This window comes from Nocardia rhamnosiphila NBRC 108938, from assembly GCF_000720425.1.
GTDB lineage: Bacteria > Actinomycetota > Actinomycetes > Mycobacteriales > Mycobacteriaceae > Nocardia > Nocardia rhamnosiphila.
Genome location: NZ_JOAJ01000007.1, coordinates 54995 through 112665, shown reverse-complemented (window position 1 = coordinate 112665; position 57671 = coordinate 54995). Strand labels below are relative to the sequence as shown.

Annotated in this window: 50 protein-coding genes (2 of these 50 running past the window's edge); 25 read left to right on the top strand and 25 right to left on the bottom strand. The window is 68.8% G+C overall.

Annotation, left to right across the window (positions count from 1 at the left end):
- Window positions 1-369: the 3' end of an aminoglycoside phosphotransferase family protein gene (locus tag IG75_RS0122880; protein WP_162183804.1), read on the top strand. 2016 nt of this gene lie to the left of the window's left edge; 369 of the gene's 2385 nt are visible here — the last part of the coding sequence; its start codon lies beyond the left edge, outside the window; the stop codon is at window positions 367-369.
- A gap of 227 nt (window positions 370-596) precedes the next feature.
- The gene (locus IG75_RS39925; RefSeq protein WP_030523542.1) at window positions 597-1712 is read left to right on the top strand and encodes a hypothetical protein; all 1116 of its coding nucleotides are present in this window, start codon (window positions 597-599) and stop codon (window positions 1710-1712) included.
- 262 nt (window positions 1713-1974) lie between these two features.
- Here the strand turns inward: IG75_RS39925 and IG75_RS0122870 are convergent, their stop codons facing one another.
- Window positions 1975-2472 (bottom strand): MarR family winged helix-turn-helix transcriptional regulator, encoded by a 498-nt coding sequence (locus tag IG75_RS0122870; protein ID WP_030523543.1) that lies wholly within the window; start codon window positions 2470-2472, stop codon window positions 1975-1977.
- A 574-nt stretch (window positions 2473-3046) separates the two neighbouring features.
- Window positions 3047-3373 carry a hypothetical protein gene (locus tag IG75_RS38410; protein WP_245713282.1) on the bottom strand — a complete coding sequence of 109 codons (327 nt, stop codon included), beginning with the start codon at window positions 3371-3373 and terminating at the stop codon, window positions 3047-3049.
- On the opposite strand from IG75_RS38410, the gene IG75_RS38405 reads away from it, so the two are divergent.
- A complete protein-coding gene (locus IG75_RS38405) occupies window positions 3366-3737 on the top strand; it encodes a hypothetical protein (protein WP_156059104.1) in 372 nt (123 codons plus the stop codon). The two genes, IG75_RS38410 and IG75_RS38405, sit on opposite strands and share 8 nt — an antisense overlap.
- A 245-nt stretch (window positions 3738-3982) precedes the next feature.
- Here IG75_RS38405 and IG75_RS0122855 read toward each other — a convergent pair whose 3' ends face one another.
- Window positions 3983-5257 carry an FAD-dependent oxidoreductase gene (locus IG75_RS0122855; protein WP_030523545.1) on the bottom strand — a complete coding sequence of 425 codons (1275 nt, stop codon included), beginning with the start codon at window positions 5255-5257 and terminating at the stop codon, window positions 3983-3985.
- A gap of 464 nt (window positions 5258-5721) precedes the next feature.
- Here IG75_RS0122855 and IG75_RS0122850 point away from each other — a divergent pair, with 464 nt between their 5' ends.
- From IG75_RS0122850 to IG75_RS0122840, 3 genes are all read left to right on the top strand, one after another.
- Complete coding sequence (locus tag IG75_RS0122850) at window positions 5722-6282, top strand: hypothetical protein (protein WP_030523546.1); 561 nt, start codon at window positions 5722-5724, stop codon at window positions 6280-6282.
- A 62-nt stretch (window positions 6283-6344) separates the two neighbouring features.
- Window positions 6345-7625 (top strand): Dyp-type peroxidase, encoded by a 1281-nt coding sequence (locus IG75_RS0122845; protein ID WP_051714871.1) that lies wholly within the window; start codon window positions 6345-6347, stop codon window positions 7623-7625.
- A complete protein-coding gene (locus tag IG75_RS0122840; RefSeq protein WP_030523548.1) occupies window positions 7625-8638 on the top strand; it encodes a hypothetical protein in 1014 nt (337 codons plus the stop codon). Before IG75_RS0122845 ends, IG75_RS0122840 begins: the two co-directional genes overlap by 1 nt.
- Window positions 8639-8758: 120 nt before the next feature.
- Here the strand turns inward: IG75_RS0122840 and IG75_RS0122835 are convergent, their stop codons facing one another.
- Window positions 8759-9640 (bottom strand): slipin family protein, encoded by an 882-nt coding sequence (locus IG75_RS0122835; protein ID WP_081877086.1) that lies wholly within the window; start codon window positions 9638-9640, stop codon window positions 8759-8761.
- A gap of 484 nt (window positions 9641-10124) precedes the next feature.
- On the opposite strand from IG75_RS0122835, the gene IG75_RS0122830 reads away from it, so the two are divergent.
- Window positions 10125-11918, top strand: coding sequence for an AMP-dependent synthetase/ligase (locus tag IG75_RS0122830; protein ID WP_030523550.1), 1794 nt, complete (start codon window positions 10125-10127; stop codon window positions 11916-11918).
- A 130-nt stretch (window positions 11919-12048) separates the two neighbouring features.
- Here the strand turns inward: IG75_RS0122830 and IG75_RS0122825 are convergent, their stop codons facing one another.
- Complete coding sequence (locus IG75_RS0122825) at window positions 12049-13224, bottom strand: MFS transporter (RefSeq protein ID WP_051714841.1); 1176 nt, start codon at window positions 13222-13224, stop codon at window positions 12049-12051.
- A gap of 7 nt (window positions 13225-13231) precedes the next feature.
- Window positions 13232-13939 (bottom strand): GntR family transcriptional regulator, encoded by a 708-nt coding sequence (locus IG75_RS0122820; protein WP_030523552.1) that lies wholly within the window; start codon window positions 13937-13939, stop codon window positions 13232-13234.
- Between the two features lie 216 nt (window positions 13940-14155).
- Between IG75_RS0122820 and IG75_RS0122815 the strand changes: the two genes are divergently transcribed.
- The 7 genes from IG75_RS0122815 to IG75_RS0122785 all read left to right on the top strand — a co-directional run bounded on the left by IG75_RS0122815 (window position 14156) and on the right by IG75_RS0122785 (window position 24308).
- Window positions 14156-15487 (top strand): MmgE/PrpD family protein, encoded by a 1332-nt coding sequence (locus tag IG75_RS0122815; RefSeq protein WP_051714840.1) that lies wholly within the window; start codon window positions 14156-14158, stop codon window positions 15485-15487.
- Between the two features lie 25 nt (window positions 15488-15512).
- On the top strand, window positions 15513-16664 hold the full coding sequence (locus IG75_RS0122810) for an acyl-CoA dehydrogenase family protein (protein ID WP_030523554.1): 1152 nt from the start codon (window positions 15513-15515) through the stop codon (window positions 16662-16664).
- Window positions 16661-18058 (top strand): MmgE/PrpD family protein, encoded by a 1398-nt coding sequence (locus IG75_RS0122805; RefSeq protein ID WP_051714839.1) that lies wholly within the window; start codon window positions 16661-16663, stop codon window positions 18056-18058. Before IG75_RS0122810 ends, IG75_RS0122805 begins: the two co-directional genes overlap by 4 nt.
- Window positions 18055-20172 (top strand): acetate--CoA ligase family protein, encoded by a 2118-nt coding sequence (locus IG75_RS0122800; RefSeq protein WP_051714838.1) that lies wholly within the window; start codon window positions 18055-18057, stop codon window positions 20170-20172. The genes IG75_RS0122805 and IG75_RS0122800 overlap by 4 nt, the downstream gene beginning before the upstream one ends.
- 94 nt (window positions 20173-20266) lie before the next feature.
- Entirely contained in the window at window positions 20267-21388 is a 1122-nt protein-coding gene (locus IG75_RS0122795) for an ABC transporter ATP-binding protein (RefSeq protein ID WP_030523557.1), read from the top strand.
- A 1-nt stretch (window position 21389) separates the two neighbouring features.
- Window positions 21390-23144 (top strand): ABC transporter permease, encoded by a 1755-nt coding sequence (locus IG75_RS0122790; protein WP_036515017.1) that lies wholly within the window; start codon window positions 21390-21392, stop codon window positions 23142-23144.
- A gap of 30 nt (window positions 23145-23174) precedes the next feature.
- Entirely contained in the window at window positions 23175-24308 is a 1134-nt protein-coding gene (locus tag IG75_RS0122785) for an ABC transporter substrate-binding protein (RefSeq protein ID WP_051714837.1), read from the top strand.
- 115 nt (window positions 24309-24423) lie between these two features.
- On the opposite strand, the gene IG75_RS0122780 is transcribed toward IG75_RS0122785, so the two are convergent.
- The 6 genes from IG75_RS0122780 to IG75_RS0122755 all read right to left on the bottom strand — a co-directional run bounded on the left by IG75_RS0122780 (window position 24424) and on the right by IG75_RS0122755 (window position 29901).
- The gene (locus IG75_RS0122780; RefSeq protein ID WP_030523560.1) at window positions 24424-24894 is read right to left on the bottom strand and encodes a MaoC family dehydratase; all 471 of its coding nucleotides are present in this window, start codon (window positions 24892-24894) and stop codon (window positions 24424-24426) included.
- Window positions 24891-26102: an acetyl-CoA C-acetyltransferase gene (locus IG75_RS0122775; RefSeq protein WP_030523561.1), complete on the bottom strand. Its 1212-nt coding sequence runs from the start codon at window positions 26100-26102 to the stop codon at window positions 24891-24893. Before IG75_RS0122775 ends, IG75_RS0122780 begins: the two co-directional genes overlap by 4 nt.
- An 87-nt stretch (window positions 26103-26189) precedes the next feature.
- The gene (locus IG75_RS36505; RefSeq protein ID WP_051714836.1) at window positions 26190-27077 is read right to left on the bottom strand and encodes an HTD2 family dehydratase; all 888 of its coding nucleotides are present in this window, start codon (window positions 27075-27077) and stop codon (window positions 26190-26192) included.
- On the bottom strand, window positions 27074-27814 hold the full coding sequence (gene fabG, locus IG75_RS0122765) for a 3-oxoacyl-ACP reductase FabG (protein WP_030523563.1): 741 nt from the start codon (window positions 27812-27814) through the stop codon (window positions 27074-27076). The genes IG75_RS36505 and fabG overlap by 4 nt, the downstream gene beginning before the upstream one ends.
- 75 nt (window positions 27815-27889) lie before the next feature.
- Window positions 27890-29116 (bottom strand): CoA transferase, encoded by a 1227-nt coding sequence (locus IG75_RS0122760; RefSeq protein WP_030523564.1) that lies wholly within the window; start codon window positions 29114-29116, stop codon window positions 27890-27892.
- Entirely contained in the window at window positions 29113-29901 is a 789-nt protein-coding gene (locus tag IG75_RS0122755; RefSeq protein WP_063834187.1) for an enoyl-CoA hydratase/isomerase family protein, read from the bottom strand. The genes IG75_RS0122760 and IG75_RS0122755 overlap by 4 nt, the downstream gene beginning before the upstream one ends.
- Before the next feature lie 137 nt (window positions 29902-30038).
- Between IG75_RS0122755 and IG75_RS0122750 the strand changes: the two genes are divergently transcribed.
- On the top strand, window positions 30039-30470 hold the full coding sequence (locus IG75_RS0122750; RefSeq protein ID WP_030523566.1) for a universal stress protein: 432 nt from the start codon (window positions 30039-30041) through the stop codon (window positions 30468-30470).
- A gap of 46 nt (window positions 30471-30516) precedes the next feature.
- On the opposite strand, the gene IG75_RS0122745 is transcribed toward IG75_RS0122750, so the two are convergent.
- The 4 genes from IG75_RS0122745 to IG75_RS0122730 form a co-directional block, all read right to left on the bottom strand.
- Window positions 30517-31710, bottom strand: coding sequence for an acyl-CoA dehydrogenase family protein (locus IG75_RS0122745; RefSeq protein WP_030523567.1), 1194 nt, complete (start codon window positions 31708-31710; stop codon window positions 30517-30519).
- Between the two features lie 194 nt (window positions 31711-31904).
- On the bottom strand, window positions 31905-32654 hold the full coding sequence (locus tag IG75_RS0122740; protein ID WP_030523568.1) for a GntR family transcriptional regulator: 750 nt from the start codon (window positions 32652-32654) through the stop codon (window positions 31905-31907).
- A gap of 326 nt (window positions 32655-32980) precedes the next feature.
- Window positions 32981-34357, bottom strand: coding sequence for an MFS transporter (locus IG75_RS0122735; protein WP_030523569.1), 1377 nt, complete (start codon window positions 34355-34357; stop codon window positions 32981-32983).
- Between the two features lie 150 nt (window positions 34358-34507).
- Window positions 34508-35680: a methyltransferase gene (locus tag IG75_RS0122730; RefSeq protein ID WP_030523570.1), complete on the bottom strand. Its 1173-nt coding sequence runs from the start codon at window positions 35678-35680 to the stop codon at window positions 34508-34510.
- A gap of 363 nt (window positions 35681-36043) precedes the next feature.
- Between IG75_RS0122730 and IG75_RS0122725 the strand changes: the two genes are divergently transcribed.
- From IG75_RS0122725 to IG75_RS0122690, 5 genes are all read left to right on the top strand, one after another.
- Entirely contained in the window at window positions 36044-37441 is a 1398-nt protein-coding gene (locus IG75_RS0122725; RefSeq protein WP_030523571.1) for a hypothetical protein, read from the top strand.
- 136 nt (window positions 37442-37577) lie between these two features.
- Complete coding sequence (locus IG75_RS0122720; protein ID WP_030523572.1) at window positions 37578-38825, top strand: AAA family ATPase; 1248 nt, start codon at window positions 37578-37580, stop codon at window positions 38823-38825.
- Window positions 38822-40057, top strand: coding sequence for a vWA domain-containing protein (locus tag IG75_RS0122715; RefSeq protein WP_030523573.1), 1236 nt, complete (start codon window positions 38822-38824; stop codon window positions 40055-40057). The genes IG75_RS0122720 and IG75_RS0122715 overlap by 4 nt, the downstream gene beginning before the upstream one ends.
- A 2597-nt stretch (window positions 40058-42654) precedes the next feature.
- Window positions 42655-43416 (top strand): hypothetical protein, encoded by a 762-nt coding sequence (locus tag IG75_RS39250; RefSeq protein ID WP_156059106.1) that lies wholly within the window; start codon window positions 42655-42657, stop codon window positions 43414-43416.
- Between the two features lie 300 nt (window positions 43417-43716).
- A complete protein-coding gene (locus tag IG75_RS0122690) occupies window positions 43717-44766 on the top strand; it encodes a fatty acid desaturase family protein (RefSeq protein ID WP_030523577.1) in 1050 nt (349 codons plus the stop codon).
- Window positions 44767-45196: 430 nt separating this feature from the next.
- On the opposite strand, the gene IG75_RS0122680 is transcribed toward IG75_RS0122690, so the two are convergent.
- The gene (locus tag IG75_RS0122680; RefSeq protein WP_030523578.1) at window positions 45197-46741 is read right to left on the bottom strand and encodes an acyl-CoA carboxylase subunit beta; all 1545 of its coding nucleotides are present in this window, start codon (window positions 46739-46741) and stop codon (window positions 45197-45199) included.
- Between the two features lie 317 nt (window positions 46742-47058).
- On the opposite strand from IG75_RS0122680, the gene IG75_RS40915 reads away from it, so the two are divergent.
- Window positions 47059-47250 (top strand): IPT/TIG domain-containing protein, encoded by a 192-nt coding sequence (locus IG75_RS40915; RefSeq protein WP_210436836.1) that lies wholly within the window; start codon window positions 47059-47061, stop codon window positions 47248-47250.
- Between the two features lie 262 nt (window positions 47251-47512).
- On the top strand, window positions 47513-48511 hold the full coding sequence (locus tag IG75_RS0122670) for a hypothetical protein (RefSeq protein ID WP_156059108.1): 999 nt from the start codon (window positions 47513-47515) through the stop codon (window positions 48509-48511).
- A 70-nt stretch (window positions 48512-48581) separates the two neighbouring features.
- On the opposite strand, the gene IG75_RS0122665 is transcribed toward IG75_RS0122670, so the two are convergent.
- Window positions 48582-49244, bottom strand: coding sequence for a response regulator (locus tag IG75_RS0122665; protein WP_030523581.1), 663 nt, complete (start codon window positions 49242-49244; stop codon window positions 48582-48584).
- The gene (locus IG75_RS0122660) at window positions 49241-50323 is read right to left on the bottom strand and encodes a sensor histidine kinase (protein WP_030523582.1); all 1083 of its coding nucleotides are present in this window, start codon (window positions 50321-50323) and stop codon (window positions 49241-49243) included. Before IG75_RS0122660 ends, IG75_RS0122665 begins: the two co-directional genes overlap by 4 nt.
- A gap of 191 nt (window positions 50324-50514) precedes the next feature.
- Here IG75_RS0122660 and IG75_RS0122655 point away from each other — a divergent pair, with 191 nt between their 5' ends.
- A complete protein-coding gene (locus tag IG75_RS0122655; protein WP_030523583.1) occupies window positions 50515-50880 on the top strand; it encodes a DUF6223 family protein in 366 nt (121 codons plus the stop codon).
- Window positions 50881-50982: 102 nt separating this feature from the next.
- On the opposite strand, the gene IG75_RS0122650 is transcribed toward IG75_RS0122655, so the two are convergent.
- From IG75_RS0122650 to IG75_RS0122640, 3 genes are all read right to left on the bottom strand, one after another.
- Complete coding sequence (locus tag IG75_RS0122650; RefSeq protein ID WP_051714834.1) at window positions 50983-51534, bottom strand: hypothetical protein; 552 nt, start codon at window positions 51532-51534, stop codon at window positions 50983-50985.
- Between the two features lie 94 nt (window positions 51535-51628).
- Window positions 51629-52624 carry an MlaD family protein gene (locus tag IG75_RS36500; RefSeq protein ID WP_162183803.1) on the bottom strand — a complete coding sequence of 332 codons (996 nt, stop codon included), beginning with the start codon at window positions 52622-52624 and terminating at the stop codon, window positions 51629-51631.
- Between the two features lie 273 nt (window positions 52625-52897).
- Window positions 52898-53158 carry a MarR family winged helix-turn-helix transcriptional regulator gene (locus IG75_RS0122640; RefSeq protein ID WP_051714832.1) on the bottom strand — a complete coding sequence of 87 codons (261 nt, stop codon included), beginning with the start codon at window positions 53156-53158 and terminating at the stop codon, window positions 52898-52900.
- Here IG75_RS0122640 and IG75_RS0122635 point away from each other — a divergent pair.
- On the top strand, window positions 53152-54330 hold the full coding sequence (locus tag IG75_RS0122635; RefSeq protein ID WP_036515022.1) for an FAD-dependent monooxygenase: 1179 nt from the start codon (window positions 53152-53154) through the stop codon (window positions 54328-54330). The genes IG75_RS0122640 and IG75_RS0122635 overlap by 7 nt on opposite strands.
- A 54-nt stretch (window positions 54331-54384) precedes the next feature.
- Here the strand turns inward: IG75_RS0122635 and IG75_RS0122630 are convergent, their stop codons facing one another.
- Together IG75_RS0122630 and IG75_RS0122625 are read right to left on the bottom strand one after the other, a co-directional pair.
- Complete coding sequence (locus IG75_RS0122630) at window positions 54385-54843, bottom strand: nitroreductase/quinone reductase family protein (RefSeq protein ID WP_030523588.1); 459 nt, start codon at window positions 54841-54843, stop codon at window positions 54385-54387.
- 135 nt (window positions 54844-54978) lie between these two features.
- On the bottom strand, window positions 54979-55362 hold the full coding sequence (locus IG75_RS0122625) for a winged helix-turn-helix transcriptional regulator (protein WP_030523589.1): 384 nt from the start codon (window positions 55360-55362) through the stop codon (window positions 54979-54981).
- Between the two features lie 84 nt (window positions 55363-55446).
- On the opposite strand from IG75_RS0122625, the gene IG75_RS0122620 reads away from it, so the two are divergent.
- Window positions 55447-56427, top strand: a complete 981-nt coding sequence (locus IG75_RS0122620) for a zinc-dependent alcohol dehydrogenase family protein (RefSeq protein WP_030523590.1) — start codon at window positions 55447-55449, stop codon at window positions 56425-56427.
- Window positions 56428-56493: 66 nt separating this feature from the next.
- Here the strand turns inward: IG75_RS0122620 and IG75_RS0122615 are convergent, their stop codons facing one another.
- A protein-coding gene (locus tag IG75_RS0122615; RefSeq protein WP_051714831.1) for an MFS transporter crosses the window boundary here: on the bottom strand, window positions 56494-57671 show its 3' portion. The gene runs 40 nt beyond the window's last position; only the last 1178 of its 1218 coding nucleotides appear in the window; its start codon lies beyond the right edge, outside the window; the stop codon is at window positions 56494-56496.

Here is a 57671-nt window from a genome sequence, read left to right as displayed (position 1 = left end):
GCCCATGATATTCCGGCCCAACCGTTCGCCCCGATCCTCGCGAAGGTACTGCGGCCGAATCGATCCCAGCTGATTCCCGCTGCCCTCACCATCGACAACATTCTGTTCGTGAACGGTCGCGTATCCGGTTTCACCGGATGGCGACGGGTGATGTGGGCCGATCCCGACTTCGTCTGGGCGACACTGGGTTCATCGCTGGGCACCGAGCCCGGCGGCGGAAACCAGCGGGTGTATCGCGACTATCTCCGGGTCAGTCGATTGCTCCGGGCGCTGGCCGAGTCGAAATCGGATGAGCTGTCCACGGAACTGCGCGCCGATCTACGCTATGCCCGCGCGCTGTGGGACCCGGGCGCCGATCCCGCATCGTAGGAGTCCGAACCGCGCACACCTGCCCGGCACGCGCCGTGGGGCCGGGCTGCCGAGTTCCCATCGGAACGAGCCGCCGCCGCTGAAGGAAATCCTGTGCATGGTCGAACGGAACGTCGGTGCCGGGCGGCGGGATGGCGTGCGTGGTGCGATTCAGCCCACGGCATGCCGGCGGTGACGGGGTAAATGAGGGGCGGCGTGCTTATCCCGCGGCCGTCGCCTCTGGTGATATGGCCGGTGGGCGCGCGATCGACGGAATCGCCGGAGGCGCCGACTGCGTCGGCGTCGAGGGCTCGGTCGTCTTCGGCGCTGCGGTCGGCGTAGACCGCGTCGATGTGGTTGTCGGCGACACAGATGTGGAGGACAACTCCGGTGCCGTGGATGTCGTGTTCGAACTCGCCGGGAGCGGGGTCGTCGTGGCGCCTGTGGGCACCGTCGTAGTCGTAGTCGTAGTCGTAGTCGTGGTGCTGGTCGGCACCGTGGTGCTGGTCGGTGCCGTTGTGGTGCTCGTCGGCGCCGATGTGGTGCGCGGTGCCGTTGTCGTGGTGGCCGGCACTGTGGTGGTCACCGGGTCGGATGTGACGGTGATCGTCGGCGGATCGGCCGGCACCGTCACCGTGCCCGGATCGGCTGTCATTGTGACCGTCGGCGCCTCCGTCGGAGTCGTGGTGACGGTCACCGTGGGTATCGAGGTGTCCGTACGCGGGTCCGGTACGCCGGCCGAGATCTGGACCGAGAGACTTACCGTGGCAGAGAAACTGGCGCTCACCGACGCATCTGTCGAGTTCGCGGCCGGGGCATCCGTCGTCATGGGTGTCGTCGATTCCGTCGCGGTCGCCGTGCCGGTAGCGGGGTCGGTGGAATCGGCGGTCGGCTGGGCGGCCCCGGTATCGGAAGCCGTGTCCGGGCCCGCGACGTCGCCCGGTGCGGAGGCCTCGCTCGCTGCGTTCAGTGTGGTGTCCGGGTTCGTCACGCTGGTCCGGCGTCGGACGGCGTGGTGGTCGGAAGCCTGCACGGTGCATTCGCCCGAGTCGTTCGCCCGCACCGGCGGGTTCGAATCCGCCCGCACCATGACCGTTATCCCGATCGCCGTGGTGATCAATGCAGCCACCACACCCGCACGTGATATCTGCCGCCGGAACCGATCGGCCGATGGCCCCGCGGCCTGCCGGCCGCCCCATCGCGGAATCCGAGGCCGAGGCGGTTCGGCATCGATGTCCGGCTCTGCCGGTTTTTCTTCGCTGTTGTCACCTGTTTGCATTCGACTACTGCTTTCTCCCTCGGGATGTGCCGACCGCTGGGATCCGGTGACGACACTTCGGACGGCATGGCCGGGAAACCAGTGACCGACCAGGACGTTTTCACCACCCGAAAAGAAGCCCGAGTGCCGGAACATCGAATTCCGGCAGTTATGCCGAACGCCGAAGAGCGGGCAGTACGGTGTCGCCTCACCGAACAGCTCGACGAGGCATCCGTGAGTCAGGTATTTACCGAGAAGAGTAATGCGCAGATACCGGGCACCCGCACTTCCACAGCAATTTCTGGGTACCGCATTTCGCGGCGCCTCGGATTTCTCTCAATTCATGCAAGGCTTCGTGATCGAGGTTTTCAGGGTTTCGAATAGGGAACCACGTTCCGCAGCCGTTGGCGGTGGATTTGTTGCAGTTCGCCCGCACGGATCAGAAAGTCGGCGATTATGTCGAGTTCGGCGGAGTCGTACGAGCTCAGTAGCATCTTGTAGCTCTCGACGATCATGGGTACGACGAGTTCCTGTATGCGATGGGCCGCGAGTTCGGTGGCCATCACGATCACGCGGCGACGATCGGTCGGGTGCAGCGATCGGGCGATGTAGCCCTGCTTCTCCAGCCGGTTGAGCATGATCGTGACGCCGGCGGCGGTGAGGCCGAGCCTTTCGGCCAGCAGTTTCGGTGTCGTGGCCTTCTCCTCCTCGAGCAGGACGATCTCCAGGGCACGCCGATCGGTCTCGTTCACGCCCAGGACTCTGATCAATTCGCGGACCAGGTCCTCGACGGTTCCGTGATAGAACTCCAGGGCCCTTTTGAGCTGGACCGAGATTCGGGCGGGTTCGGTTGTTCTCGGACACATAGGCCTTCCCTCGATCACTCGAAACATCAAACCGCTCAGCAGAAGTCACCGATCAGGGCGCGCTCGGTCGCCGAGCGACCGATGTCGTCCGGGGAGTCAGGGAGATCGGTGGACTCGAGGTATGCCGCGGGCCGTGCCAGCGCGGCGCGGATCGAGGGCGGTCGGGGAATCACGAGTGGGTGCTACGGTTTTCGCTGCGTGCGGTAGGGATCGCCGCCGGGCGTTCGAAGCGGACATGTGGGCTCCTGTCGATCGATCGGCCGGCAGCCCGAACCGCGGCCGACGACCATCACGAAAGCGGGCACCGCTCCGGCCGGCGAGGCGGCCGTCGCTGTGTCGGATATGCACTGTACGACACAGCGGCCGATGCGATACTGCGCATCCGAATATTCGGTCGAAGTAACTGCCGCTACACCAAACCCGAAGCAGGGCAATCACTATCAGGGACGGTCCCCGCCCGGACCGCCCCGGGTGAGACCTGGGCCGGGCTGCTGGGACAACCCGGTCCAGGCATGTTCACCACCGGCTGCCGGCGCGGGCGCCGGTCATTACGCCGTGGTGTCTGTCCGCCGGCTCAGCTGACAGTTGTGGTGGTGAGGGTCGGGGACGGGTTCGGATAGCACGAGGTCGCGACATTGCCGACCAAGGCGACGTTGGTCGTCATGGTCATGCCGGGACTGGTGTAGCTGGTCCCCGCGTACTTGCTGGTGATCGATGTTCCGGCGGCTCCGGCGGTGACATTGATGGTCACCGCCGGCGGGGTGAAGGTGGTGCCGCCGGCGATCGGGCCCGGTACGGTCAGAACGACATTCCCGCCCGACGTGGCGACGGTGCCGGCCACGGTACCCCCGGAGGCGCTGGCCGAGACCAATGTCGAATTCGCCGGAGTCGGAATGGTCATCTTCAGGTTGCTGATGTTGTTCACGGTGAAGCCGGAAGCCGAACTGGGAACCGAGGAGGCGCCCGGTGTGATGGTGATGGCCACCGCGGAACCCGACGCCGCCGAACTCGGCGCCGTGCCGGTGACCGATGTGGTCATGTTCGAGTTCTGGCCGATACCGAGGATCGTGCCCCGGCAGTTCCAGTTCACGCTGACGGGGGCGGCGCTTGCCGGTGCGGCCAAACAAAAGATGGACGCGACGGCCACCGGAGCAATAATGCCGGCACGAAGCAGGGAAGAGGTCGATCTCATGGCTATCTCCAGAAATGTTGAGCAACGGTGCGACCGGATGTCGAACCCTCCGAAAAGGGTTTTTAAAATATAACCTGTTCTCATCTTTCTGTGGTCGAAATCATCGATCTCGACATGCCGAAAGTAACCTTTCCGGAATTAACTATCAATTTTTGATAGTTAATTCCGGAAAGCTTTTCAAACACGGTCCGATGTTTCTCTGTCGCATATCGGCCTGTCCATCGCGGAATGGACAGGCCCGCAATTCGCTCGAATACGTGCCCCGACCTGAGACTATATCCACTGCTGCCGATCGCCAGCTTTCATATGGTTACCGTTTCACCTGTCGGATGCCGCTTCCTCCGGCCCGGTGACAGCCCCGGCGGGCGGGCGGCGCGCGAAATCCGGTGCGTGTTCGGGCAATACCCCGCGGCCGAGGAGATACGGAGGGATGCTGCGTACCAGCGGAATTCGGCGCAGGAATCGCAGGGCCCGGGGTGCGTTCGGGGCGCCGGCGATCTCGACCCGGCCGGTGAGAGCCGGCACGATCAGGCGGGCGTGCAGAACCCGCTGTACGGCCTGGATCACCGCGGTCGGGATGGCCCGGCGGCGCTGTACTCGTGCCAGATCACGGGTCGTCGTGGTCCCCGCGAGCAACGGTGCGGCCAGAATCCTGGCGGCGGCGACGGCATCCTGGATCGCGAGATTGATGCCGACACCCCCGACCGGGGACATCGCGTGCGCCGCGTCGCCGATACAGAGCAGTCCGTCGACGTACCAGGTGCTGAGCCGATCCAGCCGGACATCGAGTAGCTTCACCTCGTCCCAACCGGTCAGGGCGTCGCGGCGGTCGCCGAGCCAGGGGGCGGCCTCGGCCATGCCGCGCATGATGTCCCGGACCGAGCCGCGCCGGGCTTCCGCGTCGGCACCCTTGGCGATGAGTGTGGCGCACTGCCAGTAGTCACCGCGGTCGAGCATGACGGCGGCGCGGCGGGCGGTGACGACGGGGAGCGCTCCGGCGGGGTCGGTAGCGGTGCGCGGGAGACGGAACCACCACACATCCATCGGTGTCGGCCAGCTCCGTGCGGGTAGTCCGGTCGAGGCCCGGAGTACCGAGGCGCGGCCGTCGCATGCCACTGTGAGGTCGGCGTGGATCGCGCCGGTGGCGCCGTCGGCCGTCCGATAGGCGCAACCGATGACCTTGCCCTCGACCCGGATCAGTTCGGTCGCTTCGGTACTCATCCGCAGATGAAACCCTGGTTCCGGCATGGCGGTGCGGGCCAGCAGGTCCAGCAGGTCCCACTGCGGCACCATCGCCACGTACTTGTGCGGGCCGGGCAGATGCTCGAACGTCGCGAGCAGCTGCGTGCCGCCCGCGATCGGCAGCACTATCTGCCGCAACTCGCGGGCGCCCAGTTTCCCGAACTCGGCACCGAGCCCCAGCTCGTCGAGCAGGTCGAGGGTGGTGGGGTGCACGGTATCGCCGCGGAAATCGCGGAGGAAATCCTTGTGCTTCTCCAGCACGGTGACATCGACCCCGGCCCGGGCGAGTAGCAGACCCAGCATCAGTCCCGCCGGTCCGCCGCCGGCCACCAAGCAGGTTGTCCGTTCCACGAGAAGTCTCCTTCGATCGCCGCGCGCTGTCCGGAGGTCTCTTTGAAATGCTAACCGGTCACGCAGGGGCCCGGGCCGGCCCTTTCCGCGCGAATCATGGTTCGACCTTTACCCCGGGGTCGGCGATATGACTCGGCTGCCCGGTGGTGGCCGTTGCTTGTCCTGGGCGGTGGATACCCGGGTTCGCCGGGCGTGGCCGGTCGCCACGGTGCATGCTTTCGGCCGTGGCCGGCGGCCAGGGCGAAGGGCGGCGTCGATCTCGCCTGTGTGCTCGCGAAGCGGGGTACGTCGCCGGGTTGCCGGAGGACCGGATCGCCGGGGGTGCCGAGTGGCAACAGCGCAGTTATTCTGATAACCGGCGGATGTGCCCCGAGGATCCTGACATCGGGGATCGCGGCATTCCGGGTTTCACCGCGTGTTTGTCGGTTTTCGATGTCCGGTCAACTCCTGTCACGGAGGACGATATGCCAGCGAACGATCACGAATGGAGCAAACCCGCGGCGATGGCCATCCCCCGGGACGGCTATTTCGAGCTGGAGCGGGGTCGGTACGGCCCGATCTACCCACGGACCCCCGCCTGCTACGGGTTCTCGATCATCGCGAAGGTCAAACTGGGCCGAGAAGAGGCGATACGCGCGTACGGGAAGCAGATCGAAGACGCTGTCGCAGGTAGTCCGGATGTGCTCGCGCCGCTGCGGCTCCACTATCTGCGGTGGCAGTTGTTCGACGTCGGCTCCGGCTTGCACTTTCAATATCAGGGCATCTTCGATACCGATTTCGACAAGTACACCGAGGATGCCGTGGCCCTCTTCGGGAAGACCGGTATCACCACCGTTTTCACCAACCTCGAAGGATTTCCCGAGGATTGGAGGGAGAATCCCGGGGCCTTCGCCCGATTCGTCCGCGAGCATCAGGTCCCGAGCTTCCTCGAATACGGCGAGTACCCCTACGTCACCGCCGAGCGGATCAAGAAGGCGCTGCGGCTCGAGGCCGCGTTCTCCGACATGCTCGATCAGATGCAGTGATTCCCGTGCCGACCCTCGAGCTGGACGATATCCAGCACATCCTGCTGACCCGTACTCCGGCGATGACCGGCCGCTACGCGTTCCTGTCCTTCGACGATCCCGCCGGCGGCCGGGCCTGGCTGGCCGCGCTGATGGACCGGGTCCAGTCGGCTGCCGACGCGCGCGCCACAATGGACAGCGCCGAACGCTGGATCACTCTGGCCTTCACTTGGCGCGGGCTGGGGGCGCTGGGAGTGCCGGCGGCGGCGCTTGCCACCTTCCCGGACGAGTTCCGTGAAGGTATGCCCGCCCGCGCCGATATCCTGGGCGATACGGGGGCCGGCCACCCGGACAACTGGGTGGGTGGTCTGGCCGGTGACGACCTGCACGCCATCGCGATCCTGTTCGCCCGCACCGAGGGCGAACACCGGCGATGCACGGCAGAGCACGACCGGCTGGTGTCCCGCAGCCCCGGTGTGCGGGTGTTGTCGTACCTGGATCTGAACGCGACGCCACCATTCGACTATGCCCACGACCATTTCGGTTTCCGTGACCGGTTGTCCCAGCCGGTGATGAAAGGGTCCGGCGAAGAACCGACACCGGGCTCGGGTGCACCGCTGGAACCCGGTGAGTTCATCCTGGGGTATCCCGACGAGGTGGGGCCGCCCCGCGGACTACCGCAGCCGGAGGTGCTGTCCCGCAACGGCAGCTATATGGCCTACCGGCGGTTGCGGGAGCATGTCGGCGCTTTCCGGGATTATCTGCGCGAGCACGCCGATACCGCGGAAGGGCAGGAGTTGCTCGCCGCGAAGTTCATGGGCCGCTGGCGAAGCGGCGCCCCCTTGGCCCTCGCCCCCGAACGCGATGATCCACAGCTGGGGGCGGATCCGCTGCGGAACAACGACTTCGACTACCAGGAGTCCGATCCGCACGGCTACGCGGTTCCGCTGGGTTCGCATGTGCGGCGACTCAACCCGCGCGGCACCGCGGCCGATATGAACCGGCATCGGATGATTCGCCGTGGTGCCACCTATGGTCCGGCACTGCCCGAGAACGCACCCGACGACGGGGCGGACCGAGGCATCGCCGCGTTCATCATCTGCGCCAGCCTGGTTCGCCAGTTCGAGTTCGCGCAGAACGTCTGGATCAACGACAAGAATTTCCACGAACTGGGCAATGAACACGACCCCATCTGCGGCGCACAGGACGGCAGTCTGCAGTTCACGATCCCCAAGCGGCCCATTCGTAAGGTGCTCGCGAACCTGCCGGCTTTCACCACGCTCCGCGGCGGCGCGTACTTCTTCCTGCCGGGTATCGGAGCCCTCCGGTATCTGGCCACCCTGGACAGTGGAGAGGCGACATGATGAGCACCCCAACGCCGGCCCGCACCTATAACCAGACCCACGTTCCGCGCAAACACGATGGGCGCCGGCGGATAAGCATCTATTGGGCGTGGAGTTACCCGTGGGAAGCCCAACGCGATCCCGCCGAAATATACAACCGCTTCTCCACCATGACCGAAGTGCGCAACGCGGCGTGGCCGGGTTACGAGACCCCCGCCTTCGACGCGGAGCACTTCCTGCAGGGCATCGCCGGCACACTGGAGCTGTTCCACCGCTCCACGCTGGCGTTCCAGCGGTTGGCCGGTGCGGTGACAGGCCATCCCGTCGCCGTGTTCCAGCGCGTCGACCAGGCCGGATACACACTGCCGATCGATGAACGGATCTTGGCCGACACCGACACGCTGATGGTATTCGGGCTCGACCACCTGCTCTCGCAGCAGGAAGCCGCACCCGAGGAGAGCGCCGCGGTCCGGGAGTGGCTGGAACGCGAGGGTACGTGCCTGCTGTTGGCGCCGCACCACGATGTCGGCTTCACCGACGACTATTCGCAGCGGCAAACGGAATACGAGCATCACGGCGACCCGCTGGTACCCCGGCAGCAGCGATTCGGCCGGTACACGCGTTCGCTGATGAAAGCCCTCGAGGTACCGGTGAACAACATATGGGGTCTGCGTCCGGCAGTCGTCGACGGCACCCGGCGGATCGCCCCCCTGACCGCCTTTCGCGATCTCGACACACCACGTCTCCTGGACGATGTCACCACATTCAACTTCCACCCCCATCTGCCGCACTACGAACTCACTGCGCCGGAAAGCGACTCGTTACGGGTTCTGGGTCGCCAGCGCATAGACCCCGCGCGACCGCACCCGTTCACCGCGGCCGGTAATACGGAGTTCAACACGCTGATCTGGATGCCACCCGCCGACCGGCGGGCGGGCGACATCGTCCTCATCGACTCCACCAACTTCACCACCCTGTTCGGCGGTACCGACAGTCTCGAGAATCTCTGGCGCAATCTCGCGACCATGAAATGACGGGGCCGGCACACGAACCCAGCGCAGGAAGAAGCGCGAGATCTCCTTTCAGGGGTCGCCGACGACACATTCGACGCCAGGTTCACGGCGCGGTGTCGTCGGCGGATCCGCTGTGCCGGGTCAGTCCGGCGGTGTGTGCGCCTTGACCGTCGTGCCCGGAGCCCCGGTATGTATAGGTGTCGGGCGCGGCGGGCTCGTCGGCAGGGTCCGGGCGGTGGAATCGACGGTCGCGGCGGCGGTGGCCTCGCGGGCGAAGAAGGCGCCGATATCGCCGATCGCGCTCATGAGCGGGGCCGGGAACACCACGGTGGTGTTCTTGTCGACGCCCAGATCGAGGAGGGTTTGCAGGTTGCGTAGCTGGAGGGCCAGCGGGTGGGCCACCATGGTGTCGGATGCGTCGCCCAGGGCCGCGGCGGCCAGGGATTCGCCCTCGGCAGCAATGATCTTGGCGCGCTTTTCCCGTTCGGCTTCGGCCTGGCGGGCCATGGCCCGTTTCATGGCTTCCGGCAGCTGGATGTCTTTCAGCTCGACCAGGGTCACTTCCACACCCCACTCCAGCGTGGTGGTGTCGAGTATCTGCCGGATATCGGCATTGATGGTGTCGGTCTCGGCGAGTGCTTGGTCGAGGGTGTGCTGTCCGACGACCTTGCGGAGCGTGGTCTGGGCGATCTGATCTATGGCGGCGTGCACATTCTCGATGGCGACGACCGATTTCTCGGCGTCGACGACGCGGAAATAGGCGACGGCGGAGATATCGACGCTGACGTTGTCGCGGGTGATGATGCCCTGGGACTGGATCGGCATGGTGATGATCCGCATCGACACCTCACGCAGTCGATCGATGACCGGGATGATGAGCCGCAAGCCGGGCTCTCTGACCGCGATCACGCGTCCGAGCCGGAACAACACCCCTTTTTCGTACTGGGTCACCACCCGGACCGACAGCCACAGGATGATCAGTACCACGACGACCACGGCGCCGACGATCACGAGTACGTTCACTACTCCTCCTGACCGGCTCGAAAGGGGGTCGACTTCCGATGGCGGGTTGTCGGCGCGTTCCCGCGACGTGATCGCGATCGTCGACTCGACGCGCACACACCGCGACGGTCACCCCGCCGTCTTCGGGATGCGGCCTCCTACCCCGGGCTCACAGGGTCGAAGGGCACCGCCGGCCGAGTACTTTGTCGCCGGGGTGAAGGGGCGGGCATGTTTTCCGGATGCGAGTAAACGAGTCCCGCGGTCGGGGCGGTCCGCAGGTCCCACGGTCGGCGGCGATACTGCGCCCGACCCGGTGGTGCGTGCCGAGGTCGGTCGCGGTTCACAGATCCCGCATCGCCCGGCGCCGGAGGACTTTGGTCCTCGCCCAGGACTGCCGATAACCGTATCCGCGCCGCTGTGGTGCGGTCCATACTCGGCTGAGCGCCGCTTGCCCAGGTGGAGCGCACCGTGTGCCTTCCGGCGGCGTCGCCGGAGAGGAGCGATCATGCAGGAGTTCGGACTGCCACCTCTGTATCACGTGCGCCCCGACGCGAACCTCACCGATTCGATCGACCGCAACGCCGAGCGATACCCGGACATCGCGGTGGTCAGCCGCAAGATGGACGGCCGCTGGCACGATGTGACCGCTGCCCGGTTCCGCACCGAGGTGTTGGCGACGGCGAAGGGGCTGATCGCACACGGTATTCAGGCCGGCGATCGGGTGGCCGTCATGTCGCGCACCCGCTACGAGTGGACGCTGCTGGACTTCGCGATCTGGTGTGCCGGCGCCGTGACGGTCCCGGTATACGAGACGTCCTCCGCCGAACAGGTGGAGTGGATCGCCTCCGACTCCGGAGCGATCGCCATCGTCACCGAAACCGACCACCACACAGCCGTGGTCGCCGGTCTGCGTAACCAGCTGCCGGAATTGACGCACACCTGGCAGATCGACGCCGGCGCCGTCGCGACCTTGCAGGCGGAGGGCGCCGGCATCAGCGACACCGCCGTGGCCGATCGCCGGGCGGCCCTGACAGCCGATCAGCCGGCGACGATCGTCTACACCTCCGGCACCACCGGCCGGCCGAAGGGGTGTCTGCTGACCCACGGTAACTTCCTGGCCGAGTTGGGCAATATCACCGCCCGGATGCCGGAACTGTTCCGCACCGGCGAGTCCTCGGTCCTGTTGTTCCTGCCCTTGGCGCATGTGCTCGGCCGGATCGCCGAGATCGCGGCGGCGTTCGTTCCGGTGGATATCGCCCACGTCGGCGATATCAAAGACGTCACCGCGGAGCTCGGGGAATTCCGGCCGACGCTGATCCTGGGCGTGCCTCGCGTTTTCGAGAAGGTGTACAACACCGCCCGTGCGCAAGCCCAGCTGGCCGGTCGGGGCCGGATCTTCGATCTCGCGGCCACGACGGCGATCGACTTCAGCCGTGCCCGCGGCAGCGGCCGGGTCCCGATTCCGCTCCGCATCCGGCACGCGTTGTTCGACCGCCTGGTCTACCGCCGGCTACGCGCCGCGCTCGGTGGGCGCGCCACACACGCTCTTTCCGGCGGCGCCCCGCTCGGCGAACGGCTCGGCCACTTCTACCGTGGGGTCGGATTCACCGTACTGGAGGGCTACGGCCTGACCGAGACCTGCGGAGCCGCCACGTTCAATCCGGATGACCGGCCGAAGATCGGGACGGTCGGCCGGCCACTACCCGGCTCCTCGGTGCGTATCGGCGACGACGGGGAGATTCTGCTGCGTGGACCGAATGTGTTCACCGGGTACTGGAACAACCCGCAGGCCACCGCCGACACGTTCCGGGACGGCTGGTTCGCCACCGGGGATCTCGGCACCCTCGACCAGGACGGATACCTCACGGTCATCGGACGCAAGAAGGAGATCATCGTTACCACCGCCGGCAAGAACGTCGCTCCCGCGGTGATCGAAGACCGCATCCGCGCGCACGCCCTCATCGGCGAGGTGATCGTTGTCGGCGACCACAGACCGTTCGTCAGTTGCCTGGTGACCATCGATGGCGAGCATTTCCCCACCTGGAAACAGCTCAACGGCAAACCTGCCGACGCCACTGTCGCCGATCTCGCTGCCGACCCCGATCTGCTCGGCGCGATCCAGACCGCCGTCGACGACGGCAACCGCGCTGTCTCCCGGGCCGAGGCCGTCCGTAAGTTCCGCATGCTGCCCACCGAGTTCACCGAGGCCAACGGTTATGTCACCCCCTCCTTGAAACTCAAGCGCAATATCGTGCTGCGCGAGTTCGCGACGGAGGTCGACGCAATGTACAGCGGATGAAGCGCGACGCGGTGCCCGATCACCTGAAAGTACGGACACACGGCGCTTTCGCCGGGGGACGGACGCCATGGCGGTTTCGACTGTGCCCGGGGTTCACTTATTCGCCGTAGGGAGTCGATGCGGCGCCGGGTCAGATATCGCGGGTGGCCGAGTGTGTGAGCAGGCCGGAGGAGATCAGCAGCAGGCCGCTGACGTGGAAGATGGCACCGACGCCGACCAGGCCGGAGAGGCTGCCCGCCAGCACCGGCACGGTGACCTGGCCGATCCGGTTGCCGGCCAGTCGGACGGCCAGGGCGGCGGCCCGGTTGCGCGAATCGGCGATCACGGTCACCCAGGACATGGTGAGCGGCTGGCCGACCCCCCAGAAGAAGCCCATGAGCAGCATGGCGAGCATGAGCGGAACGACGGCCGAGGTGAACGGCACGAGCGCCATCGGCACTCCGGAGGCGAGGGTGGCGGAGACGAGTAGCCACCGCCGGGGTACCCGCCGGAGCAGCATCGGCATGGTCGCGCGGGAGAGGACAGAGGTGACGGCCCGCGCGGTCAGCATGGTGGTGACCGTGGCGATGCTGAGCCCCATCTCCTGTCCCAGGACGGGGAGGTAGGCCATGAGGAGGTCCATGGCCGTGAGCACGGTCAGGCTGGAGAAGATGGCCGGTTTCATTCCCGGGGTGGCCAGCAGCCGGAAGGTGGACTGCTGCCCGTCGGCGGCGTCGGACCGGCTCACCCGTGTGGAATCCCCGGGCGCGAACAGGAAGGCGAGTGGCACGGCGGTGAGGGCGATCGCGGCCATGACCAGCAATGCCGGGCCGGTGCTGACGGAGCCCGAGTCCTGTGTGGTCAGGGTGGCGACCAGGCCGGCGATCGGGAAGCCGAGCAACTGCCCGGCGGAGACGCCCAGGGTGAGGTGGCCGAAGCGCGCGTCCATCAGCTCGGGCGGGGACCACAGCGCCACCATGCTCTGGCAGGCCACGGTGTGCAGCATCTGGGCGAGCCCCAGGAGCGCGCTGGCCACCCCCAGCACGACCAGCTGGGAGCTCGCGGCCGCGAGAACCACCGCGACCACGGTGAAACTCAGGCCGAGCCGGAGCGCAGGCACGGCCAGGCCGCGGTCCACGGCACGTCCGATGCGCAGGGCGGCGACGAGCGGTAGGACGGCGAACGCCGCGGTGATGACGCCCACGGCGAGGCCGTCCCCGCCCAGTGCCAGGGCCCGGTAGGAGATCAGCGTGCGGACGCCGCTGAGGACGGTGTGCGACAGCAGGGAGGCGGTCGCGATGGCAAGGAACCAGGCCGGTCTGCGCAAGATCGGGTCAGCGCCCGGCCTCGGCGGCGACCGGGGCGGCTCCTTCGGCCCCGTCGGCCCTGAGGTCGGTATTGGTCTGGCGTAGCTCCCAGGCGTGCAGCACGTGGTCGCGCATGGCGGCGCGGGCCGCGACCCCGTCGCGGCGCTCGAGCGCCGCCAGGATCAGGTCGTGATCCTGGTCCAGCGCCTGGCAGAAGGACTGGACGCCCCACAGGGTGACGGAGGGTTTGAACCGTTCCCACAGGTGCCGGACCGAGTCGACGACCGCCGCCGAGGTACCGGCGTAGATGGCGAAGTGCAGTTCGCGGTTGAGGACGGAGAGCCGGGCCGGATCCTCGCCGGCGGCCGTGGCGTTCACCAGGGTCTCGTTGGCTCGGAGGACCGCCCGGAAGTCGTCGTCGGTCATGCGCTCGCAGGCGATCTCGCAGGCGAGCCCCTCGAGTTCGGCGCGCATCCGGTAGAGATCCTGGGCCATCTGCGGCGTGAAGTCGCGGACGGTGGCGCCTCGGTGACTGGTGTAGTCGACGGCGCCGTCGGCGGCGAGGATCCGGAGGGCCTCACGGACAGGGGTGGGGCTCACGCCGTACCGCTTGGCAATGGCGGTCTGGCGGAGCTGGTCGCCGGGGTTGATCACGCCTGCGTCTATGTCGGCCCTCAGGCGCTCCAGCACGTAGGCCGTACGGCTCTGCGGCAGGGGTGCGTTGGTCTGGGTCACTGCGGTCGGCTCCTGATCGGACTCGGTCGTCTGGCGCCGGCACGCCGGAACGCCGACTGACTGGGGAGCCACAGCCTAACACGGCAATATTCAATAGATCAGAAAAAAGATTCTATAGAACATATTGACGGGACCGAGCGGTCTCTGCCAGGGTTATGACCCGGCTCACGTGATCGACGTCACGAGCCGGACCGCAATCGCACCAGGAGGCACCCGGTGGCCGAAATCCCCAACCGGCGATGGACACAGTTGACCGACCACGACCGCGAACAGCTCCGGCTGCTGCTCGTCGACGCTCTCGCGCTCGCCGCGGCGGGTACGGCATCGCAGGATGCCCAGCGAGTCCTCGCCGGTCTCGCCGCGGTGGGGCGTGGCGAGGTCCGGGTCCCGTGGACCGATCTGCGCCTGTCCGCGCCGGCCGCCGTGGTGGCGATCTCCACACTCATCCACGCCTGGGATTTCGACGACACACACGACGAGGCGGTGGTGCACACCGCCAGCGTGGTGGTGCCGACCGTGCTGGCGGCCGCCGCCACCGCCGGGGCGAACGGCGCGAGCGTCGCCGACGGCCTGGTCACCGGGGTACATCTGCTCTCCCGGCTGGCCCGGATCACCGGCCCTCGAACCGGCGTGATCCGTACAGCGGGGCTCGGCTCCCTCGCGGCCGCGGCGGCCGCCGCCACCGTCTGGGGGCTCCCCGACGCCGAGGTGGAGCACGCCGTGGCGCTCTCCCTCGGTGCGGCGCTGGCGCCCGGCACCCGGCAGGCCGTGGTCGACGGTTCGGTCGCCAAGCGGATCCAGCCGGGGCTGGCCGCGCAGTTCGGTATCACCGCCGCCGCGCTGGCCGCCCAAGGCGTGGAAGGGCCGAGCGGGTGGTTGTCGGGCGATTTCGGGCTCGCGCCGGGCTCCGGTGTGCGCTGGGACGACCTGTTCACCGGTGACTTCGAAGGCCGCTGGGTCGCGGTGAAGCCCTACCCCGCCTGTCGTTATACGCACGCGGCCCTCGCCGCCGCGGAGAGCCTGCGCGACCGGCATCCGCGCTGGGACGAGGTCGAGCAGGTGCGGGTGCACGTCCCGGCGGGATCGGCGTATTCGCTGGTCGCCAGGCCCTACCAGGACCGCGGCGCACCCCTGGTGGACGCCCAGTTCTCCATTCCGTGGCAACTCGCGGCGCTCTGGGTCACCGGGCGCTACGACCTGACCACCCTGCACGGCGGCGACCTCGGCAACCCCGAGATCGCCGCGGCGGCCGCCCGGATCACCGTCGCGCAGGACCTACCGGAGAGTTCGGTGATGACCGGCGCCCGCGTCGAGGTCCGGACGACCGACGGCGCCCACGCCACCGCCGAGGCGCCGATGCCCGGCGCCGGTGGCACGACATGGGAAGCACTCACCCGCAAGGCCGGCCCCTGCCTGCGGGTCGGCGCGCACGCCGACCCCGACCGCGCCGTCGCCGAACTCCGGCAGCTGGCCGACCGGTTGCCCGGACTCGACGCGCCCGCCCTGGCGGCCGTCCTCGATCACAGCACTACGACACCCCGACCGTAACGAGAGACGAACAGGAACCCTCTAAATGGATTTCAGCCTCACTCCCGAACAGACCGCCCTCGTCGAGTCGGTGACCAAACTCGCCCAGCGCGAGTTCGGCGAACGCGCCTTCACGCGCACGGAGTTCGCCTGGGACAGCCTCAAAGCCCTGGCCGAGCACGACCTCACCGGTCTCACGCTGCCCGTCGAGCTCGGCGGACAGGGCGCGTCCCTGCTGGACGCCGTCCTCGTCATGATGGCGATCACCAAGGTGTGCCCGCACAGCGCCGACGCGCTTCAGGCCAGTAATTTCGGTGCCATCCGGCAGGTGGCCAACTTCGGTTCCGACTATGTGAAATCCGAAGTGCTGCCGCGGTTCCTCGCCGGGGACGCGCTGGTGACGGCCGGGATGAGCGAGCCGGAAGCCGGAAGCGCGCTGACCGACCTGCGGACCACCGCGCGAATCGAGGGCGATCATGTCGTCCTCAACGGCCAGAAATGCTGGAACTCGCACGGGCCGGACGCCACCCACTCGGTGGTCTGGTGCCGCTTCGGCCCGAGTTCCCGGGATATCGGGGCGGTACTGGTCCCGTTCGACTCGCCGGGGTTCAGCCGGGGCAAACGCGAGTACCACATGTCCGGGGAATCGCACTGCCAGCTCTACTTCGACGAATGCACGGTGCCCAAGGAGTACGTCCTGGCCGACAGCGGGGCGCTGAAGAAAATGCTGTCCGTCTTCGGCGTGGAGCGGATGGGAAATGCCTCGCGAGCACTCGCGCTCGCGGAGAAGGCATACGACATGGCGGTCGAGCACGCGTCGACCCGGACGCAGTTCGGGAAGAACCTCTGTGAGTTCCAGGGCCTGCAGTGGAAGTTCGCCGATATGAAGGTCGAGCTGGATGCCGCCAAGATGCTGCTGCTGCGCGCGGTGGCAGGCGCCGACGCCGGCACCCCGGACTCGAACGAGGCGGCGATCGCGAAACTGCACGCCAACCGCACCGCCTTCACCGTCGCCAACGAGGCCATGCAGGTCTTCGGCGCGAGCGGCTACTCCCAGGAGTTCCCGCTGGAATACATCGTGCGGCGTACCCGCGGCTGGATGATCGCGGGCGGCTCGGTCGAAATCCTGAAGAACACCATCGCCCAGTCGATTTTCGGGCGCCGTTTCGACCAGCGCGCCGGGGCGGTGGCCCGATGAGCACCGCGGCACAAACACGCAAGGCCACCTCGCTGGACGGCGCCACCGACGCCCTCGTCGCCTGGGTGGTCGACTCCGCCACCGCAGAACTGCCCGCGACGGTCGAGCACCATGTGCGGCGACTGCTGGTGGACTATCTGGCGGCGGTGGTGCCCGGGTCGGCCACCGATGTCGCCCGCGCGGTCGCCGGTCACGTCGCGGCGACCTACGGCGGGTCGGGTGCCACCGCGGTCGGCCTCGGCCGGGTCTCCGCGCCGGGTGCCGCACTGCTCAACGGGACCAGCTGCCACAGCCTCGAGGTGGACGACGGCTACACGCCGGGTTCGGTCCATCCCAGCAGCGTCGGCTTCCCGGCGGTACTGGCCGCGGCGGAGGCGCTGGGCAGCGATACCGTGACCACGACGCGGGCCCTGGCGGTGGCGCTGGAAGCGATCTCGCGGCTCGCCGCGGCGGGCCACCCGACGACCTGGCGCAACCACTTCCACAACACACCGCTCGCGGGAGTGCTCGGCGCCACCTGCGGGGTCGCGGTGCTGTACGGGCTGGACACCGACCGCGTCCACGACGCCCTCGGTATCGCCGCATCGCACGCCGGTGGGCTCTTCGCCTTCCTCGGCAAATCGGCCGAGGTGAAGCGGGTCCACCCGGGTAAGGCCGCGCGGGACGCGATCGCGAGCGTCGAGCTGGCCGCGGCCGGGGTGACCGGTCCCCGTTCCATCCTGGAAACGCCGCACGGTTATGTGGACGCGTTCGCCGCCGGCGGCTTCGACGCGGGCGTCCTGCTCGATGGGCTGGGCCGGGACTGGGTGGTTCTGAACTCCTACGTCAAGCCCTACCCCTCGTGCCGGCATCTGCACGGTCCGCTCGACGCGGTCCTGGCGTTACGCGCCGCGCAGCCGATCGGCCTCGACGATGTCGCCGGGGCAACCGTACGGACCTACACCGTCGCCTCCCATCACGCGGCGACCGTCGTGGACTCGCTCCTGGACGCCCAGATGAGCATCCCGTTCGCGCTCGCCACCGCCCTGGCCCACGACGAGGTCGGACTGACCGAGTTCGGCGAGCAGGCGCGCCGGGACCCCCGGATCCGCGACTTCGCCACCAGGGTCGAGGTCGTGGCCGACGCGCAGGCGGACCGGGAGTACCCGCGGCTGCGCCCCGCCTCGGTGGAGCTGCGGTTGCACGACGGCCGGGTCCTCTCGCACCGGGTGGAGACCCCCTACGGTGAGCCCGGCAACCCGGTCACCGACGCGGAGATGACGGCCAAATTCGTCCGGCTCGCCGGGCCCGTCCTCGGGGCCGGGAGCGCCGAGAAGCTGGCCGCCGATCTGTGGGCGTTCGAGTCCCTCGACGTCATCGCCCGCACCGACTCGTACGTGAGGAAGCAGTCATGACGCAGCCGACCGACCAGGTCGTCGAGGCGCGGGTGCCGGACCGGGCGGATCTCGGCCGGGCCCTGCTGGCCCCCCGCTCGGTGGCGATCATCGGCGCGTCCGACGACCTGCGTAAAACCACCGCACGACCGCTGCGGTTCCTGCGCCGGCAGGGCTTCGCCGGTGCGGTGTACCCGATCAACCCGCGCCGGGAGACGGTGCTGGGGGAGCAGGCCTGGCCCGGTATCGCCGCCCTTCCCGAGGTACCCGACCACGTCTTCATCGTGGCCGACACCCGACTGGTCGTCGAAGCCGTCCGGGACTGCGGCCGGGCGGGTGTCCCGCTCGTCACGGTGCTGTCCGGCGGTTTCGGTGAACTCGGCGAGGGCGCCGAGCGGCTGCGTGAGCTGCTGGCGGTGGCGGCGGAGTACGGCGTCCGCGTCATCGGTCCCAACAGCATCGGCGTGGTCAACCCGCGCAACGGGCTGATGCTCACGGCCAACGCGGCCTTCGCCGAGGAGGGAATCCCGGTCGGCTCATCCTTCGTGGCCTCCCAATCGGGCAGCGTCATCGGCGCGCTGATGACGCGGGCCAAAGCCCGCGGACTGGGTTTCTCCGGCTTCGTCTCCACCGGCTCCGAGGTCGATCTGACCCTGGGGGAGATCTGCGCGGCGACGCTGGACGACCCCGAGGTCGGCTCGTACACCCTCTTCATGGAGTCGCTGGAGCATGCGGCGGACCTGGCGGCCTTCGCGGTCGAGGCGGCGGCCCGCCGGAAACCCGTCACCGTCTACAAGCTCGGCCGCAGCGACGCCGCCGCGGCACTCGCCGTCTCCCACACCGGTGCTCTCTCCGGTGAGGACGACGAGGCCGACGCGTTCTTCCGGGCCTGCGGGTTCGCCCGGGTCGACAACTTCGAGGCGCTGATCGAGACCGAGGCGCTCCAGCGCCGCGTCGGCCCGCCCACCACGGCAGGAGGCCGCCGGGTGGCCGTCATCACCTCCACCGGGGGTGGAGCGGCGATCCTGGTGGACCAGCTGGAGACACTGGGCGTCACGGTGACCCGGCCGAGCCGGACGGTTTTCGACCGGCTCGAGGGGCTGGGACTCGACGTGGCCGAGAGCCTGATCGTCGACCTCACCCTCGCCGGCACCCGGCACGATCTGGTCGACGGGGCCCTGAAGGTGCTCCGGGCGAGCGGTGAATTCGATCTCGTGCTCTTCGTCATCGGCTCGTCGGCGCGGCTCAACCCGGAACTGGCCGTGAGCGCGATCGCCGAGCACGCCGCGGGCCCGGTCCCGGTGGCCGCCTGGGCCCTCCCGGACGCACTGGAGTCGGTCCGCCGGCTCCACGAGGCGGGTGTTCCGGCGTTCCGCACCGCGGAGGCGTGTGCCCAGGCCGTGGCCGCGACCCTGGGCCGCCGGCCGGTGGACCCGGCGGCCTTCCGCGCTCGGCGGACCGAACTCCCGGCGGATGCCTACGCCCTCGACGAGGCATCCTCGGCCGCGGTCCTCGCGTCCCTCGGTATCCGTTTCCCGGTCACGACGACATGCGGTGCGGGCGGCGTGCCCGAGGTCGAGCCGCGATTCCCCGTGGTGGTCAAGGCACTCTCCGACCGGTTGCCGCACAAGTCCGACGCCGGGGCAGTGGTCTTGGGCGTCCAGGACGGGGCCGGGCTGCGAGCGGCGACTTCCACGATCGTCGCCGCCGTCGCGGCCTACGACGCCACGGTGCCGGTCGACCGTTTCCTCGTGCAGGAGATGATCGAGGAGACGGTGTTCGAAGCATTGGTCGGCTATCGGGTGAGTCCGACCGTCGGACCACTGGTCCTGCTGGCCGCGGGCGGCGTCTACACCGAGATCTACGAGGACTCGGCGCTGCGACTGGCGCCGGTCACCGAGGACGTGGCGCGCGAAATGGTGGACGAGGTCAAGGCGACGGCGATCGCGCGGGGTTTCCGTGGTAAGCCCGACGGCGACCTCGACGCCCTGGTCGACGCCGTGGTCCGCGTCTCGCGGTTGGCGATGGAACGACCCGATGTGGTCGAGGCCGAGGTCAATCCCCTCGCGGTCCTGCCGCGCGGCCGGGGCGCGGTCGCCCTGGATGCTCTCGTCCGCCTGTCCCAGGAGAGGTGAGTCCGCCCGTGCCCCCATTTCCCTCCCGCCCCCGGCCGACGGCCGGCCGGCGATTCTGTCCGAGATTCCATCCCCGCAGGAGCCAGTGATCCCCATGGACGTGCGCATCGACGACCTCTCGCTCACCTTCGGTGAGTTCACCGCCGTCAGGCATCTCGACCTACACATCCAGGACGGCGAATCCCTGGTGCTGCTCGGACAGTCCGGATGCGGCAAGACCAGCACCATGCGCTGCGTGGCCGGTCTCGAAGACCCCAGCGGCGGCACAATCGGTATCGGGGGCACGACGGTCTTCGACGCGGGACGGAAGGTCAACCTGGCGCCGAACAAGCGCAATGTCGGCCTGGTCTTCCAGTCCTACGCCGTATGGCCCCATATGACCGTGCTGGACAATGTGGCCTTCCCGCTCGAGATGAAGAAGCGCCCGAAGGCCGAGCGGCGGGCCAAGGCGCTGGAGACCCTGGAGCTCGTCGGCCTGGCGCACCTCGCCACGCGGGGCGCGAGCATGCTGTCCGGCGGGCAGATGCAGCGGGTCGCCCTGGCCCGCAGCCTCGCCATGGAACCGGCGGTGATGCTCCTCGACGAGCCGCTCTCCAACCTGGACGCCCGGTTGCGTGAGGATCTGCGGGTCGAATTGCGCCGGCTCCAAGTGGAACTCGGCCTCACCTGCATCTACGTCACCCACGACCAGGGTGAGGCACTGGCCCTGGCGGACCGGATCGCCATCATGCAGGGCGGCCGGATCTCCCAGCTGGCAGACCCGCAGGACACCTACCGGGCCCCCGCCTCGGCCTCCATCGCGGCATTCCTCGGGGTCTCCAACATCTTCCCGGTCCGGCCGCCCGCGGGGCGCTCCGACCGGCTCCGGCTCCGGGAGCACGACCTCGAAATCGCTTTCGGCACGGATCTTCCGGGCGATACGAGCGACCTGAGTGTCTGCATCCGGCCCGAGCATGTGCGCCTCGGCCCGGTCGGCGACCGGGACTCGGCGCCGGAGCGGCCGAACACCTGGCTCGGCACGGTCGAGATCAGCGTCTTCCAGGGGTCGTTCGCCCGCTGCTCGGTGCGTCTGGACGCCGGACCGGTGATCGAGGTGCAGAGCCATGAGGAGGCGGCCGTACTGCTCCGCAAGGACGACCGCGTCGTGGTCGAGGCCGATCCCAAGTATGTCCGGGTGCTGCCCGGCGAGGTGCCCACGCCCGGAGAGGAATCCTGATATGGCGCTCATGACCTCGGCCCCCGAGGCACAGTTGTCTCCCGGGCAGAAGCCCGCGATCGCGGGGCGCTCCACCCTTCCGTGGCGGAAGAGATGGCTGCCCTCGGGCGTGCTGCTGGTGGTGCTCGCGGTGCTGATCGTGCTGCCCGCCGCGCTGGTCCTGCTCGCCGCCCTGAGCTCGAGCGTGCCGCGTCCGGGAAACATCGGTTTCGATCTGACCCTGGACAACTTCCGCATCTTCTCCGCACCCCAGGTGCAGGAGGCCTTCGTCAACTCACTCGTGCTGGCCGTGAGCGCCACCGTCCTCGCCTGCGCCATCGGCGGCGGCCTGGCCTTCCTGGCGGCACGCTCGGATATTCCGCTCCCGAAGTTCGTCTACCTGATCGGGCTGATGCCGCTGTTCCTGCCGTCCTATGTGGGTGCGCTGGCCTGGTCGATTCTGGGCAGCCCGGTCGCCGGTCTACTCAATATCGCCCAGCGTGACGTCGGGTTGTCGGTACCGTTCGACATCTACTCGCTGCCCGGGATGATCTTCGTCTTCGCGATGTACTACTCGCCGTACACCTTCCTCCTGGTCCACGGCGCGATGTCGATGATGAGCCCGGACCTCGAGGAAGCCGCCCGGATCCACGGCGCGACACCGCGCCGGATGCTGAGCCGGGTCTCCTTCCCGCTCGCGCTGCCCGCGCTGATCGGTTCGGCGATCCTCACCTTCACGCTGATCTTCGAGAACTTCCCGGTCGCCCAGGTGCTGGGGACGCCCGGTGGGGTCGATACGCTGCCCACCTTCATCTTCCGGCTGCTCAACGCCACCCCGTCGCGGGGCAACGAGAGCGCCGCCATCGCGGTGGTGCTGGTCGCGATCGTGGTCCTGGTGACGTGGCTGCAGAACCGGGCGCTCAGAAAGCGTTCTTTCACGACCATCACCGGTAAGGGAGTGCGGCAGAAGAAGTTCGCTCTGGGCCGGGCGCGTATTCCGGTGTTCCTGCTGACCCTGGGCTTCTTCGGCCTCTCGATCGTCCTGCCCATCCTGGCGCTGCTGGTCGCCGCCGGCCAGACCTCGCCCTACCTGACCTCCCTGAGCCAGCTGACCGCGTCCGGCGGGCTGGATTTCAGCTCCTTCGGCGAGGTTCTGGGGTCGTCCGGGTTCCGCGCGGCCGCGTTCAACAGCGCGGTGGTCAGTGTCTTCGCCGCTGTCGCGGGCACGGTCCTGGCCTTCCTCTGCGGCTATGTGGTCTATCGGTCGAAGGCATCCGGGCGGACCCTGGTCGAGACCGTGTCGATGATGCCGCTGGCCATCCCCGCGGTGGTTCTCGGTATGGGCCTGCTGTGGACCTGGCTGGTGCTGCCCGTGCCGCTCTACGGAACGCTCGCCGTGCTGGTCGTGGCGTTCCTGGCGGTCCAGGCGCCGCAGGGCTTCAGGGGTGTGGCCTCGTCCATCATGGCCACGGACCGCGACCTCGAGGACAGCGCGGTGATGCTCGGCGCGCGGCGCACCACGGCCGTCACCCGCATCACGGTGCCACTGATGAAGGTGGGCCTGCTCTCCACGTTCCTGCTGCTGCTGATGCTCAGCATGCGTGAGCTCACCGTGCCGCTGTTCCTCTACACCAGTGAAACCGAAATCCTCTCGATCGCCATCTACGACGCGTTCGAGAACGGTGGCGCGCTGCGGCAGGCCGCCGCGATGAGCGTGATCTACACCGCCTTCATGTTCGTCCTGTCCTATATCCCGCGCCGACTGGCCCGTCAGTGACGACGACCGCTTCGAGAAGGAACTAGAACCATGAAGCACACTCGATGGGGCGCCGCCGTAGTCGCCCTGCTCCTCAGCGCCTCGCTCGCCGCGTGCGGCGGGGGCGCGGGGCGGCCGGACGATATCGCCGTGGCCGCGGCGATGCTGCCGATGCCCGTGATCGACGACTCCGCGGGGCTCGTCATCCACGGCGAGGAGGTCGCCGACGCCGAACTGCTGGCGGCGGCCCGCGGGGAATCGCTCAACTGGTACACGGCGTCGGGCGCGGAGAGCGCCGGGCTCACCGCGGCCCGGTTCGAGGCCGAGACCGGGGTCCACGTCAATATGACCCGGCTGCCGTCGGGCAAGCTCAACGAGCGGGTGCTCAGCGAACACGGCGCCGGCCGCCTGTCGGCCGGGGTGGTCACCATCACCGACCCGATTCTCGCCGAGGGCTTCGCCGCGGCGGGTGTCTTCGCTCCCTACCGAACACCCACCTACGACAAGCTGTCCGACATGGGGAACGTGGTCTGGAAGGACGGTGAGTACTACACCGTCTACTACTCGGCCTACGCGTTCGCCTACAACGACCTGGCCGTCGAGAAGGACGACGCCCCCACCACCTGGGAGGATCTGCTCGACCCGAAGTGGAGGGGCAAGCTCGGGGTGGTCAACGCCGGCGCCGGTGGCACCGTGCAGGGCCTGGCCGACTTCCAGGAGCGCATCCTGGGCGCGGACTACTGGAGCGGTCTGTCCGCCCAGAAGCCGCGGATCTTCGACACCACCTCGGTCCAGCTCGACGCCCTGGCCCGGGGGGAGATCGAGGTGGCCACAATCGGCTTCAACAGCACCTACGGGGCCGAGGAGGCGGGGGCACCCATCGAGCTGGTGATCCCGGCGAAGGGGGTCTCGGGCACCTTCAACATGCAGGGACTGACCGCGGCGGGTGCGCACAGCCCGGCGGCGCGGCTCTTCATGAACTGGACCATGTCGCGCTCCGGCCAGGAGTTCGCGGCGGCCCAGGGTTTCGTGAGTTCCCGCACCGATATCGACCAGATCCCGACCGGGCAGTACCAGCTGCCGAAGGCCGATGACGAGGGTTTCGTGGTGTACACGCCGGAGGACGCGCGGACCCGCGGCCGCGACATCGTGGCCCGCTGGAACAAGATGTTCGCCTTCGGCTGACGGCGGGCCCGCCTCGGGTGTATACGGTCGCCGCAACCTCGATGAGGGAGGTTGTGGCGACCGTGCCTTGTCCGGTCGGGCCTCTGCACCGGGGACGGGAAGTGCGGCGGCGCCTTCAGTCGAGCAGGACGAGCGACATCTTGCGGGCCACGCAGGCCGGACGCTCACTCCCGGCCAGGTCCACGGTGAAATCGATGGGCACCAGGAGTGCGTCCGTCCGCGGGATCACCTCGGCGACGGTGCAGCGCAACCGGACCTCGCTGCCGACCGGGACGGGGGTGGGGAAGCGCACCTTGTCCAGACCGTAGTTGAGCCGCGCTGTCCCGAGGCGGAACTCGTAGAGGTCCTCGGCGAGGGCGGAGATGAGCGAGAGCGTCAGATAGCCGTGGGCGATGGTGCGGCCGTACGGACCCCCGGCGGCGCGCTCGGCGTCGACGTGGATCCATTGGTGGTCACCGGTCGCCCGGGCGAAGAGGTCGATGCGCTCCTGGTTCACCGTAACCCACGGGCCCGGGCCGAGTTCGACGCCCACGAGTGTTTCGAGCTCTTCCCGGGTGCGGACGACGGCGGGTCCGGCTGCGCTCATCCCGCCACCCGCTCGACCACGGCCGCCAGCCCCTGACCGCCGCCGATACACAGCGTGGCGAGGCCGTAACGGCCGCCGGTACGCGTGAGTTGGCGGGCCAGGGTGCCGACCAGCCGGGCTCCGGTGGCGCCCACGGGATGGCCCAGCGAGATACCGGAGCCGTGCGCGTTCACGCGCGCGCGGTCGCTCTCGCCCAGCTTCCACTCCTGCACAACCGCGAGGGCCTGGACCGCGAAGGCCTCGTTGAGCTCGATCAGGTCCATATCGGCCAGCGTGAGTCCGGCCCGCTCCAGGGCGGCCGCGGTGGCCGGCACCGGACCCATACCCATGGTGCGCGGGGGGACACCCGCCACGGCCCAGGACACCAGCCGGACCAGTGGGCGCAGACCCAGCTCGGCCGCCCGCTCCGGCGTGGTGACCACGCACAGCGCCGCGGCATCGTTCTGTCCGCTGGCGTTGCCCGCGGTGACCGTGGCGTCGTCGAGGGTCCGTCCCATGATCGGCCGGAGCGCGGCCAGGGATTCCGGGCTGGTGTCGGCGCGCGGATGCTCGTCGGTATCGACGACCGTCGCGCCGCGCCGCGCGGGCACCGTCACGGGCACGATCTCCTCCGCGAACACCCCGGATACCTGGGCGGCCACGGCGCGGCGATGGGATTCCAGCGCCAGCGCGTCCTGCGCCTCGCGGGTGATGCCGTATTCGCGCCGGACGTTCTCCGCCGTCTCGATCATCCCGCCGGGTACGGGATAGTCGGGTCCGCCGGCCGTGGTGCGGGCGCGGGCCAGCCCGTCGTGCATCGTCAGACCGCTGCGGGCCGCCCCCCAGCGGGCGTCGGTGGTGTAGAACGGCACATTGCTCATGCTTTCGGTGCCGCCCGCGACCACCACCCGGGCCGCTCCGGTCTGCACCATCATCGCCGCGTTGAGAATCGCCTGGAGGCCGGAGCCGCACCGACGGTCGATCTGCTGGCCCGGCACCTCGACCGGAAGACCGGCGGTGAGCGCGACCACCCGGCCGATGGCCGGTGCCTCACTGTTGGGATTGCAGTTTCCCAGGATGACGTCGTCGACGGCATCGGCCGGCAGGCCGCGCGCGACGAGTTCGCGGAGCACGGTGACTCCCAGATCCACCGCGGTCAGCGGGCGGAAGACGCCACCGTACCCCCCGATGGGGGTGCGCAGTGGCTCGCAGATGACAGCCTCGGTCATGATTCTCCCTTTGTGCAAGGTTCGTGCGGTTGGCGGAGGCCGGAGCGAAGGCGGAGGTATCGCATCCCGACTCCCCTGGATGGTTGCTCAGCCGCGTCGGTGCGGGCGGGTATCGGTACTCGGCGCGGGGTCGAACTCGAGACGGGCGTGGATGCGAGACCCGGGGGAGACGACCTCCAGCACCGGGCTCGTCCCCGGCCGCGCCACCAGTTCCGCCGGCTCGCCGCAGAACAGCGGGGCCAGACCGCGGTGCCGGAGTGTCCGGGGCGGGGCGGCGCCGGCGCGCCGGGCCGCCTCGGCCAGCGCCACCGCCATGAGCGGGCCGTGGACGACCAGGCCCGGATAACCCTCGACTCCGGTCGCATAGGGCCAGTCGAGATGGATCCGGTGCGGGTTGGCGGTGAGCGCGCTGAACCGGGCCAGGTGCACCGGATCGGTGCGCAGGTCCCATCTCGTCGCACCCTCCTCGGTGCTCCGGGGTGGACCGATCAGCTCCGCGGTGAGTGGCACGGGCGCGGGCTCGGCCGTCGCCGACTCCTGCCGCGCGCCCGTATAGACGATGTTCTGGATCTCCTCCAGCAGCAGGGTGCCGGTCCGGTCGTGTACCCGGACGGTCAGGTCGACCAGGATCAGCGGCCCGGTGCGGCCCTTCCGCTCCCGCGGCTCCGACGCGCGTGAGGTCACGGTGACCTCACCGCCTACCGGGAGCGCAGCGTAGAAGGTGAGGCTGCCGCCGCCGAACATCCGCCGTGGCAGGGCGACGTCCGGCATGATCCCGGTCCCACGGCGGGGGTGCCCGTCCGGGCCCAGCGTGTTCGGGGCGGGCCACCGGGAGAGTGTGGCCCAGTGCCACAGTGGTGGCAGTGGGGCGCCCGCCCGCAGGTCCAGATCCGTCGCACCGAGCAGGCCGGCCAGACCCGCCGCCGCGACCGGGTCGACGACGCGGTCTTCGACGCTCTCCCGCGGCGCGCTCACATGAACCGCCCGCCGGTCACCTCGGCCACGGTGCCGGTCATATAGGAGGACAGGGACGAGGCGTAGAACAGCGCGGCACCGGCGACCTCCTGCGGCTCACCCGGCCGCTGCATGGGGATCTCCGCCATCTTCTGGTCCCACGCCTTCTGCGGCATCGCCTCGGTCATCGCCGACCTGATCAGCCCCGGCTGGATCGCGTTGATGCGCACCCCGTGGTGTGCCATCTCCTTGGCCGCCGCCTTGGTGAGCCCCACGATCCCGGCCTTGGCGGCCGAGTAGTTGGTCTGGCCGACCATGCCGACCTTGCCGGACAGCGAGGAGATATTGACGATCGCGCCCGACTTCTGTTCCCGCATCCGGGCCGCGGCCAGCCGGGTGCCGTTCCAGGTGCCCTTCAGGTGGACCCGCACGACGAGGTCGAAGTCGTCCTCGGTCATGGTGCGCATGGTCGCGTCCCGGGTGATACCGGCGTTGTTGACGAAGACGTCGAGGGAGCCGAATTCGGTGACGGCCGTATCGACCAAGTTTTGAACCTGTGCGGCGTCGACGACATCACACCGGACGGCGCGGGCCCGGTCGTGGCCGAGCTCCGCGACGGCGGCCCGTGCGGCGGCTTCGTCGAGGTCGCCGATGACGACCCGGGCGCCGTGCTCGAGGTACAGCCGGGCGATGGCCAGGCCGATGCCCTGGGCGCCGCCGGTGACGACGGCGGTTTTGTCGGTGAGGAGCGCGGTCATGAGAGGCCTTCCTGTCGGTGCTGCGGAGGGGAAGTCGGGGACGGAGGGAGGGGTTCGACGATCGGGGCGACCGGGTCAGGCGGACGAAGCGCCTACCGGGCCGCATTCGACCACCCGGCGATCGTGCAGGCGGCCGATCTCGGGCCCGGCCAGCCCCAGCTCTTGCGCCAGCACCTCCTCGGTGTCGGCGCCGAGGCGCGGAGCCGGTACGGGAGCCGTGAGGTGATCTCCCCAGCGGAGCGGATTCGCGGTGGCCAGCATCTCCCCGATTCCGGGTTGGTCGACCGGTCGCGCCACCGAACCCGTATCCGCGCGGGCCAGCGCGGCGGCCTCACCCATCGACCGGTAGGGGCCCCACAGCACCCGGGCCCGATTCAGCCGGTCGGTCAGCTCGTCGAGGGAGCGCGCCGCGAACCAGGGACGCAGGATCGACGCGATGGTCTCGCGGAACTCGTAACGCGCGGACTCGTGCCGCAGGTCGGTGTCGAGTGCGGTCTCGAGCGCCGCGAAGACCGGCGCGGTCCCGGTGACCTCGCCGAGTGCTCGCCACTGCCCCTCGGTCAGGGCGACGACCATGACACGCCGGCCGTCGGCGGTGGCGAAATCGGTGCCGAAGCTGCCGTAGAGATGGTTGCCGTGCGGCGCGCGGTCCCCGTGTTGCTCGGACTCGGACAGCCAGCCCAGCGCTCCCACCGCGGACAAGGCCACATCGGCCAGCGCGATGTCGAGGCGCGACCCCGCACCGGTCTGCTCGCGCCGGCTCACCGCGGCCACCACCCCGAGAGCGGCGGAAGCGCCCGTGAGCAGGTCCCAGGCCGGCAGGACATGGTTGACCGGGTCCGCGGGACCGCCCGGTCCCGTCATCTCGGGGATCCCGACCGCGGCGTTCACCGTGTAATCGACGGCGGGGCGTCCGTCGGGGAAACCGAGCACGTGCACCGAGATCGCGTCGGGGCGCCGAGCGGTGAGATCCTCATGCGTCACCCGGTGCCGCCCCGCCACATTGTCGACGAGGATGCCCGCGCCCGGTCCCGGTCTGGTGCAGAGCGCCAGGAGCAGTTCTCGTCCCTCCGGGGTGCGGTAGTCCAGCGCGACCGATCGCTTTCCCTTGTTGAGGTTCGCCCAGTAGAGGCTGGCACCGGTGTGGGCCAGCGGCCAGCGCAGGTGGTCGCTGCCGCCGCCGGGGAGGTCGACCCGGATGACCTCGGCCCCCAGCTGGGCGAGGTTCATACCGCAGGAGGGTCCGGCTACGAAGGTGGCGCATTCGACCACCTGGAGATGGGCCAGGGGGGTGGTGCTCATGAGAAGCGTGGCTCCCGTCCTTCGAGGAAGGCCCGCTTGCCTTCCTGTGCATCGGTCCCGTGGTTCGCCAGGGCCATGGCGGTGCGTTCGTTGGCCAGGAACTGGGCGAGGTCCGCGCGGTCCTGGGCGAGCAGTGATTTGGTGACGGCGTTCGACTGGGTCGGGCCGGCCGCCAGTACGGTGGCGAGCTCGACGGCCCGCGCGGTCGCGCTTCCGGATGCCACGGTCTCCGTGACCAGCCCCGCGGCCCGGGCGTCCCGGGCGGGGAGCGGCTCGCCGAGGAACAGGTGGGCCGCGGCGCGCTGTTGTCCCAGCCGGCGCGGAAGGTGGTAGGCAGTCCCGGCGTCGGCCGTGAGGCCACGGGCGGCGAAGGGGGCCTTGAAGTAGGCGTCCTCCCCGGCGACGACCAGGTCGCAGGCGAGGACGATGCCCCAGGCGGCACCGATCGCGTACCGCTCGACGGCGGCGACGATCACCTGGTCGGCGCGCACCATGGACGTCACCAGGTCGTGGATCAGGGCCAACCGCGCCGCGGGGGCGAGCAGACCGTCCTCGGGTCCGGGCATCGATGCCACATCGCCTCCGGACGAGAAGAATTCGTCGCCCCCGGTGATGACCACGGCCGCGTCCCGGCGGCGGGCGGCGTCGGCCAGACCGGTTCGCAGCAGCTCCACGGTAGGTGCGTCGAGAGCGTTGCGGCGGTGCGGGCGGTCGATTCTCAGGACGGTGACCCCGGGGCCCGGTTGCTCCTGGTGAACGGGTGGTGGAGCTGTCTCGGAAGTCATAATCTATAGAAAATATAGTATGGGTGACTACTCTGTCGAGAGTTCGTGCGGCTGCCCGGGAGCACGGCAATTCCCGGGCGGGCAGGTATCGCCCGGCGCCGGGTACGGCATCGGCGGGCGGAGAGAAGAGGTACGGGATGAAAACGATCGTCACCGGTGTGGACGGCAGCCCCACCGCCGCGCGTGCGGCGGAGCGGGCCGCGCGGTTGGCCGAGGCGCTGGGCGCCGAACTCCACGTGGTCTGCGCGTACGAGCGCTTGGAGATCGAGCGGTTCCGGCAGGGCAGCGACGAGCTCGTCCGGTCGACCGAGGACGAGGCCCGGCGCACGGCCGTCGAGGTGGGCCGGGCCCTGCAGGCGCAGTGCCAGACGATCGTCCTGCATGCGCACGCGATCGAGGGGAAGCCCGGGGAGGTGCTGGTCCGGGTCGCCGAACAACGCGCCGCGGATCTCATCGTCGTCGGCAACAAACGGGTACAGGGCCTCGCCCGCGTCCTCGGCAGCATCGCGCGCGATGTCGCGAGCCGGGCGCACTGTGACGTCTATATCGCACACACCCACGAGCGCTGACGCGCGGATCGGTCACCATAGGAAAGAATTCCGGCTCGGCGCGAGCCTAGATCCGGTAGTCCGCGAGCAGCGCGCGGCCGATGATCATCTTCTGGATATCGGAGGTGCCCTCGCCGATCAGCATGAAGGCGGCCTCGCGGTAGAGGCGCTCGATCTCGTACTCCTTGGAGTAGCCGTAACCGCCGTGGATGCGGAAGGAGTCCTGGACGACCTCGTTGCAGTACTCCGCGGCGAGCATCTTCGCCATACCGGCGCCCACGTCGTTGCGTTCGCCGGTGTCCTTGAGCCGGGCGGCCTTGACCATCATCGCGTGGGCGGCCTCGACCTTGGTGGCCATCTCCGCGAGGCGGAACAGGATCGCCTGGTGATCGGCGATCTGCTTGCCGAAGGTTTCGCGCTGCTGAGCGTAGGTGATCGCCAATTCGAAAGCCCGCAGTGCGATTCCACAGGCCCGGGCGGCGACATTGACGCGGCCGACCTCGACACCGTCCATCATGTGGTAGAAGCCTTTGCCCGGCACCCCGCCGAGGATCTGGCCGGCCGCAACCCGGTGACCCGCGAAGACGGCCTCGGTGGTGTCGACCCCCTTGTAGCCCATTTTGTCGATCTTGCCGGGGATGGTCAGGCCCGGGGCGGTCTCGCCGTAGCCGGCTTCCTTCTCGATCAAGAACGTCGTCAGGTTCTTGTAGACGCTGTCGGCGCCCTCATCACTCTTCACGAGCACCGCGATGAGGTTGGACGTGCCGCCGTTGGTCAGCCACATCTTCTGGCCGTCGATCGTGTACCGGCCGTCCTCGCCCAGGACCGCCCGGGTCTTGATCGCGGCGACATCCGAGCCCAGGCCGGGCTCCGACATCGAGAACGAGCCCCGCACCTCACCGGTGGCCATTCTCGGCAGGTACTTGCGCTTCTGCTCGTCGGTACCGTGCCGCATGAGCATGTAGGCAACGATGAAGTGGGTGTTGATCACCCCCGAGACGCTCATCCACCCGCGGGCGATCTCTTCGACGCACAACGCGTAGGTCAGCAGCGACTCACCCAGTCCGCCGTACTCCTCGGGGATCATCAACCCGAAAATGCCCAGCTCCTTGAGCCCGTCGACGATTTCCTGCGGGTACTCGTCGGCGTGTTCGAGCTCGGTGGCCACCGGGAGGATCTTCTTCTCTACGAAGATCCGGACCGTTCGGATGATCTCGGTCTGGTCCTCGGTCAATCCTTCGGTGCTGCACAGCCGGCTCATAAGACGTTCTCCTCGCTCTGCGACCGTGCCTCGCGCGCGATCTCGACCGGGGCCGGGCACTCTCGTTCCCGGGTCCGGTCGTGGCAACATTAAGTCCGGTCATTTCTATCATAAGTACGTACAAATAGAACGGTTTGACGGATAAATAAAGCGCGCCTCCAGTGGTGTGGAAGCGCGCTACCGGGACCGGAACGTCAGGGCGTGCTGCGGCGCAGCGTCACCCGATAGGTGTAGTGCTCGGGCAAGAAGTAACTGACCGACAGGTCGACGGGCCGACCGGCGGCATCCGAGTAGAGCCGGTCGACCCGGAGCATGGGATGGCCCTGCTCGCAGCCGAGCCCGGCCGCGACTTCGCCGTCGGCACCGGCCACCGTGATCGACTGTGCGGCTTCGACTATCGGGCTGTCGAGACGGGGTTCGAGCAATCCGATGACGGTATGGGAACTCGCCCCGCCGGCGGCCACCTCGGCGAGGCCGGCGAGGTGCTTGCCGATGTGCTCGGGCAGGTGCACCGTGGTCAGGACGAACGGGACGCCTTCGTGTATGCGGCGGAAGGTCACGGTGTAGACGATGTCGGTATCGAGTCGCAGCCTGCCGGCGGCCTCGATATCGACCCGGCGATGCAGTGGTGTGAGCACCTCCATGGTGGTGTCCGCGGACAGGTTCATCAGGTCCTCGATCGAGCCGTGATGACGCAGGTAATGGCCCTCGGACTCGGTGGCGAACGTGCCGCGGCCGGGGACGCGGTAGACCGTCCCGTCGGCGACGAGATCCTGGAAAGCGCGGCGCACCGTCTGGCGGCTGACCCCGTACCGTTGCGCGAGTTCCGCTTCGGTCGGAAGTTTGCCGCCGCCGCGATAGTCGCCCGCGGCAATGCCCTGGCGCAGTTCCCGGGACACCTTCTGATGCGCTGGTTCCGCGGCCCGCTCCCGGTCTGCCTTCATGCTCTCCTGCCCTCTGGATCCGGAATACGCCCGACCTGCCCCGCGAAGGAGCCGGTGTTTCTGCCGCACCGTCATCGGTGTGCGGCTCGCGTTCGACGTGGCACGCCGGAGACCACGGTAGTGCCCGGACCGGGCCGACTCCCATTGTGGATGGATTCCGCCGGGACGGCTCGCTGCGCCATGTCGGCGCCGGACGCGATACCGCGGAGGCGGTATCCCGAACCACGGCGGCCCCCGTCACCGACGGGGGCCGCTCGACTACATCAGGACGCGGCCCGAGGTGGTCGCCACCGGAATGTGCGCCGGGGCGTCCGGGTACCGCGGGATCAATGGAACGCGCGCCCCTGTTCTCTGTCCAGTGCGGTCTCGGTCTTGTTCTTCAGTACGAAGAGATAGACGACCAGCGAGATACCGATGACGACCGTCACATACCCGATGAACCACGGCACCTGTCCGCCGTTCTTCGCGGCCTGGTAGATCATCGGGGCGGTACCGCCGAACACCGAATTGGCCAGGGCGTATCCGACACCGACTCCCAGCGCCCGGATATGTGAGGGGAACAGTTCGGCTTTGACGATGGCATTGATCGACGTGTAGCCGGTGAGCAGCACGTAGCCGACGCAGGTCACCACCAGTGTCGCCGCCACCGAGGTGGCGTCCTGGAGGAAGGTGATGAGGAACCAGGTGTAGAGGACCCCGCCGATGCCGAAGAACACCAGGACGGGTTTGCGGCCCACCTTGTCGCTGATCAGCCCACCGACCGGCTGCAACAGCATGAGGAAGACCAGCCCGGCCAGGTTGATATAGGTGGCGGTCATACCCTGACCTTCGAACGCGGTCTTGACCATGGCCGGGGCGTTCACGCTGTAGGTGTAGAACGCGAGGGTGCCACCCATGGTGACCAGGAAGCACACCAGCAGCGGCCGCCAGTACTCGGCCAGCAGCACGCGGAGGGAGCCCGATTCGGAGTCTTCACCGCGCCGGACCGCGTCGAGCTGTTCCGCGGTCAGCGATTCGTCCATGCTCCGGCGCAACCAGAACACCACGACCGCGGCCACACCGCCGATGAAGAAGGCGATACGCCACCCGAAATCGGAGATCTCCGCCTTGTCCAGGAACACCTGCAGCACCAGCAGCGTGAGCTGGGCGAGCACATGACCACCGATGAGGGTCACGTACTGGAACGACGAGAAGAAGCCGCGGCGTTCCCGGGTGGCCGCCTCGGACATATAGGTGGCCGACGCACCGTACTCACCGCCGGTCGCGAATCCCTGCACCAGCCGGCACAGGATCAGGATCACGGCCGCACCCACGCCGATCGTCTCGCGTCCCGGCACGAGTGCGATCACCAGCGAACACGCCGCCATCAGCGAGACGCTGAAGGTGAGCGCCGCGCGCCGGCCGCGCCGGTCGGCGTAGCGGCCGAAGAACCACGAGCCGACCGGACGCATGAGGAACGTGACGGCGAAGATGGCGTACACGTAGACGGTGGAGTTCTTGTCCGCCGAATCGAAGAAGTGGCTTTCGAAGTACGACGCGAACACGGTATAGACGTAGACGTCGTACCACTCGACGAGGTTGCCCGACGATCCGCGGAGTGTGTTCCAGACCGCGCGGCGCGTCGCGGTCCGCGAGGACGTCGGTTCGGTGGCCGGGGGCCGGCCGTCGGGGACGGCCGGCCCCGAGGTCATGGTTTCGGACATAAGTGATCCCTCTCATTCACCCGTACACGGAGTGCGCGAGGACCGGAATCCCGCGCGGCTCCGCACTCAGTGTGCAGGTAGAGGCCCCGGTCCGGAGGCGGGGTCCGGAATTTCCGCGACCGGTCGGCTCACCCGGCAGCAGCCGCGGCCCTACGATTGCGGCGGTCGAGTATCCGGCCGGGAGTTCCGCACCAACCGCCACAGCGACGTGACCTCGGACCGCCGGACCTCGTGCAGAGGGTCGGTGGTATCCGCGGCCCGGGGATGCCGCGGCGTGGTGTCGTAGCGGTCCGCCACGCGAAGACCGGCGGCGGCGATACGGGCGAGCAGCTCGTCGCGCGTCCGTAATCCGAGCCGCTCGGCGAGATCCGACAGGACGAGCCACGCCTCACCGGTTTCGGTCAGGTGGGTCGGGAGGCCGTCCAGGAATCGGTGCAGCACATCGGATCCGCGGTCGTAGATGCCCAGCTCCAGCGCGGAGGTCGGCTCCGCCGGAAGCCAGGGCGGGTTGCACACGATGAGGTCGGCTCGCCCACTCGGCCACAGGTCGGCCTCGGTGATCCGCACCCGGTCACCGAGGCCGAGCCGGCGCATGTTCGCACGTGCGCAGATGACGGCGCGGGGGTTGATATCGGTGGCCACCACCCGGGCGCCCCGGCGGGCGAGGACGGCGGCGAGCACTCCGGTGCCGGTGCCGAGGTCGAACGCCAGCGGCTGCCCGGCGCCCGCCGGGAACGGCGCCCGAGCGACCAGATCGATGTATTCGCCGCGCACCGGCGAGAAGACGCCGTAGTCCGGGTGGATGCGCGCGCCGAGCGCGGGAACTTCGACACCCCTGCGATGCCACTGGTAGGCGCTGAGGACGCCGAAGAGTTCGGGCAGCGACACACAGATCCGCTCGTCGGCCACCGGGTCGCCGGTGGCCGCACCATATGCGTGTTCGCAGGCCGGCCGTACATCCGGTGCGCGCCGCAGCCGCAGCGAGCGGTCGCGCTCCAGCACAACCAGCAGCCTGCCGAGCAGTTCGGCTCGTTCGGCCCGTGCGGCACGGTGGTCGTAGAAGAGAGCGGCGGGGTCGCTTCCGGCCCGTCCGGTCCGCGGAACCCGTTGCCAGCGGCGGTCCACGGCCCGCACGAGCTGGCGGGCGTTGTGGAAATCGCCCTGCCAGAGCAGCCCGGTGCCGGCTTTCGCCAGGCCGTACGCGGCTTTCGCGGTGATGCGATCGTCCACGGCGACGACGCGTTCGGGGGCAGGGGCGGCATTCTCGGAATGCCACCGGGCGGGAAGAGAAGGTCCGTGGTCGGTCCAACCGATCGTGGACATGACGTGCTCCTGTGGGAAACGAAGGTGCCTGCGGGGCGGCGATGCTTCGACGCAGGAGTACGGCAGGGATCAGCCGCCGATCAGCACGATGACAGGCCGGATCGCTCCCACGTCGAAACGCGGAAGCGGCGATCGCCGAGCACCATGCCCATGACCACGGTCGATTCCTTTCGTCCGATATCCCAGCATCGCACAGGCACGCTGCCGCACCGCACCCGGTGGGGTCCGGGATCGTCATGACCGCGAGGGCCTGCCGAAGCCGCGACCGAGGAGCGGATGGCCAGGATCCGTGCCGGCGGATATGATCTTCGCGATGACGACTCATTCTGATCGAAGATTGGGGGTCCTGTTCGTGCACGGTGAGTGCTGATGCGCACTCCGATCACGAATGGGAACGATTCCCGCCTGTCCTTCTGGCTGCGCGTGCGCGAATTCGCCGTGCCGCCCACCATGATCGAAACCGCGACCGCCCGGCGTCTCGCCGGAGACTGGGCGGGGGCATGTGCCGCAGCAGGTTTCGATGTCGATATCGATCTACTGGCGCTGACGCGGAGTCACGGCAGGGAGACTGCGGCCCGGGTCCGGGACGATCTACGCCGGCTGGCACCCGAACTCTTGCGGTGGCATATGCCGCGATGTGCTCCCGACGGGTTGCTGCGACCGGGCCTGACCATCGCATTGGCTCGCTACGGTCCGCCGGGTACGCGAAATGACCGGGGCAGAACAGGTTCGGTATCCCTCGTGGCCCGTACAGCGCCCGCCTGGGCGGATGCCGGTCAGCGGGTCGGCCTCGCGCTGTGGGACGGATCCCACGCCGGTACCGACCCGCATCCGCATCCCCGTCCCGACCGGCGTTTCCGCCTCGATCTCCACCGCCATCTGTGGGATGCCCACCGGTCCGATGAGCTGCGGATACGTTGCGGTGCGGAGCGGTCGGTGGCTGATGCGAGCGCCGTCCCGGACCTCCCCGCGCGGGTGCGTGCGGGTTGTGCCGTCGGACGCTGGGTGGCGGAAGCGCAGATTCTGTTGCGCGCCGAAGGCCGGGAGACCGGTCCGCTGCGGGTGCGGTTCGGGGGCCGGCGCGAAATGGTTCTCGAGCCGGCCGCCGCGGACGACGGTTCGGCCACGCTACGGACCGCCGCGGCATACCCGAATGGGCGAGTATCGGCGCTGCCGGTCCTCCCCGACGCGGCGACCTGGGCTCTTCCCGACCTGGCACTGCTCCGGTCCGGTGCGATAGCCCCTGGCCGGCTGCATCCGCTGGTCGCCTCGGCCCTGATACCGGGCTGGTCGCCGGCCGATCCGCCGCGCTCCACGGATCGATCCGACCGGGCACATCTGGTGGCGTGCCGAGGTGAGCAACACCGGATCGGGCTGATCGACGGTGTGTTGGCCGCGCTCGACCACGACCCGGCCGAGATCCGGCGCGAGGAGCTGCTCGCCGCCCTCACCGGCACCCCGCTGCCGTGTCTGCAGGCCATCGATCGCGCCCATCGCCACCCGGATTGTCTCGCCGGCGTCCGCGAACGCCTCGACCACGGTGACATCGCCGGTGCGCTGGCCGTCGTCGAGGGCCTGCTCGGCCCGGACGCCGTCCTACGCGACGGCCCGTTACGGGACGAGCTGGAGGCGTCCGCGCGACAGCGGATCACCTACGGCATGTTCCGGGCGGGTTCGGCCGGAGCCGGCCCCACACGTCCGCAACCCGCTCGCGGCCGGGCCAATCGCCGCGCACACCCACGTCACGCGACTTCGCGCTGATCTCCGTCCGCACCTATCCGACGAAACGGTTGCTCCTCGTCCCATGCGCCGCCGAGCGCGGCCTCGTGCCGATCCCCTCGCACGCATCGCCGTAATCCCATCGACCCGACCCTTCTCGACCCAAAGGTGACTCCTCATGCCCGCACCCCTTCAGTGCCCTCCCGTCTCGGAGCGCACCCATCTCTCCCCACTCGATATCGCCGGTGAACTGTTGTCCCTGCTCGGTGAGTCGACCACCGAACCCCGCACCGACACCCAGCTGGAAGCCCTCACGCTGGCCGTAGCCGCTGATCTGCCGGTACTCCTGTGGGGCGAGCCGGGGATCGGCAAGACCGCGGCTCTGACCCGACTCGCGCAATCCCTGGATCTACCACTGACGACGGTGATCGCGAGTGTGCACGAGCCGTCGGACTTCTCCGGTCTGCCCATCATCGGAGATGATCCCGCGGAGCACGGCGTGCCGATGGCCCCGCCGGACTGGGCCGTCCGGCTGGTGCGGGCCGGGCGGGGTCTGCTGTTCCTCGACGAGCTGTCGACGGCGCCGCCCGCCGTGCAAGCCGCCCTCCTCCGCGTGGTCCTCGAGCGACGGATCGGCGCACTCCGCCTGCCGCCCGGGGTCCGCATCGTGGCCGCGGCCAATCCGCGCTCCTCGGCGGCCGACGGCTGGGAGTTGAGCCCGCCGCTGGCGAACCGTTTCGTACACCTGTACTGGACCCACGACACCGAGGTCGTCGTCCGCGGTCTCGGCGGAACCTGGCCCCGTGCGACCCTGCCCCGGCTCGAGGCGGAACGGCTCACGGAGGCGGTGACCTTCGCTCGCCGTGCGGTATGCGGGCTCCTCGCGGCACGCCCCAACCTCGTCCATCAACTCCCCACCAGCGAGACGCGGCGGGGTGGGGCGTGGCCGTCACCACGGAGCTGGGATATGACCCTGCGGCTCATCGCCTTCGCCACCGCCGCCGGGTCCTCCCGGGATGTGCTGTCCCTGCTGGTCCGGGGCACCGTGGGAGACGGTCCCGGCTTCGAACTGCTGACCGGCATCGACCGGATGGACCTCCCGGACCCCGAGACGCTGCTTGCCGACCCGGCCGCCGCCGACCTGCCCGAGCGCGGCGATCTGCGCCAGGCCGTGCTCGACGGCGTGGTGGCGGCGGTCCGCCGCCGACCGGATGAATCCCGCTGGAATGCCGCGTGGGTGCTCCTGGTGAGAGCGGTGGAGACCGGCGCACCGGACCTGGTGGTCGTGCCCGCGACCACCCTCGCCACCCTGCGCCGGGACCACTGGGAGGTCCCGTCGTCGATCGAACGACTCACCGGAATGGTGTCGGTATCCCGGGGAGCCGATCGGGCCGCCGCCCGCGTCGCCGCGAAGGGCGGCCGATGACCGATTCGCCGAAGCTCGACTCCGAGAAAGTCTTCGCCGCCCGCCTGCAGGCGGTGCGGGCGCGGCCCTACCTGGCAACCGCCCTGTACGCGTTGCATATCGTCGAGTCGCGCGACGTCCCGACGATGGGTGTGGACCGCTACTGGCGCTGCTATGTCTCGCCGGCGTTCGTGGACTGTACGCCGGTCGAGGAACTGGCTTCGGTTCTGGTGCACGAGGTGTCGCATCTGCTCCGCGACCATCACGCCCGCAGCGACCGATTCGCCCGCGAACACGAGCTGTCCGGCCCCGCCGAGCGACTGCGGATGAATATCGCCGCCGACGCCGAGATCAACGACGACGCGTTCTGCGATGGGTTGGTGCAGCCCACGGGTGCCGTCCTGCCCTCGACTCTGGGCCTGCCCGCGGGCGAACTGATGGAGGACTATCTACGCCGATTCCGCCTCGGCGCGCATACCGACGAACTGTCCTGGCTCGACTGCGGTAGCGGCGCCGACGGACTCGACCGCGACTGGGAGCTGGGACCGGACGGCGCGGAAGGCCTCGGCGACCAGGAACGCGACGCGGTCCGCTTCCGCGTGGCGCAGGGCATCGCCGGCCGGCCGGGGAACGCACCTCAGGGGTGGCGGCGCTGGGCGGCGGAGGCGCTGCATCCGCCGCAGCCGTGGCGAGACCTGCTGGGCGCGGCACTTCGCGCGGCGGCCACCGCGCCCGGCGTCGGTACGGACTACACCTATAGCCGTCCGGCGCGGCGCTCGGCGGGTGTACCCGGCGCCGTGCTGCCCGGCCTGCGGCGCACACCCCCTCGGGTCAGCGTGGTCATCGATACCTCGGGATCGGTCAGCGACACCGAACTCGGCAGCGCACTGCTCGAAGTCGCCGCCATCGCCCGGGCCGTGGGCGGCCGGCGGGATCTCGTCACGGTGCTGTCGTGCGATGCGGCAGCGCGTGTCGCGCACCCGCTGTGCCGAGCCGAGGGGATACCGCTGGTGGGCGGTGGGGGGACGGATCTGCGCACCGGTTTCACCAAGGCGCTTCGCGCGCGGCCCCGGCCGGATGTGGTCGTGGTGCTCACCGACGGCCAGACACCCTGGCCGTCACACCGGCCGGGGTGCCGGACCGTGGTCGGGCTGTTCCGCCGGGAAACCTCGTGGAGCGAACACGATCCCCACTACGTTCCGGCCGAGCCACCGGAATGGGCGCGGGTCGTGCATATCGGAACTCCGATCTGAAGGAGTGGGCTGTACCTGGTGATCAGCGGGTGTAGCCGACCCGGGTCCGGTGCGGACGGCGCCTCCAGTGCGATTCGGCTTCACATCGAGGATCTACGAAGGTAGATGGTGTGCGACAGCGGATTTCCGGCGGATGTGTCGCCGGTCTTCGCGGTCGCCGGCAGCTCGACCCGGGTTCGCATTCCCATTGCTGAAGAGCCGATCGCGATACGGTTAGCGTTGTTCGGTCGACAACCAGGGGAAAGTGATATCGGTCGACTACTACGGGTGATATGGAATCGCGCTGTCCGGCACCACATCGTCGAGTATGTCAGTACGCTCGACATCCTGATCGGTGCCGGCCCGACCAGAGACCAGCGGTATCAGTACAGGAAGTGTTGATATGAACCGTGTTTCGTGCGGTGGCTGTGCGATGCGGAGTTCAGCTGTCGGATCGCGCGAAATAGGTGCGGGCCACGGCGGGGCGCCACGTTTCTCGGGTGAGCGAAAACGCCGCCGTAGCACCTCATCCGAAGCGCGGTTGTCCGGTTGGTGAGCGACTGGTGTCGATAGCGAGTAGCGTGGCGCGACTGTCCCGGCGTCTGGTCGATGCGACCAGCGGACTCGGGGAGGGGCTTACGCGCCCGATGCGCGCCATCGCGGCCAGGGAGATCAGAGGCGCCGACATGTTCACAGACGCCGGTGACCCGGCGCGGATTCGACGAGCACTCGGTGAACGAGGGGACTATTCCGACGCGAGACCGGCACACCAGGCGATTATGGACCTCACCCGAGAGGTCACGATTCGAAGTCAGCTGCGGGATCTGGAGCGACGACGGTGGACCCTCGCGCAACGGTTGGACGAGCGACCGGAGTCCCGCGGGCTCATGCGGAGGCTCGAACGGGCCGAGCAGGACCACTCGGCGCTCACGGCTGCGTTGAACAGGCTCAATGCACATCGGGAGGCCGAGGGCCGGCCGCCCTGGGTGCCGAACCACAGTGACCGCGACATTGCGGAATTGCGAGTCGCGCAGAACAGGGTGCACGACGGGAGACGCGGCCTGGAGGAACTGCAGGCACGCCGGAACGAACTCCGGGCGCAGCGGGACGAGCTGCGCAGACAACAGCAACGGGAGTGGAATGACACCACTCCGGTCGGCACCGGGGACCGGAGCGATGTGACAGCCCAGCCGCGCTGGGATGTCCTGGAAAGCCGGTACAGCGACCAGGAAGCAAGGGTGCTGCCGGATCTGTCCGGAGCGCGGAACAACGCCCATTGGATGGCGGAAGAGCTGACGAGAGAACAGCAACGAGTGGCGCGGGAGATCCAGGATCTGGAGCGCGACGTCACGAGAGAACAGGACCGTCTGGACACGGCGCGGGAAAGGGCACACGGCCGGGCGGAGGCGGAGGAGCAGGCCCGCGTGGAAAGAGAGGCGCGGGAGCAGGCACGCCTCGAGGAGGAGCGGCAGCGACGCCTGGACGAGGAGGCGCGGGAGCAGGCACGCCTGGAGCGGGAACGCCTGGCCAGAGAAGCGGAAGAACAGGCTCGCCGGGATAGGGAGGCGGAAGAACAGGCCCGCCGGGATGGCGAGGCGGACCGACAGAGCCGGCGGGCAGGCCGGGATGAACTGCTGGTCATGCACGAGCCGGGCCTCCCCGACCGCAATCGTGCCGGCGCGGATCCGGATGCCGGCAGGCGTGGAGGTGCGCCGGATGCGGGTAGGCGTGAGGGTGCGCCGGATGCCGGTAGGCGTGAGGGTGCGCCGGATCGTGGCAGTGGTTCGGGTGCTGGTTCGGGTGCCGGTGCCGGGTCGGGTGCCGGGTCTGGTGCCGGGTCGGGTGCTGGTGCTGGTTCCGGTTCGGGTGCCGGGTCGGGTGCTGGTGCTGGTTCCGGTTCGGGTGGTGCTGGTTCCGGTTCGGGTGCTGGGTCGGGTGCTGGTTCCGGTTCGGGTGCTGGGTCGGGTGCTGGTTCCGGTTCGGGTGCTGGGTCGGGCGCTGGTGCTGGTTCGGGTGCCGGTTCCGGGTCGGCAGCCGGCAATGGTTCGGGTTCCGGTCGGAACCTCAAGATCGCCGGTGGCGTTGCCGTTGGCGCGGTCGCCGTGGGTGCCGGCATATACGCCATCGACGCTTTTTCGGACTCGGACTCGGACTCGGGCTCCGACTCGAGTGCTGGTTCTGGTTCTGGTTCGGAAGATGCGACTTCGGGTTCGGCGCGCGCTGGTTCGGGTTCGGAGCGCTCGGGTTCGCAAGTTTCTGCTGCGGCTCCGGCCCCGGGTTCACAAGCTGCTGCTGCCGCTCCGGTCTCGGGTTCGCCAGTAGCCGCTGCGGCGCCGGCCTCGGGTTCGCAAGTTCCTGCTGCGGCTCCGAGTTCCAGGGCTGCCGAGGCGAATTCCGGCTCCTGGGGTGCCGCGGCGGGTTCGAGCCCCGCGGGTGTCGCCGATATCGGTTCTACCGGTACCGAGGGCGGTGTCGACACCGGCCTCGCCTCGGACACCGGTTCCGGCGGCGACACGTCGGACGACTCGGCAGCGAAGATGTCACGGGCGCAGATCGATTCGCCGCCTCAGGGCGGCATCGGGATGGATCAACTGTCCGCGGCGGTTCCGCAGGGTGGTGTGCCATTCGATCCTTCCAGTCTGCTGATGCCCCTGATGATGTCGAATCTGCAGGATCCCGGCCTCGCCGACAGCGGTCCGGACGCGGATCTGGAAGACGATCGCGAGCGGTATCACGAGGACGGCCCGCAGCGGGGAGGTCCAGTTGCCGCCCCGCAGCCCGCTCAACCGACGGTCAGCACACCGCCGGTCCAGCAGTCGCCGGGCGAGGCGACAGCGGCGCCGGATTCCGGACAGCAGGATGACGCGAACGCACCGCGGACGGTGGCTCCGACCGGTGAAAAGGCGCGAGACGAGGACGGGCGTATCCCGTATACCCATGAAGGGGACAAGGTCACCGAGCAGGTGTGGCCGAGTGTCGCCGACGCTTACGAAGCGGCATACAGCAACAAGGGCGGTACCGATGGGAAGGCCGCCTACGCCGGTACGGACGCCGAGTGGCTGGACGAGAATGCCCTGGAGCCCGTCGACCCGAACGATCTGGCGAGCGGTGACCTCATCACCTTCGACGACGGATCGGCGGTGGTGCGGGTGCAACCCAAGGAAGGCGATCCGGAAGGTGGCATCGTGGATGTCATCATCAAGGGGGAGTTGACGCCGGTCGCGGAGGTGATGGCCGATGGCGCCGGTGAACTCGGCAGGTTCGCCGGTTTCCGGCGTCCGCCCGGTATCGGACCGCCCGGGTCGGCGGAGAAGAGCACCGGTGTCGCCGACCCGGGGCCGCCGAGTGACGAGTCCGGTGACGCGACCATGCCCGCCTGATCGGGAACCGGCTCCGCCGGGCGCTGTCGCCGGCAGTGCGGTGCTCGGCCCGCCGGCGCGTATTCGACGACCACCGGTTGCCGCGGGGTCGGGAAGAGCTGATATCACCTCACAGTGCGATCCGATCTCATACCAGAGGATTACCCGGGACGAGAATCCGGCCGATAGCGTCGGTTTCATCGAATTCGTCAGCCCGACCCTGCACCCGAGACCGGCTCGACCAGATCTCCGACCGACGTCGACCGGTCGGCAGCCGAACGGGTGGAGGTGGCGTCCTTGTCTCAACTCTCAGGAAGATCTATGACGACACCGGCCTTGATATCCCAGTCCTCTCCACGATCACCACGCCGCGGCGCTGCCGACGGTGATTACTCCCGCCTGCTGCGCCGGATCTCCGACGCCGGACTGATGGACCGGCGGCCCGTCTACTACACCGTCCGGCTCGGCCTGGTGGCGGTCGCGTTCGTGGCCGGCTGGGCGGCATTCGTCCTCGTCGGTGACTCGTGGTGGACGCTGATGATCGCGGCGTTCATGGCCGTGGCGTTCGCTCAGGTCGCACTTGTCATGCACGATGTCGCGCACCGCCAGGTCTTCCGGCTGCGGCGGCCGACAGAGATCGTGGGCCGAGTGGTCGGCAATGCCGGGATAGGGCTGGCCTACGGCTGGTGGCAGGACAAACACACCCGCCATCACGCGAACCCGAACCACGAGGAACTCGACCCCGATGTCGCGCCAGATATTCTGCTCTGGTCACAGCGGCAGGCTCGGGCCAGCCGCGGTCTGCCTCGTCTCCTCGGGCGGGCGCAGGCATTCCTGTTCTTCCCGCTACTGCTGCTGGAGGGCCTGAATCTTCATGTGGCGGGCATACGAGCGCTCAGGAATCGATCGGTGAAGCATCGTTGGCTGGAAGGCGCCCTGCTCTTCGGTCACTTCGCCGTCTACCTGGCCGCGGTGTTCGCGGTTCTGCCCGTGGACAAGGCCTTCGCGTTCCTCGCTGTCCACCAGGCGCTGTTCGGCCTGTACATGGGCTGTATCTTCGCCCCGAACCACAAGGGCATGCCGACCCTGACCGGTGACGACCGCCCCGACTTCCTGCGCCGACAGGTGCTGACCTCCCGTAACGTCCGGGGCGGCGTCCTGACCGACCTCGCTCTCGGCGGCCTCAACTATCAGATCGAGCACCATCTGTTCCCGAATATGCCGACGCCGAATCTTCGTCACGCGCAACGGATAGTTCGTGACTATTGCGCCGAAATCGGCGTGCCCTACCACGAGACCGGACTGGTCGCGTCGTACCGGGAGGCGCTGGCCCACCTGCACCGTGTCGGTGCACCCCTGCGCGCCGGCTGACACATGAGCGCCGGCCGCACTTTTCCCGGCCGGCTCGCGCCGCTCCTCGCCCGTGGCACCGGGTTTCGCGCCGGCGCCCGGCCCGGCGGCGGCGCGGGCCGGCCGGCGGCGCGATCGTGATCCGCCGACCGGCCCGATAGAGCGTCATCTACTCGCTGTCGATGGAATCCGCCACCGGATCCGGCCCTGTCGCGGCCGGTTCAGTAGTAGGCCCCGGACAGCATGCCCAGCATGTTGAGCCACAGGATGTATTTCAGGAAGCCAGGCATATCTATCTTTCTTGGTTGTCGGTCCTGGTCATCGAACGGCATCCGCGTACGGATCGTCTTCCGAATTCCACGCGCCGCGCTGGAATGCGTGCGCTGCTGCGTCTTTCGTTCGCCGATGCCTGTTCGTTACATTGGCGGTGATGCCCGGCACCACCGCCTGTTCACAGCGGCAGCAGGTGATGCTTGCGCGGGTAGCGGATGACCTTCTTGTCGCGGAGCAGATGCAGGGCGCGCCGGAGCTCCAGCCGGGTGGCCGACGGCTCGATCACGCTGTCGATGTAGCCGCGTTCGGCCGCGATCCACGGGGTCGCGACGGTCGCGTTGTAGAAGTCGATCATCTGCTGTCGCAGCGCGCCGCGCTGGTCTTCGGGGGTCGCGTCGAGGACCTTGCGCTGGGTCAGGCCCACTGCGCTCTCGGCCCCCATGACCGCGATGCGCGCGGTGGGCCAGGCCAGGTAGATATCGCAGCCGAGAGCTTTGGCGCCCATGACCGCCCACCCGCCGCCGTAGGCCTTGCGGACCACCACGGTCACCTTGGGGACGGTGGCCTCCACATAGGCGAACAGGAACCGGCCGCCGCGCTTGATGACGCCGACCTTCTCCTGTTCCACGCCGGGCAGGAAGCCGGGGGTGTCGACCACCAGCACCAGTGGGATCTCGAAGGCATTGCAGATGTGGATGAAATGCGCGGCCTTGTCGCTGGCCTTGGCGTCGAGCGCGCCCGCCAGCACGGTCGGCTGATTGGCGACCACACCCACCGGGTGACCGTCGACGCGGGCGAAACCGGTGATCAGGTTCTTGGTGGCGGCCGCGCCGATCTCGTGGAACTCGCCGTCGTCGAAGATGCGCAACAGCACGTCGTGCATATCGTAGACCGCGTTGTCCGAGTCGGGGACCAGCGTGTTCAGCGCCAGATCGGATTCGGTGACCTGCGGCTCGAGTCCGGGATTGACGATCGGCGGCAGTTCGACAGCGCTCGACGGCAGATAGCTCAGGTAGTTGCGGACCCACGCGAAGGCGGCTGCCTCGTCCTCGGCCACATGGTGGATATTGCCGTAGGCGGCCTGGTTGTAGGCACCGCCCAGCTCCTCCATGTCCACCTTCTCACCGATGGCGTCCTCGATGATCTTGGGTCCGGTGACGAACATGTGCGCGCTCTTCGTGGCGACCACGACATCGGTGCAGATCGGCTGGTAGACCGCGCCGGCCGCGCAGTTGCCCAGAATCAGCGAGACCATCGGTACCGCACCCGAGAGCGGTTCCATCTTGGTCGCCAACTCGCCGTACCAGCGCAGCGACGTCACGGCCTCCTGGACGCGCGCGCCTCCCGAATCGTTGATCCCGACCAGCGGGCAGCCCGTTCGTCCCGCCAGGTCCATGATCGCGGCGACCTTGCGGCCGAACATCTCGCCGATGGTGCCGCCGTACACGGTCTGGTCATGGGAGAACACCGCGACGGGCCGGCCGTCCACCAGGCCTCGGCCGGTGACCACCCCGTCGCCGTAGAGGGCGTCCTTGTCCGCCGGATTTCGCACGAGAGCACCGATCTCCACAAAGGTGCCCGGATCCAGCAGCATCTCGATGCGGTCGCGGGCGGACGGTATGCCCTTACGTGCTCGTTTGGCGGCTCCCGCCTCTCCGGCCGGCTCCTGCGCGAGCTCCAGCTTCTTACGCAGGTCGGCCAGTTTTTCGGCGGTAGATGTCATCGAGCACATCCTCGTTTCTCAGCAGGAATACCGCACCGTGATCGGGGGTGGATGTCACCGTACCCGGACTCTCTCCGGTGCGGGTTTGTGAGCTCTCACCGATGTCGGTTCGCGCGGTGGGAACGGGTGGCGCCGCGGTGGTTCCGCCGCCGCGCCGGCTATCCGAAAACGGACGAAAACGGACCAAAACGGATCGTGAGATGCATTGCGCGGCAACAGGTCCAGGCGCCTAATGTAAGAGCGGGCGGCTATGAGAGCTCGAGTAGATCACTCGGTACAGCGAAGGACATCACCTCGGAAACAAGGAAGCATGCACCATGCCTACCATCACATCTCTGTCCCCAACCTCCGGCCCCACGGCCGGGGGCACGAGCGTGACCATCACGGGCACGGGTTTCCCTGCCCCGCCACTGTTCGCTTCGGCGCCACCGCCACCGCCTTCACCCTCGATTCCCCGGCCCGGATCACGGCCATCGCCCCCGGCGGTTCGACCGGTACCGCCGCGGTGACCGTCACCACGGCGCGGGGGACCAGCAATCTCCGGCACGCAGATCACCGCGGTGGCCCCGCGGGGTCCGCGGGCACAGTGCCGGTCACCGTCATGGGCTCGGGTCGAAGCAGTAACGGCCTCGGCTACACCTATATGTGATACCTGGGGGTGCCGGGTCGTCGGCAGGTTCGCTCGGCGGCCCGGCCCCGCCGTGGTCGAACCGGCGGTGCTCGGGTCTCCGGCACAGTGGACGGAGACTGCCGGGGTAAAGGGGGTTTTCGTTGGCAACCGTGTTGAAGGTTCTGCTGGCCGAACGGCATCTGAAGAGCCATCCGGATTTCTTGGCCGCGTACGACAGGTGCGCGGCCCAGCTCGACCCGCCCATCCCCCCGGGCCACGGGCCCGCGAAAGCCCAGTATTACCAGTGGCTCTCCGGACGCATGATCGGGCTACCCCGCGACTATCACTGCCGGGTCCTGGAGAAGATGTTCCCGGGCTGGACGGTCGAAGGATTGTTCCGGATCGCCGGGTCGTCCCCGGCCCCCGGCCGGCCCCGGCCCGCGGGTGCCACCGACGTCGATGCCGTACTCGAGGCATTTCTCGGTGCCGAGATGGTCACGGACGGAGCGCTTCTCGTGCATTCCTCGTTCGAGTCGGCCGAGCCGGTGGACGACCGGCGAACGCCGGGGTTCGCGCGCCGGAGTCTTTTCGGCAGGAAGGAGGGTGCCCACGCGCCCCGGCAGCCCGCGGAAACGCTGGTCGTCCTGGAGAGCGACCTCCGCGGTCTGCTGTACGTTTTCGATCTGCTGCAGCGGCATACACGTATTCCGGTCCGGATACGGAGTGACCGCGACATCGCCGCGCCCTACGACCGGCCCTTCATCAGTTTCGGGCTGGGCGGCAACGACTGTCTCCGCAGATACGCCGAAATCGCCGAACGTCCGCTGTTCACTGTCGACGACCGCGCGACCGGCGGCAGTTTCTACCCGCGGCGCGTGGAACTCAGCGACGGACGCCGCTTCGACGCGCACGACGTCGTCGATGTCGGGATCATCGCGCGAGTGCGGCCGAGCCCCGATCTGCACCCCGGTCGATACTGGGTGTACTGCGGGGGACTGGGCCGGCGCGGCACCGCGGGCGCGGGCCGGTATCTCGCCGACAATTGGAGCCCATTGCAGCGCAGTGTCGGCGACCACGATTTCGTGGCGGTCGTCGGACTCCACAAGTACTCCGATGAGGCGAACGGTATGGAACACCTGCTGATCGATTCGGCCGGATAGTCCGCTGTCGAGCACGATCCGGGGCGCCCGGCCGGGTGATGCCGCACGCTCGTGGGTGGGGGAGGGCAGATCACGCCCGGCGCGGGATCACGAGGCCGGATTCGTAGGCCAGGACCACCAACTGGGCGCGGTCGCGGGCATGAAGTTTGGTCATGGCCCGGTTGACGTGGGTTTTGGCGGTCAGCGGGCTGATCACCAGGTGGGCGGCTATCTCACCGTTCGAAAGACCGCGCGCGACGAGGACGACCACTTCCCGCTCACGGGCGGTCAGTCCGGCCGTTCCGGCGATCACGTCCGGGGCCGGCGGCCGGCTGACATACCGGTCGATCAGCTTGCGCGTGATCGACGGCGCGAGCAGCGCGTCACCGCGGGCCGCGACCCGGACGGCGTGCAGGAAGTCCTCCGGGTGGATGTCCTTGACCAGGAATCCGGCCGCGCCCGCGCGCAGGGCGTCGAAGACGTGCTCGTCGAGACCGTAGTTGGTCAGTATTACGACGTGCACTCCGGCCAGGGCCGGGTCCGCGGCGATACGCCGGGTCGCCTCGATGCCGTCCACGACCGGCATCTGGATATCCACCAGCGCGATATCGGGCCGGTGTTCGCGAGCCAGCTCGACGCCTCGTGCGCCATCGGCCGCCTCGGCCACGACCTCGATATCGTCTTCCAGTTCGAGCAGTGCCCGGAAACCGCTGCGGATCAGCGGCTGGTCGTCGACCAGCAGAACACGGATCACGGCGTCCGCTCCACGGGCAGTTCGGCCCGGACGGTGAACCCGCCCTCGCCGCGGGGCGCGGCGTGTAACCGGCCGCCGAGGGCGGTGACCCGTTCCCGCATCCCGAGCAGTCCCACACCCGGCTCGGACCTGATGTCCGGCGTGGCTCGACCGTCGTCGTCCACCCGGATCACCACAGCGTCCGGGCGGTAATCGATACGGACCGTCGCGGTCCCGGCGGCGGAGTGCCGGGTGATGTTGGTCAGCGACTCCTGGATGATCCGGTACGCGGTCCGGTCCACGGCCACCGGCAGGGTGTCGGGCCGCCCGGCAACCGTCAATGTCGCATCCAGTCCGGTGGTGCGGACCCGGTCCACCAGCTCCGCGACATGATCGAGTCCGTACGACGGTGGGCGGTCGTCACGCAGGACCGCCAGGGTGGCCCGCAGCTCCCGGGATGCCTCCCGCCCGGCCTCCAGGATCGCCGACAGCGCGTCGGGCACCTGCTCGCCGCGCCGTCGGGCCGAGTGGACGGCCACCTCGGCCTGCACTTTGATCACCGAGATCTGGTGGGTCAGGGAATCGTGCAGCTCCCGCGCGATATGCAACCGCTCTTCGTCGGCCCGGCGCCGCGCGGTCTCCTCCCGGGTACGTTCGGCTTCGTCGGCGCGCCGCTCGGCCTGCCGTAATGCTTCGCCCGCCGCGCCCGCGGCGACCAGCCACGCCAACTGCAGCACGTCCCGGGACTCCATGAGCGCCTCGCTCACCAGGAGTCCGCGCGGCGAAATCAGCAGCGCCAAGGGCATGGCCGCCACCATGACCACCGACCCCGCCGCGGCCGCCGCCCAGCGCCCGGCGCGGACCGCCGCGTACACGGCGACCAGGAACGCGACCGCGGGTACGTCCACCCCGAGAGCCTGATACGCCAACGCGGTCGACCCCGTCACGGCCAGCACGGCGACCGGCGCCCGGCCGGCCGCGACCGGCGCCAGCCCGCCGACGACCAGCAGCACCCAGCCGACCGGCGGCCCGGACACACCGGAGACCAGCTGGAACACCGCGATGCCCGCGGCGACCGCCCAGTTCCGGAGCCTTTCCATTGCTGCACCCTAGCCCGATGTGCGCGCGGGGAGATCGTGCACGGGGATGATCGCCGGCTACTGCGGACGCAGTACTCCCGCCGCCGGCTACGCCCCCGGCGGCAACCGGAATGCCTCCGTGCGCACGACGCCCGGAGACGGACTCGGCGGCGACGATGGCCACGTAACAGTCGTCGGAGAAGGAGGACGTCATGTCCGTTCGTCAGCTACTCGTCACCTCGGAGATCCTGGCGCAGTCGGACGCCGCCGGGCTGACCGCCGGACGTTTCTGGTCCCTGGTGGGTGTGGCGGTGGGACTCGCGGGTGCGGTGATCGGCGCCCGCGCCGTCGTCCGCCGCGCCGGACACCGCTCGGCGGTCGCCGCACTGGTGGCAGGGGTGGCCGGTCTGGTATTCGGCGGGTTGGTCGTCCTCGCCGCCGAGGGCGGGCCCGGCACCGGATACGGGATCGTCGGCGGCTTCCTCGCACTGGCCATCGGATCGGTCGCCGCGGCCCTCGGTGCGTTCGCGCTGTGGCGGGTTCGGCTCTCGTCGGCCACCTCTGGGAACGACGGATGAGGACGCGGCGGGCGAGGTTCCAGGCGTGCCCGGGTCCGTGACCGCTCCACACCCATGCGGATCCGCACAGATATCACGCGGGGCACCGGGAGCCCGGCGTCCTCATCGCGGGCGGTAGTCGGCGACAAGCCATTCGTTCCCGACGCGTTGCACACCGACGGTCACCAGGGTGGGGGCGTCGACCGGTTCCGGATGCCGGACGTTACGGGTCTGCTGGGTAGCGAAAACGGTGACGATGTAGTTGTCCGCGTCGACGGCGTCGACCGCGGTGCTCACGACCTCGCCCTGGGCGACGACCTCCGCCTCGGTCATCACCTTCGCGAGTGTGTCGCCGACGGTGTCGTAGCGATGGGCGAACGCGGCGGTTGTTCCCTGCCGGACTCCGGCGAAGAAGGCGTCGAGGCTGCGGAAGTCATAGGTCAGTGAACGTTTCGTGTAGTCGGCGGCGACGGCGGCCACCCGGTCGCGATCGGTGATGCGGGCGCGTAGGTCGTCGAGCTCATGCTGGGCGGAGTACCAGCGCCAGCCGAGAAGTGCCGCCAGGACGACGAACGCGACCGCGGCGAGTCCCCACGCCGATACGGTGGCCAACGAACCCGGGGCGCGCTGTTCCTCGAGCTTCCACTGTGCGCCGGTCTCCGTGGTATCGCTCACTGAGGGTCCTCACTGACTACGGAAATGCCGGTGCGGCAGCGGGATCCGCGGAGGGGGGAGGGCCTGGATTCGATCCGGCCCGGCCGGGTGCGCTTCATCGGCACACCGCCCGTTGCCGCGTTCCGGCGAGGCCGACCGGGGTCAACGGCCAGGTCGAACAGGTGGCCGCGGATTCCGTGCTTCCTCCCGGATGGTCCGAGTTCAGGCCGTTGATCAGTTCCGGCTTCAGCGACAGGACCTCCACGAGCTGGTCGGGGCGAGAAGCGAGTACGCGTAACTGCTCGTGCAGGGCCGGGTAGGCGTCTTCGGAAAGAGATTCCGGCCCGGCGAGGAGCCCGCCCTCCGAATCGAGGCTCGTATCCTCCGCGAACAGCGAGTTCACCAGTTTCGCGGCGTCGTCGAACAGGCCCACCAGGGCGGCGATCCCCTCGATGAGTTCGCCGACCTGTTCGGCGATACCGCCGAACTCGGTGGCGATCTTCCCCAGATTGTGAATGAACACCGCCACGGCGGCGTGCTCGTTCGTCGCGTACTGGAGCAGATCGCCCAGCGCCGTCAGTACCGGTCCGATGCCCGCGCCGTCGCCCTGCAGGACCCGGCCCACGTTCTCCGCCACCCGGCCCAGTTCTTCGAGGTCGAGCGCGGTGAACAATGGCCGGAATCCGTCGAACAGCCGCGATATGTCGACACCGGGCGCAGTCCGCTCGCGCGGAATCGTTGCCCCGGAAGCGAGCACGGTCCCTCCGGGACCGGACTCGAACAGCTCCAGGTAGTACTGTCCGAGCGGGCTCTGATAGCGGACCGCGGCGTGCGTGGTGTCCAGGACCGGCCGGTCGCGGCCCAGGGTGAATTCCACCCGGGCCGTGGCATCGTCGGCGGCATCGATCGTGGTGACGGTTCCGATCCGGGCTCCGGCCAGCTGGACACCGCTACCGGCGGTGAGCCCGGAGATATCGGTGAAGACCGCCGCGTATTCGGTGTCGGCCTCGGTGGCCGGTCCACGCGCGGTGGTCATGACCAGGCTCAGGCAACACACTGCGGCAACACCGAAGACGGACAACCCGATCGCGGGGCCACGCACGGAAGACATCGGACTCCTTCTGGGAGGTCGGCCGGCCATACGATGTGCGGCGCGGTGCCGGCGACGATTCGAGCTGCGCTCGAGCCGGTCGGCCGACGACCGGGGACGCCGCGACGACGAGGCGGTCCCGCGGTTGCGGTGACAGGCAAGGGCGACCGAACACTATGGCACGACCGCCGGCGGACCCAGGTCCAGAATCATGGCGAGCATTTCTCGGTGAAGCGAGATCGGCCGCCGCCGAACAGCTCTCGGCGCGAGTCGGCCGGCCGGAATGCCGACGGCCTACGGGCTGTCCTCGACGACCTTCAGGTGCGCGGTGAGGTCATCGACGAATCGGCCGAGTAGCCCGCCGAAAGTGCGGCGGTCTTCGTCGGACCAGCCGGCCAATGCCCCGGTGAACCACCCGAGCATCCCCTGGAGGTAGCGGTCCGCGGCCGCCGCGCCGTCCGGGGTGAGTTCGATCAGGCGGGCCCGCTGATCGTCGGGGTCGGTGATCCGGCGGACGAGTCCGCGCCGCTCCAGATCGTGCAGCAGCCGTGTCACGTGTCCTGATCTCCGGCGCGAGCATCGCCGGTCCCGCGACGGCGTACTGGCTCGACCGGTACGGATTCGAGGTCACGGTGGTGGAGCGGGCGAGCGCGCCCCGCGGTGGCGGTTACCCCATCGACATCCGCGGTACCGCGCTGGAGGTGGTCGCACATATGGGCGTATTGCCGCAGCTCCGAGCCGCGCATATCGATACGCGCCGGATCACCTTCCTGAACCCGGACGGCAGCCCGATCGCCGCGGTCCGGCCCGACGCGCTCGCCGGCGGAACAGCGGGGCGCGACCTGGAGGTGCCCCGGGGCGCCCTCACCGAAATCCTGTACAGCGCAATCCGTGACGACGTCGAATTCCTCTTCGACGATTCCGTCCGCACCCTCCGCGAACACGACCTCGGCGTGGACGTGATTTTCCGCAGCGGAACCCGGCGCACCTTCGATCTCGTCATCGGCGCCGACGGCCTGCACTCGAATATCAGGAGCCTGCTCTTCGGTCCCGAGGAACAGTTCCATCACTACCTCGGCTACTGCTTCGCCGGTTTCACCATGACCAACGATTTCGGTCTCGCGCAGGAGGGCGTCCTGTGGAACACGCCCGGCCGGTCCGCGGCCCTCTACGCCGTCGGTGACGGCCCGCAGTTGCACGGCTTCCTCAACTTCGCCCGCACCGACCCCCCGTTCGACGCGTTCCGGGATCCGGTCGCCCAGCGTGACCTCGTGGCCTCGGTCTTCGCCGGCGACGGATGGGAGATTCCGCGGATGATCGCCGATATGCGTGCGGCCGACGATCTCTTCTTCGACGTCGTCAGTCAGATCCACCTGCCGCGCTGGTCGTCGGGACGGGTCGCCCTGGTCGGCGACGCCGCGTACGCGCCGTCTTTCCTCACCGGCCAAGGATCGAGCGTGGCCCTGGTCGGCGCGTACATGCTGGCCGGCGAACTCGCCACGAACCCCGGCCACCCGGCCGCGTTCAGCGCGTACGAACGCGGGATGCGGGAATTCGTGCGCCTGAATCAGGAACTGGTCACCGAGGGCGAGGCGAGTCTGTTCCCGACTACCGCCGAAGCCCTGGCACAGCGGAACGCGGCACTGCGCGAGCTCGTTTCGCTACCCGCGGCCGCGGGCCGGGCCGCGCATTCGGCGCTCACCCTGCCCGCATTCACCGCCACGTGACAGCTGTCGGACCGCACCGGGCAGGGATCATGTTCGCCCGGACCACGCGACACGCTAGTCGGCGCGGCCCGAGACTCGTTCCACCACCACGAGCGGGATCTCCCGTTCGGTCTGCTGCTGATGTGCGGCCATATGCGGGAACCGGTCGGCCAGCATCGCGAACAGTCGCTCCCGTTCGGACGCCACGGCGGTGTGCGCGGTACCGGTGAACAGATCGATACCGGCCGGGGTGGGCCGCTCCACGATGACCTGCGGCTCGGCGACCAGATTCCGGTACCACGCCGGGTGTTCGGCCGCGGCCATATTGGACGCCCACAACACGATTCGATCGTCACCGTCGGTCAGGTACCCGAGCGGCACGATATGTTGCCGCCCGCTACTCCGGCCGACGGTGGTCAGTAGAACGAGGTCGGACCCCTTCAGCATCCCCTCCATTGTGATCTTCCCGCCTTCGGCGCGGAAATTCTCGACCACGGACCGATTGAACGCACGCATATCACTCGGCAACGACATCTCCGGAATATTAGTCGCCGCGCTCCGCCGCGTCCGGCCGGAAACGGTTCGGTGCTACGCACCGGGCTCCGATGCTCGAATGCCTCCCGGCCGGGTCCTGCGGGAGTACTCGGGTGGATCCGGCCATCGCCGGGATCAACCGGCCGGGTGTGCTTGATCCGAAGCGAGGTTCCGGTTCGCTTCCTGGAAGTCGGCGATCGCCCCGCCGTGGTCCCGCGCCCAGCTCGTCAGGACCTCGATGGGCTCGACGAGGGTCCGGCCGAGGTCGGTGAGGCCGTACACGACCCGCCGTGGCGCTTCGGCATGACGTTCGACCAGACCGTACTGCTGGAGTCGGCGCAGCGTCTGGGTGAGGACCTTGCGCGAGATGCCGCCGATGAGGTCGACGAGTTCCCCGTGCCTGTGAGGTTGCCGGCTGAGCCCGAAGAGCACGAGCACGGCCCATTTGTCGGAGATGATCTCGACCGCCAGGCGGGTGGGGCAGTCGGCGAGGAAGGCCGGTCCGGCGGTGTTCTGCATGGAATTCGAAGGTACCAGGAGGTAACGCACGGCTCCGTAGCGTTCTGGAGCAGCGCATTCAGCGCTGGATACGGAGGAATCACCATGTCACGAGTCGTCGTGTTCGACCGGTTCGGCGGACCGGATGTCATGCGCATCGTCGAGGAACCGATCGTCGAGCCCGCAGCCGGCGAGGTCCGGGTCAGGATCGAAGCGTTCGCCGTCAACCCGCTCGACCTGATGATGCGTTCCGGCAGTATGCCCGCGGCCGTCGCCCTGCCGCACGCCCGCCTCGGCGTCGAAGGAACCGGCATCGTCGACGCGGTGGGCCCCGAGGTCAGCGGGCTGGAGGCCGGCGATCCGGTCGTCCTGACGGCCGTTCCCGACGCGAGCGTCCGGGGTAGCTACGCCGAATACACCACCGTCCCCGCGAGCCGCGTCCTCGCCCGGCCGGCCGGGCTCGGCGTCGCGGAGGCCGCGGCGATCTGGGTCGCGTACTCCACGGCCTATGGCGCGCTCGTCGAGAAGGCGGGGATGCGTCCCGGCGACCACGTCCTCATCACTGCCGCGTCCGGCGGTGTCGGCCGGGCGGCGATGCAGATCGCGAACCAGATCGGCGCCGTGCCCCTCGCGGTCACTCGGCACGCCGCGAAGAAGGACGACCTGATCGCCGCCGGCGCCGCCGCGGTCATCGCCACCGACCAGGCGGGTATCGCCGAAGCCGTCCGTCACCACACCGGCGGAACCGGCGCCGATATCGTCCTCGACCTCGTCATGGGCCCCGGCCAGCAGGATCTCCTGGCGGCGGCCCGCCCGGGCGCCACGCTGGTCGCCGCGGGCTTCCTGGATCCGCGGCCGGCGTCCTTCCCGGGCGGCACATCGCTCACGATCCACGGCTACCGGAGTTTCGAGCACACTCTCGACGCCGTGGTGGTGCGGCGTATGGCGGCCTTCCTGAACGCCGGTGTACGCCTCGGCGCGCTGCGTCCCGCGATCGGCGAGGTGTTCGGCCTCGACGACGTCGTGGCGGCGCACCGGCACCTCGAGAAGGGAATCCATACCGGGAAGATCGTCGTCACGGTCTAGCCGGCCGGGTGCCGGTCGATCCGGCGTCGCCGCGGACGACGGCCCCGCCGAGACGGCAGGTCCGAGTCATCGGATATCTGCCGTCGCCCGGGAATGTCGAACAGACGTGATCACGACGATCGTGGCGGCGATCCCGACGGCTGCCGCGGCGAGTGAAGCCGTTGCCGCCCAGCCGAACCGGTCGACGGCTGCGGCACCGGCGGCGGACCCGAGGCTTCCGCCGACGAAGTACACCAGCATGTACACGCTGTTGAACCGCGCCGGAGCGGCCGGGTCGATCGATAGGACGGTGCTCTGATTCGCCACCTGTGCGGCGAAGAGACCCGCATCGAAAAGTGCCAGGCAGACCAGTGTTACGAGGGTGTCGGTGAGGGTGAATGCCGCGACGGTCGCGGCCGCTCCGGCCAGCGCCAGCCCCGCCAGAACGACGCGCGTGGCGCCCACCCGGTCGGCCCAGGCGCCGGCGAGCCGGGCTGCCGGAATACCCGACAGCCCGGCCGCCGCGTAGAGGCCGATCTGCTCCGCGGAGTACGAGAACGGCGGCTTCGAGAGGGCGACCGCGAGCCCGGCCCACACCGCGCAGAACGCGAAGAACCACATCGCGCCGCATATCGCCGCGACCCGGAGCTCGGTGTACCGCACGAACAGCCCGGGCAGCGAGCGCAGCGTCGCGATATAGCCGCGCTCACCGGCACCCCGTGTACCCGGCAGCACCACCGCACAGGATGCCGCGAATACGGCACAGAACGCGGCGAATACGAGAACCATGCCACGCCAGCCTATTTCGTCGGCCAGCCACCCGCCGGCGATCCGGCCGGCGAGGATCCCCACCGATATTCCGGCGGTCACGATTCCCAGGATCGTCGCGCGCCGACGCGGTGTAGCGAATCGGCCGGCCACGGAACTGAGGCCCGCGCCCACTGCCGAACAGGCTCCGACCACACCGGTCACCATCCCCAGTCGCCACACATCGTCCACCGCCGCACACACCGCCAGTGCTCCTGCCAGGACGGCGAACTGGAGCGCGAGAACCCGTCCGGGTGGGAAGCGGTCCACCAGTGGGACGAGCAGGCCGAGGCCTGCCAGGTAACCGGCGGGTCCGCACGCGAGCGCGAGTCCGACCGCGGCGATCTGCGAGTCCAGAGACTGCGCCACATCCGCGATCGCGGGTTGCAGTGGATAGATCGTGGAGGTGCCGAGTGCGGCCGCGACGGACATGAACAGGACGACGGAACCGTGTAGGT

What these genes read in the sequence shown, in the direction of transcription:
- IG75_RS39925 (WP_030523542.1), top strand. Translation starts at nt 597, where the DNA reads ATGGCCGGTGGGCGCGCGATCGACGGAATCGCCGGAGGCGCCGACTGC.
- IG75_RS0122870 (WP_030523543.1), bottom strand. Translation starts at nt 2,472, where the DNA reads ATGTGTCCGAGAACAACCGAACCCGCCCGAATCTCGGTCCAGCTCAAA.
- IG75_RS38405 (WP_156059104.1), top strand. Translation starts at nt 3,366, where the DNA reads ATGGTCATCTTCAGGTTGCTGATGTTGTTCACGGTGAAGCCGGAAGCC.
- IG75_RS38410 (WP_245713282.1), bottom strand. Translation starts at nt 3,373, where the DNA reads ATGACCATTCCGACTCCGGCGAATTCGACATTGGTCTCGGCCAGCGCC.
- IG75_RS0122850 (WP_030523546.1), top strand. Translation starts at nt 5,722, where the DNA reads ATGCCAGCGAACGATCACGAATGGAGCAAACCCGCGGCGATGGCCATC.
- IG75_RS0122845 (WP_051714871.1), top strand. Translation starts at nt 6,345, where the DNA reads ATGACCGGCCGCTACGCGTTCCTGTCCTTCGACGATCCCGCCGGCGGC.
- IG75_RS0122840 (WP_030523548.1), top strand. Translation starts at nt 7,625, where the DNA reads ATGAGCACCCCAACGCCGGCCCGCACCTATAACCAGACCCACGTTCCG.
- IG75_RS0122830 (WP_030523550.1), top strand. Translation starts at nt 10,125, where the DNA reads ATGCAGGAGTTCGGACTGCCACCTCTGTATCACGTGCGCCCCGACGCG.
- IG75_RS0122810 (WP_030523554.1), top strand. Translation starts at nt 15,513, where the DNA reads ATGGATTTCAGCCTCACTCCCGAACAGACCGCCCTCGTCGAGTCGGTG.
- IG75_RS0122805 (WP_051714839.1), top strand. Translation starts at nt 16,661, where the DNA reads ATGAGCACCGCGGCACAAACACGCAAGGCCACCTCGCTGGACGGCGCC.
- IG75_RS0122800 (WP_051714838.1), top strand. Translation starts at nt 18,055, where the DNA reads ATGACGCAGCCGACCGACCAGGTCGTCGAGGCGCGGGTGCCGGACCGG.
- IG75_RS0122795 (WP_030523557.1), top strand. Translation starts at nt 20,267, where the DNA reads ATGGACGTGCGCATCGACGACCTCTCGCTCACCTTCGGTGAGTTCACC.
- IG75_RS0122790 (WP_036515017.1), top strand. Translation starts at nt 21,390, where the DNA reads ATGGCGCTCATGACCTCGGCCCCCGAGGCACAGTTGTCTCCCGGGCAG.
- IG75_RS0122785 (WP_051714837.1), top strand. Translation starts at nt 23,175, where the DNA reads ATGAAGCACACTCGATGGGGCGCCGCCGTAGTCGCCCTGCTCCTCAGC.
- IG75_RS0122780 (WP_030523560.1), bottom strand. Translation starts at nt 24,894, where the DNA reads ATGAGCGCAGCCGGACCCGCCGTCGTCCGCACCCGGGAAGAGCTCGAA.
- IG75_RS0122775 (WP_030523561.1), bottom strand. Translation starts at nt 26,102, where the DNA reads ATGACCGAGGCTGTCATCTGCGAGCCACTGCGCACCCCCATCGGGGGG.
- fabG (WP_030523563.1), bottom strand. Translation starts at nt 27,814, where the DNA reads ATGACCGCGCTCCTCACCGACAAAACCGCCGTCGTCACCGGCGGCGCC.
- IG75_RS0122760 (WP_030523564.1), bottom strand. Translation starts at nt 29,116, where the DNA reads ATGAGCACCACCCCCCTGGCCCATCTCCAGGTGGTCGAATGCGCCACC.
- IG75_RS0122755 (WP_063834187.1), bottom strand. Translation starts at nt 29,901, where the DNA reads ATGACTTCCGAGACAGCTCCACCACCCGTTCACCAGGAGCAACCGGGC.
- IG75_RS0122750 (WP_030523566.1), top strand. Translation starts at nt 30,039, where the DNA reads ATGAAAACGATCGTCACCGGTGTGGACGGCAGCCCCACCGCCGCGCGT.
- IG75_RS0122745 (WP_030523567.1), bottom strand. Translation starts at nt 31,710, where the DNA reads ATGAGCCGGCTGTGCAGCACCGAAGGATTGACCGAGGACCAGACCGAG.
- IG75_RS0122740 (WP_030523568.1), bottom strand. Translation starts at nt 32,654, where the DNA reads ATGAAGGCAGACCGGGAGCGGGCCGCGGAACCAGCGCATCAGAAGGTG.
- IG75_RS0122735 (WP_030523569.1), bottom strand. Translation starts at nt 34,357, where the DNA reads ATGTCCGAAACCATGACCTCGGGGCCGGCCGTCCCCGACGGCCGGCCC.
- IG75_RS0122730 (WP_030523570.1), bottom strand. Translation starts at nt 35,680, where the DNA reads ATGTCCACGATCGGTTGGACCGACCACGGACCTTCTCTTCCCGCCCGG.
- IG75_RS0122720 (WP_030523572.1), top strand. Translation starts at nt 37,578, where the DNA reads ATGCCCGCACCCCTTCAGTGCCCTCCCGTCTCGGAGCGCACCCATCTC.
- IG75_RS0122715 (WP_030523573.1), top strand. Translation starts at nt 38,822, where the DNA reads ATGACCGATTCGCCGAAGCTCGACTCCGAGAAAGTCTTCGCCGCCCGC.
- IG75_RS0122690 (WP_030523577.1), top strand. Translation starts at nt 43,717, where the DNA reads ATGACGACACCGGCCTTGATATCCCAGTCCTCTCCACGATCACCACGC.
- IG75_RS0122680 (WP_030523578.1), bottom strand. Translation starts at nt 46,741, where the DNA reads ATGACATCTACCGCCGAAAAACTGGCCGACCTGCGTAAGAAGCTGGAG.
- IG75_RS40915 (WP_210436836.1), top strand. Translation starts at nt 47,059, where the DNA reads ATGCCTACCATCACATCTCTGTCCCCAACCTCCGGCCCCACGGCCGGG.
- IG75_RS0122660 (WP_030523582.1), bottom strand. Translation starts at nt 50,323, where the DNA reads ATGGAAAGGCTCCGGAACTGGGCGGTCGCCGCGGGCATCGCGGTGTTC.
- IG75_RS0122655 (WP_030523583.1), top strand. Translation starts at nt 50,515, where the DNA reads ATGTCCGTTCGTCAGCTACTCGTCACCTCGGAGATCCTGGCGCAGTCG.
- IG75_RS36500 (WP_162183803.1), bottom strand. Translation starts at nt 52,624, where the DNA reads ATGTCTTCCGTGCGTGGCCCCGCGATCGGGTTGTCCGTCTTCGGTGTT.
- IG75_RS0122630 (WP_030523588.1), bottom strand. Translation starts at nt 54,843, where the DNA reads ATGTCGTTGCCGAGTGATATGCGTGCGTTCAATCGGTCCGTGGTCGAG.
- IG75_RS0122625 (WP_030523589.1), bottom strand. Translation starts at nt 55,362, where the DNA reads ATGCAGAACACCGCCGGACCGGCCTTCCTCGCCGACTGCCCCACCCGC.
- IG75_RS0122620 (WP_030523590.1), top strand. Translation starts at nt 55,447, where the DNA reads ATGTCACGAGTCGTCGTGTTCGACCGGTTCGGCGGACCGGATGTCATG.